Origin of the sequence: Oculatella sp. FACHB-28 (assembly GCF_014696015.1) — a bacterium.
GTDB lineage: Bacteria > Cyanobacteriota > Cyanobacteriia > Elainellales > Elainellaceae > JAAUTN01.
The window spans coordinates 230,687-283,581 of the sequence record NZ_JACJPJ010000045.1 but is presented as its reverse complement, the minus strand read 5'-3'; the positions used below and the strand labels follow the sequence as shown (position 1 = coordinate 283,581).

45 protein-coding genes (1 of these 45 cut by a window edge) are annotated in these 52,895 nt (G+C 48.2%); 19 read left to right on the top strand and 26 right to left on the bottom strand.

Annotated features, from left to right (window positions below; genetic code table 11):
- Positions 1–221 precede the first annotated feature (221 nt).
- Positions 222–1,958, top strand: coding sequence for a CHASE domain-containing protein (locus H6F88_RS08360; RefSeq protein ID WP_190642271.1), 1,737 nt, complete (start codon positions 222–224; stop codon positions 1,956–1,958).
- 68 nt (positions 1,959–2,026) lie between these two features.
- On the opposite strand, the gene H6F88_RS08355 is transcribed toward H6F88_RS08360, so the two are convergent.
- From H6F88_RS08355 to H6F88_RS08335, 5 genes are all read right to left on the bottom strand, one after another.
- Entirely contained in the window at positions 2,027–2,215 is a 189-nt protein-coding gene (locus H6F88_RS08355) for a hypothetical protein (RefSeq protein ID WP_190642270.1), read from the bottom strand.
- 298 nt (positions 2,216–2,513) lie between these two features.
- Positions 2,514–2,861 carry a DUF4278 domain-containing protein gene (locus tag H6F88_RS08350; protein WP_190642269.1) on the bottom strand — a complete coding sequence of 116 codons (348 nt, stop codon included), beginning with the start codon at positions 2,859–2,861 and terminating at the stop codon, positions 2,514–2,516.
- Positions 2,862–3,014: 153 nt separating this feature from the next.
- Positions 3,015–3,818 (bottom strand): ABC transporter permease, encoded by an 804-nt coding sequence (locus tag H6F88_RS08345; RefSeq protein WP_190642268.1) that lies wholly within the window; start codon positions 3,816–3,818, stop codon positions 3,015–3,017.
- Entirely contained in the window at positions 3,815–4,609 is a 795-nt protein-coding gene (locus H6F88_RS08340) for an ABC transporter ATP-binding protein (RefSeq protein ID WP_190642267.1), read from the bottom strand. The genes H6F88_RS08345 and H6F88_RS08340 overlap by 4 nt, the downstream gene beginning before the upstream one ends.
- Before the next feature lie 37 nt (positions 4,610–4,646).
- Entirely contained in the window at positions 4,647–5,036 is a 390-nt protein-coding gene (locus H6F88_RS08335; protein WP_199333501.1) for a hypothetical protein, read from the bottom strand.
- 60 nt (positions 5,037–5,096) lie between these two features.
- On the opposite strand from H6F88_RS08335, the gene H6F88_RS08330 reads away from it, so the two are divergent.
- A complete protein-coding gene (locus H6F88_RS08330) occupies positions 5,097–6,404 on the top strand; it encodes a recombinase family protein (protein WP_190642266.1) in 1,308 nt (435 codons plus the stop codon).
- Between the two features lie 19 nt (positions 6,405–6,423).
- Here the strand turns inward: H6F88_RS08330 and H6F88_RS08325 are convergent, their stop codons facing one another.
- From H6F88_RS08325 to H6F88_RS08305, 5 genes are all read right to left on the bottom strand, one after another.
- Positions 6,424–8,103, bottom strand: a complete 1,680-nt coding sequence (locus H6F88_RS08325) for a hypothetical protein (RefSeq protein WP_190642295.1) — start codon at positions 8,101–8,103, stop codon at positions 6,424–6,426.
- A gap of 300 nt (positions 8,104–8,403) precedes the next feature.
- A complete protein-coding gene (locus H6F88_RS34345; protein WP_190642265.1) occupies positions 8,404–8,586 on the bottom strand; it encodes a hypothetical protein in 183 nt (60 codons plus the stop codon).
- 539 nt (positions 8,587–9,125) lie between these two features.
- Positions 9,126–9,563 carry a GNAT family N-acetyltransferase gene (locus H6F88_RS08315; protein ID WP_190642264.1) on the bottom strand — a complete coding sequence of 146 codons (438 nt, stop codon included), beginning with the start codon at positions 9,561–9,563 and terminating at the stop codon, positions 9,126–9,128.
- A gap of 459 nt (positions 9,564–10,022) precedes the next feature.
- A complete protein-coding gene (locus H6F88_RS08310) occupies positions 10,023–10,817 on the bottom strand; it encodes an RNA polymerase sigma factor SigF (RefSeq protein ID WP_190642263.1) in 795 nt (264 codons plus the stop codon).
- 656 nt (positions 10,818–11,473) lie between these two features.
- Entirely contained in the window at positions 11,474–12,304 is an 831-nt protein-coding gene (locus H6F88_RS08305; protein ID WP_190642262.1) for a photosystem II manganese-stabilizing polypeptide, read from the bottom strand.
- Between the two features lie 611 nt (positions 12,305–12,915).
- Here H6F88_RS08305 and H6F88_RS08300 point away from each other — a divergent pair.
- Positions 12,916–13,308, top strand: coding sequence for a hypothetical protein (locus H6F88_RS08300; RefSeq protein ID WP_242043502.1), 393 nt, complete (start codon positions 12,916–12,918; stop codon positions 13,306–13,308).
- A gap of 137 nt (positions 13,309–13,445) precedes the next feature.
- Positions 13,446–14,054: an ATP-dependent Clp endopeptidase proteolytic subunit ClpP gene (gene clpP / locus H6F88_RS08295; protein WP_190642261.1), complete on the top strand. Its 609-nt coding sequence runs from the start codon at positions 13,446–13,448 to the stop codon at positions 14,052–14,054.
- A gap of 60 nt (positions 14,055–14,114) precedes the next feature.
- On the opposite strand, the gene H6F88_RS08290 is transcribed toward clpP, so the two are convergent.
- Positions 14,115–14,954, bottom strand: coding sequence for a hypothetical protein (locus H6F88_RS08290; RefSeq protein WP_190642260.1), 840 nt, complete (start codon positions 14,952–14,954; stop codon positions 14,115–14,117).
- Between the two features lie 238 nt (positions 14,955–15,192).
- On the opposite strand from H6F88_RS08290, the gene H6F88_RS08285 reads away from it, so the two are divergent.
- On the top strand, positions 15,193–15,984 hold the full coding sequence (locus H6F88_RS08285; RefSeq protein ID WP_190642259.1) for a DUF475 domain-containing protein: 792 nt from the start codon (positions 15,193–15,195) through the stop codon (positions 15,982–15,984).
- Positions 15,985–16,084: 100 nt separating this feature from the next.
- Here the strand turns inward: H6F88_RS08285 and ndk are convergent, their stop codons facing one another.
- Positions 16,085–16,534 carry a nucleoside-diphosphate kinase gene (ndk, locus tag H6F88_RS08280; RefSeq protein WP_190642258.1) on the bottom strand — a complete coding sequence of 150 codons (450 nt, stop codon included), beginning with the start codon at positions 16,532–16,534 and terminating at the stop codon, positions 16,085–16,087.
- Between the two features lie 199 nt (positions 16,535–16,733).
- Between ndk and speA the strand changes: the two genes are divergently transcribed.
- Positions 16,734–18,707: a biosynthetic arginine decarboxylase gene (gene speA, locus H6F88_RS08275; RefSeq protein WP_190642257.1), complete on the top strand. Its 1,974-nt coding sequence runs from the start codon at positions 16,734–16,736 to the stop codon at positions 18,705–18,707.
- A 358-nt stretch (positions 18,708–19,065) separates the two neighbouring features.
- Here the strand turns inward: speA and H6F88_RS33905 are convergent, their stop codons facing one another.
- From H6F88_RS33905 to H6F88_RS08260, 3 genes are all read right to left on the bottom strand, one after another.
- On the bottom strand, positions 19,066–19,194 hold the full coding sequence (locus tag H6F88_RS33905) for a hypothetical protein (protein WP_277882151.1): 129 nt from the start codon (positions 19,192–19,194) through the stop codon (positions 19,066–19,068).
- A gap of 34 nt (positions 19,195–19,228) precedes the next feature.
- The gene (locus H6F88_RS08265) at positions 19,229–19,387 is read right to left on the bottom strand and encodes a YqaE/Pmp3 family membrane protein (protein ID WP_190642256.1); all 159 of its coding nucleotides are present in this window, start codon (positions 19,385–19,387) and stop codon (positions 19,229–19,231) included.
- A 135-nt stretch (positions 19,388–19,522) separates the two neighbouring features.
- The gene (locus H6F88_RS08260) at positions 19,523–20,539 is read right to left on the bottom strand and encodes a tetratricopeptide repeat protein (protein WP_190642255.1); all 1,017 of its coding nucleotides are present in this window, start codon (positions 20,537–20,539) and stop codon (positions 19,523–19,525) included.
- Positions 20,540–21,171: 632 nt separating this feature from the next.
- Between H6F88_RS08260 and H6F88_RS08255 the strand changes: the two genes are divergently transcribed.
- The 3 genes from H6F88_RS08255 (at position 21,172) to H6F88_RS08245 (ending at position 26,195) form a co-directional block, all read left to right on the top strand.
- Entirely contained in the window at positions 21,172–22,839 is a 1,668-nt protein-coding gene (locus H6F88_RS08255) for a radical SAM protein (protein WP_190642254.1), read from the top strand.
- Positions 22,840–22,874: 35 nt separating this feature from the next.
- Positions 22,875–23,693, top strand: coding sequence for a pantothenate kinase (locus H6F88_RS08250; protein ID WP_190642253.1), 819 nt, complete (start codon positions 22,875–22,877; stop codon positions 23,691–23,693).
- A 153-nt stretch (positions 23,694–23,846) separates the two neighbouring features.
- Entirely contained in the window at positions 23,847–26,195 is a 2,349-nt protein-coding gene (locus tag H6F88_RS08245; RefSeq protein ID WP_190642252.1) for a cation:proton antiporter, read from the top strand.
- Here the strand turns inward: H6F88_RS08245 and H6F88_RS08240 are convergent.
- Entirely contained in the window at positions 26,192–26,407 is a 216-nt protein-coding gene (locus H6F88_RS08240; RefSeq protein ID WP_190642292.1) for an RNA-binding protein hfq, read from the bottom strand. The two genes, H6F88_RS08245 and H6F88_RS08240, sit on opposite strands and share 4 nt — an antisense overlap.
- Before the next feature lie 248 nt (positions 26,408–26,655).
- Here H6F88_RS08240 and dapF point away from each other — a divergent pair, with 248 nt between their 5' ends.
- Positions 26,656–27,513, top strand: a complete 858-nt coding sequence (dapF, locus tag H6F88_RS08235; protein WP_190642251.1) for a diaminopimelate epimerase — start codon at positions 26,656–26,658, stop codon at positions 27,511–27,513.
- A 24-nt stretch (positions 27,514–27,537) separates the two neighbouring features.
- Positions 27,538–28,257 carry a PD-(D/E)XK nuclease family protein gene (locus H6F88_RS08230; RefSeq protein WP_190642250.1) on the top strand — a complete coding sequence of 240 codons (720 nt, stop codon included), beginning with the start codon at positions 27,538–27,540 and terminating at the stop codon, positions 28,255–28,257.
- 240 nt (positions 28,258–28,497) lie between these two features.
- Here H6F88_RS08230 and ndhD1 read toward each other — a convergent pair whose 3' ends face one another.
- From ndhD1 to H6F88_RS08215, 3 genes are all read right to left on the bottom strand, one after another.
- Positions 28,498–30,084 (bottom strand): photosynthetic/respiratory NAD(P)H-quinone oxidoreductase subunit D1, encoded by a 1,587-nt coding sequence (ndhD1, locus tag H6F88_RS08225; protein ID WP_190642249.1) that lies wholly within the window; start codon positions 30,082–30,084, stop codon positions 28,498–28,500.
- Positions 30,085–30,132: 48 nt separating this feature from the next.
- Entirely contained in the window at positions 30,133–32,223 is a 2,091-nt protein-coding gene (locus tag H6F88_RS08220) for an NAD(P)H-quinone oxidoreductase subunit 5 (protein ID WP_190642248.1), read from the bottom strand.
- A 174-nt stretch (positions 32,224–32,397) separates the two neighbouring features.
- Entirely contained in the window at positions 32,398–33,120 is a 723-nt protein-coding gene (locus H6F88_RS08215; protein ID WP_190642247.1) for a YdcF family protein, read from the bottom strand.
- Between the two features lie 671 nt (positions 33,121–33,791).
- On the opposite strand from H6F88_RS08215, the gene ctpB reads away from it, so the two are divergent.
- A complete protein-coding gene (gene ctpB / locus H6F88_RS08210; protein WP_190642246.1) occupies positions 33,792–35,135 on the top strand; it encodes a carboxyl-terminal processing protease CtpB in 1,344 nt (447 codons plus the stop codon).
- Between the two features lie 179 nt (positions 35,136–35,314).
- Here the strand turns inward: ctpB and H6F88_RS08205 are convergent, their stop codons facing one another.
- Both H6F88_RS08205 and psb28 read right to left on the bottom strand, forming a co-directional pair.
- On the bottom strand, positions 35,315–35,827 hold the full coding sequence (locus H6F88_RS08205) for a molybdenum cofactor biosynthesis protein B (protein ID WP_190642245.1): 513 nt from the start codon (positions 35,825–35,827) through the stop codon (positions 35,315–35,317).
- Between the two features lie 13 nt (positions 35,828–35,840).
- Positions 35,841–36,176, bottom strand: a complete 336-nt coding sequence (gene psb28 / locus H6F88_RS08200; RefSeq protein WP_190642244.1) for a photosystem II reaction center protein Psb28 — start codon at positions 36,174–36,176, stop codon at positions 35,841–35,843.
- Between the two features lie 258 nt (positions 36,177–36,434).
- Between psb28 and H6F88_RS08195 the strand changes: the two genes are divergently transcribed.
- Positions 36,435–37,559, top strand: a complete 1,125-nt coding sequence (locus H6F88_RS08195) for a site-2 protease family protein (RefSeq protein WP_190642243.1) — start codon at positions 36,435–36,437, stop codon at positions 37,557–37,559.
- A gap of 110 nt (positions 37,560–37,669) precedes the next feature.
- Here the strand turns inward: H6F88_RS08195 and ribBA are convergent, their stop codons facing one another.
- Complete coding sequence (gene ribBA / locus H6F88_RS08190) at positions 37,670–39,385, bottom strand: bifunctional 3,4-dihydroxy-2-butanone-4-phosphate synthase/GTP cyclohydrolase II (protein WP_190642242.1); 1,716 nt, start codon at positions 39,383–39,385, stop codon at positions 37,670–37,672.
- A gap of 230 nt (positions 39,386–39,615) precedes the next feature.
- Here ribBA and argC point away from each other — a divergent pair, with 230 nt between their 5' ends.
- From argC to H6F88_RS08170, 4 genes are all read left to right on the top strand, one after another.
- A complete protein-coding gene (gene argC / locus H6F88_RS08185; protein ID WP_190642241.1) occupies positions 39,616–40,674 on the top strand; it encodes an N-acetyl-gamma-glutamyl-phosphate reductase in 1,059 nt (352 codons plus the stop codon).
- Positions 40,675–40,686: 12 nt separating this feature from the next.
- A complete protein-coding gene (ybaK, locus tag H6F88_RS08180) occupies positions 40,687–41,163 on the top strand; it encodes a Cys-tRNA(Pro) deacylase (RefSeq protein ID WP_190642240.1) in 477 nt (158 codons plus the stop codon).
- A 213-nt stretch (positions 41,164–41,376) separates the two neighbouring features.
- Positions 41,377–41,700 carry a hypothetical protein gene (locus H6F88_RS08175; protein ID WP_190642239.1) on the top strand — a complete coding sequence of 108 codons (324 nt, stop codon included), beginning with the start codon at positions 41,377–41,379 and terminating at the stop codon, positions 41,698–41,700.
- A gap of 1 nt (position 41,701) precedes the next feature.
- Positions 41,702–43,765 carry a dynamin family protein gene (locus H6F88_RS08170; RefSeq protein WP_190642238.1) on the top strand — a complete coding sequence of 688 codons (2,064 nt, stop codon included), beginning with the start codon at positions 41,702–41,704 and terminating at the stop codon, positions 43,763–43,765.
- A gap of 167 nt (positions 43,766–43,932) precedes the next feature.
- Here H6F88_RS08170 and H6F88_RS08165 read toward each other — a convergent pair whose 3' ends face one another.
- The gene (locus H6F88_RS08165; RefSeq protein ID WP_190642237.1) at positions 43,933–44,535 is read right to left on the bottom strand and encodes a GNAT family N-acetyltransferase; all 603 of its coding nucleotides are present in this window, start codon (positions 44,533–44,535) and stop codon (positions 43,933–43,935) included.
- A gap of 721 nt (positions 44,536–45,256) precedes the next feature.
- Between H6F88_RS08165 and H6F88_RS08160 the strand changes: the two genes are divergently transcribed.
- A complete protein-coding gene (locus H6F88_RS08160; RefSeq protein WP_190642236.1) occupies positions 45,257–48,871 on the top strand; it encodes a response regulator in 3,615 nt (1,204 codons plus the stop codon).
- Between the two features lie 3 nt (positions 48,872–48,874).
- On the opposite strand, the gene H6F88_RS08155 is transcribed toward H6F88_RS08160, so the two are convergent.
- From H6F88_RS08155 to H6F88_RS08145, 3 genes are all read right to left on the bottom strand, one after another.
- Positions 48,875–49,075, bottom strand: coding sequence for a hypothetical protein (locus H6F88_RS08155; protein WP_190642235.1), 201 nt, complete (start codon positions 49,073–49,075; stop codon positions 48,875–48,877).
- A 626-nt stretch (positions 49,076–49,701) separates the two neighbouring features.
- Positions 49,702–50,532, bottom strand: a complete 831-nt coding sequence (locus H6F88_RS08150; protein ID WP_190642234.1) for a pentapeptide repeat-containing protein — start codon at positions 50,530–50,532, stop codon at positions 49,702–49,704.
- A complete protein-coding gene (locus H6F88_RS08145; protein WP_190642233.1) occupies positions 50,525–51,874 on the bottom strand; it encodes a hypothetical protein in 1,350 nt (449 codons plus the stop codon). Before H6F88_RS08145 ends, H6F88_RS08150 begins: the two co-directional genes overlap by 8 nt.
- Positions 51,875–52,047: 173 nt before the next feature.
- Between H6F88_RS08145 and H6F88_RS08140 the strand changes: the two genes are divergently transcribed.
- Positions 52,048–52,895, top strand: the 5' portion of a protein-coding gene (locus tag H6F88_RS08140) for a DMT family transporter (RefSeq protein ID WP_190642232.1). Its footprint extends 235 nt past the window's final position; 848 of the gene's 1,083 nt are visible here — the first part of the coding sequence; its start codon is at positions 52,048–52,050; its stop codon lies beyond the right edge, outside the window.

Genomic DNA, 52,895 nt, shown 5'->3' with positions numbered 1-52,895 from the left:
TCATCGACATGACAGAACAGGGATTCTAGACTAAGCATGGGGCGGTTAGATGAGTTAAAAATTAGGTACTTTCAACTCTATCTATTTCGCCCCTCCTTATCCCGAACTCACGTTATCTAGAACGGCACGATTGCTTCACCTTTCTGTAGCCTTTTGAACGATGGAACGCTTCAGGATCGCTTTAGATCTGTTTGAGGCTCAATTAGTGCTCAGATATTTGTATGGCTAAGCTTTCTGTCAGTCACCCCGTTGTTTTAAGACTGGCGCTAGGAGTAGGGGTAGGGTTATCTATCCTCGCGGCTTTATTTGTGGGTCGATGGGAAGTTTCTAACCAGCAAACTCGGTTTCAAAGACAGATCGAGAGTTTAGCAACAGCCTTGCAGCGGAGCCTGAATCGCTATACCGATGTGCTGGCGTTTTTGGGAGATTACTACGTCGTCACTCAAGGGCAAGTTGAGCGGCAAGAGTTTTCTAACTATGTGGCGCGATCGCTCAACACATATCCTGGCATTCAGGCGCTGGAGTGGGCACCCTTGGTGCAGCAGGCAGATCGTTTAGCTTTTGAACGAACGATCCAGGCAGAAGGCTATCCAAACTTTCAAATTACTGAGTTGACGAGTGACAATCGGCTCGTTAGAGCAGGCGATCGCCCCTATTACATTCCCGTTACTTACGTTGTTCCGTTCGCCAATAATGAAGCCGCATTTGGGTTTGATTTGAACTCTAATCCGGCTCGTGCTGTCGCTATAGAGTTTGCCAGAGCTCAGGGAAAGATTACCGCAACGGGACGTATCCGTTTGGTGCAAGAACAACGCGATCAGTTTGGTTTTCTGGTCTTTTTGCCGTTATATCAAACGGCTACGGTTCCTGATGTATCCAGCCGACGTGAGCAGTTTGAAGGATTTTTGCTCGGTGTTTTTCGAGTCTCAAATGTGGTTGAAGAATCACTCCAGGATTTGGGATACGAAATTGACTTTGTTTTATATGACCAGAATGTCAGTGCCGACCAGCGGTTTTTGGGACGATATGATGCCGTTGTTCAGCAGGTGATGACCAATGAGCGCGATCGCCCATCCCACTCTCTATGCTCCACAGCCACTCACTGTAGCCGTACCCTCACGGTCGGACAACGCCAATGGCAAGTCATCTTTTCACCATCTGGTAATTATCCGTTTAATCTGAACTATGGCGCACCTACCACCCTTTTTGTGGGGCTGGTGCTGACTGCCAGCCTAGTGCTTTTTTTGAGTAACTTAAATCGTGAGTTGACTCAGGAAAAGATGTTAAACAACCTGAAACTGCGGTTTTTTTCAATGGCATCGCATGAACTTCGCACGCCGCTCAGCACCATTCTGCTGTCGGCAGAGTCGTTACAACTGAACCGCGACGAATTGTCCGAAGCTCAAAAACAAAACAACATTCAGCGTATTTATCTCACTGCAAAACGAATGAGTCAACAGATTACGGATTTGTTGACGTTAACGCGGGCAGAAGTCGGCAAACTGGAGTTTAACCCAGAGCTATTAGAAGTAGAACCTTTTTGTCAGCAAGTTCTTGAGGAACTAGAAGATAATATCCATCAACGCGTTAGCTTGACTAGCCATTGTCAAAACACGAAGGCGTTCTGGGATAAAAAAATGGTGCGATCGCTACTCACTAACTTGCTTTTTAATGCCGCTAAGTATTCCCCTAACAATCTGTCCGTGCAGATGATTTTGCGTTGTGATTACCAAACCGCAATCATAGAAATTTGCGATCGCGGTATTGGTATTCCAGTTGTAGAGCAAGCCCAAATTCAAGAAGCCTTCTCTCGTGGCAGCAACGTAGGTGATGTTGCTGGTACAGGATTAGGTTTAGCAGTAGTGAAAACCTGTGTTGAATTGCACCGGGGAGAATGGGCGATCGAGAGTGAGGAAGGACAGGGAACAACTGTAACTGTGAAATTGCCATTGGAGTAATACCCAACCCGCACTTTTTTGACGTTTAGTTAAGTCACCTACTTGCTCTACGAGATATTTCAGCAGTATCAGGGCTGATTCACGATCCACTTACAGACCAGTTTTCCGTCTTCAACGATCCACTGGGCGGTTAAATTAGGTTTTCTTGATGAGATATAGTGAGTTGAAATGAGTTTTGAGTGAAGGTCTGAAGTGCCGATGCGATCGGGGATAAAAATGTTTTCCGAAGTAGGTTGGTGACGATATTCTAGCTGCACGATTTGAACTCCTTGATTGAGAGATGGAGGGAAACCCTCAGAGGGCTGACTAACTAAAAGAGCTAGCTGGAGGTTAGTTCAAGGTTTAGAATTGGCGGTGTTGCGGCTCAGCTATCCTTGAAACTGAATTCAGTGTGCCTTTGAAACCCATACCAAACAATCGGGGTTTAGGCTTTTAAGCAAGAACTTAAGCAGATGCAGCAGAAAAATCGTCAACGCCCTGATTTTCCAAAAGGTTTCGAGCAAAGGGATAGAAACTCGGATGAAATTGGACTGCTTAAGTTAAGAAGAATTTTTCTTATTTCAGAGTAAGACTCACCCGATTGCGTGATTTCACGTAAGCTTGGTCTGTGCAAGAAACGAGATAAATTCTGCTTATTGGGAAGGGTTGCACCTTGGACTTGTCACGCAAAACCACCATTGCGTTTGGAACCCAAGATTGGGACTGAGAGATCCAGGTGCTACCACGATAGGTTCCGTTGGCTGCAAATGATATATCTTTTGTCGATGCCGCAGGGCGACGGTAGGAAACACCTCGATAGGTGAGGCGATCCCCCAAAGCTTCTTCGCTGGCTGCCGTTGAATCGATCTGGAAACCTTGAGCAAGAATCGATTGAAACAGGCTGAAATAGTGAGAAAACTGCATGGAACTGTTCTCCTTGAGGGACTTTTTAAGCGGTAGACAAATGATGTAATGCCTGGCGCAGTTGCAATCTCTACCGCAATTTCCATGCGCTATATGTTTAAGTTGAGTTTATTGAGCAGCCAGCCGCAATTGGTCAACTCATCAGGTAATGGACTACTTGCCACTCCAGTGAATGACTCGTTTTTCGACCAGTAAGAACAGCACGTTTAGAAAGTACCCCAACAATCCAGTCACCAAAATGGAAGCGTACATGTCCTGCACGTTCAGAACTTGCTGAGCATCAATAATCCGCTTGCCTAACCCTTGTTCCGTTCCAATAAACATCTCTGCAACAATGACGATCACCAGAGAAATGCTAATGCCACTGCGTAAACCAATAAAGGTCTGAGGCAAACTTTCCATCAGCAGGACATCTGTAAACACTCGCCAGCGGTTTGCACCCATTACCTTGGCGGCTAAAATGCGGGACTGCTTGGCATTAATGACTCCATAGGCGCTGTTAAACACAATCAGCAACAGGGCGCCGAACGCCGCAATCACGACTTTAGAGAAATCACTCACTCCAAAAAACAAAATGAACATGGGAATCAGTGCGCTAGCAGGCATGGAGCGAAAAAAGTCAATCAAAAACTCGACGCTGCGATAGAGTTTTTCAGAACTCCCTAATGCCACTCCTAGCGGGACGCCGACTAGCGCAGCCAGGAGAAAAGCGCTAAAGGTTCTCAGTACGGTTGCGCCAAAGTCGATCGCCATGTTGCCTGTAAACATTGCCTGGAATAAGGTGGCGATCGTTGTCCAGGGTGTTGGTAAAAGTACCGGATTAACCCATCCAGAAACAGAAATCAGCCACCAGATGATAAAGAGTGCCAGCACTCCCACTAAGGGAAGTAGTTGATCGATGTGGCGAAATCGCGAAACGGATTGAACACGACGCTTGGAGGCGTGAGCTGTAATCATTTCCGCATCTCCTGACGAAAAATTTCTAAACAGTAACGACTGACTTCGATAAATTCGGCAGAAGAAAGGGTTTCAAAGGTGCGAGGACGGGGAGCGGTAAACGATACCATCTCTACCAGACGGGTTGGACGCTTACTTAACAGCAGGATGGTGTCTGCCAAAAACACTGCTTCTTCCAGGTTGTGTACCACCATAAACATAGGAATTTTGGTGGTCATGAAAATTTCCTGGAGCTTATCGCGCACAAACAGTGTGGTTTCAAAATCCAGTGCTGAAAAAGGTTCATCTAGAAACAACACTTCTGGATCAGCAACTAATGCTCGCATGATTGAAATAAGCTGTTGCTGTCCACCTGAAAAGCTGTAGGGATAGCGCTTTAGATCGAGTTGGATGTTGAAAGTGCTAATTAATCGCTCGACGCGATCGCGGCACTCTTTGTCTGACACCCCTTTTACCCGTAAGGGATAAGCAATATTCTCGTAAGCACTTAGCCAGGGCAGCATTGCATCTCGATAGTTTTGAAACACATAACCAATCCGTGCCCGCCGAATCGGTTTACCATGAATGCGGATTTCGCCTCCATTAAAGGGAATCAGTCCGCTGATCATGTTAATCAGCGTTGATTTGCCGCAACCGTTGGGTCCAAACACAGATACCAACTGGTTATTCGTTAAGTCCAGGTTGAAATCATCGTACAGGATGGAATCGCCGAACGATTTACACAATCCCTGCACTGAGACAAAGTGTTCATGGGGAGCAATGCGCTGCTCAGTTATGGAATCTAACGTCATAAACGTCTCCTAAGTCTAAATCCCTTCAAATGCTGAATCAAATAGGTTTGTACAACAACGCAGACACATCAACCGCACGCGAAAAGACTGTTTTTTCGGTCATAAAATCAAAGAATTTTTGGAAATATGCCACATCTTCTGGAGTGAATTCGTCATACAGGGTGTAGCCCACAAGTGGTACTTTCTCCACCAGATCTCCTTCAATTGCGGTATATCCCACCAAGTACTGACGGGCTTCGTCAGGGTTATCTCGAATGTCTTGAATTGCCCGACGATATGCCTCAGCATAGGTTTGAGTTGCTTCTGGAAACTGTTCTATGAACTTGCTGCTGAGGGCAGCCGATCCACCAAACCAGGGAGCCATTGAATCACCCAGAATGTATTTGGAGACAACGCCATTCTCCAGAATGCGAGTGATTCCTTTCATTTCACCCACGGTTCCGGTTGGCTAATCACCTATCCTGAATTAAGGATTGGGCTAATCACTATGAAAACAATCGCTTACTCTTATACCGATCCTTTATTAGAATCTGCACCAGATGCGACCATTTGGGGATGGGAAGTCGATCGGATTTATCAAGACCTGGGCGATCGCCAGCAGCTTCAACAGTTACTTCAAGATTGTCAGTCAGAGTCAAACGATTCCTCAGAAACCTATTTATTAGTGCGTCGGTTAGAAGAATTAGGAGACTCTGTGCAGGCAGTAGGCGATTGCCTGACAGAACTTGAAACTTTAGGTGTTCACCTAATTGCAACGGAGGAAAAAGTTGGCGCAGACAATCAGCCGCTTACCCGTTCAGATTTGCTGAAACTGCTGCGCTCAATTCAGGATAGCCAGCGCAGTCGCTACATTCGCAAAGGTCACGCTCGAAATCGGATCAAGGCTCTGCCACCTCCGGGCAAAGTACCTTACGGCTATCGTCGCGGCAAGGATCGCTATATCGTTGATCGCAGCACTGCACCCATTGTCAAAGAGTTTTTTGATAACTTCTTGCTCTATGGTTCGCTTAGAGGAAGTGTTCGACATTTAGAAAAAAAATACGGCAAAAAAATCTCGGTTTCTACAGGAAAACGTTGGCTTACTAGTTCGGTCTATCGTGGTGATTTGCTCTATCAGAACGGAGAGGTCGTCTCAGATACCCATGCGGCGATCGTGTCGCGAGAAGAGGCAGCTCAGGTCAATCGCCTGCTGCGTCGTAATCGTCGTTTGTCTCCCCGTTCTGCTAGTGCGCCGCGATCGCTGGCAGGGCTGGTGTTTTGTGCAGCTTGCAACTCCGCGATGACGGTCACTCGGGTCACAGCGGTACGTAAATCGCAGGAATATCTCTATCTGCGACCGATTGCCTGCCCAAAGCGTCCTAAATGTCGCGCTTTACCCTACCAACAAGTGTTAGAGCAAACGATTCAGCGAATTTGCGAAGATTTACCTCGTGCAGTTAGCGGAGCAGAAATGCCAGACTTGGAGCGAATCAAGCAAGGCGTTTCAGCTCAAATTGCTGCAAAGCAGGCTGTCCTGGAACAGTTACAACCCTTGGTAACAAGCGGTGTTTTAGACGTAGAAACGGCTGATTTGAGAGCCTACAAAATCCGTACAGAAATCTCAGCTCTGCAAGCTCAGCTAGCTCAATTTCCCCCTGTTAACTTGCGGGCGATCGCTCAAGCCGTCTCCATTCCCCAGTTCTGGCTAGACCTATCAGAAGCAGAACGACGGTTCTATTTTCGAGAATTCATTCGCCAAATTCAGATTTCCCGCCAAGAACAAAACTGGCAAATTCAGCTTGTTTTTATCTTTTAGCCTTTACGTCTACATCCACTCAATCCTCAACAGGAGCATCGCTGCTGGTAGGGTTAGCATCATTGCGCCTGCCCGAATTTCGCACTCGCATGACCTTACTCAACAGGTCATACCAAAAAGACGCGCCCATTGACAGTGCAATTCCAGAGACCAACCAGCCAAGAATGCGTCTAAGATATGGCACTCGGAAGAATGGAATGAGCGAATACTGTCCTTCTAAATTCTGAGCGTATAGATTTTCTTGATTCCAACCAATCGGCAAAGATAATCCTTGTAGCGCCCCATCCACTGCATCTCTGATGTTGCGTAAGCGAACAGCTTCAGCCGAATTAGCATTAGCAGCTTGACCTGCTTCTGGTTCAGCCGGTAGAGAAAAATCGGGCGGCAGCGGCTCAAATGTTTCCGGTTCAGAATTCTGAAATTCGCTCGCAGAATCGGATGGCAATGTTTCTTCTATTTCAGGTTCAAATTCTTGAGATTCATCATTGGGTTCAGAAATTGGAGGTTCCGATTCTGATACGAATGGCGAACTGGCTGGAGTTTGAAGCGGCTGAGCAACCAGTTGATCGGCTGCATTGGAGATGGTCGATCGCAAAATTGAATCTTTAGACAACCGATTCACAATGTGAAAAGTGTCAGCATTACTGATAGTAGCAACGAGGAAACCGATGGCGATCGCAATTCCTTTTGAATTGCGCTTATAAACTCCCGACGATCTCTCCATCGAGTAGTCAAACCAAGTCCCAACTTCCCGCTCTAACTGCTGCACTCCTGCCTGCAAGCCGTCAGCTTTAAGCTGAGCCTGTCGAGCTAGCGCAATCAAGTTTCGCTGTAATTGCTCTGGAATTTCCGGATTTTTCTCATGAATTCGGGCAATAATTCTAGCAATTTGAGGCGACAGATTTTGCTGATTGGATTTATCTAAAACAATCGCTAAAACCTCAGAAACGGTAGGCTCCATCCGCTTAAGTGCGATCGCCTGCCGTAGATAGGGCAAACGCCTACGAATAATCTCCTGGCAGTGGTGATTATCTGAAAGACTTAATTCTGTATTATCAACAAATTGCTTAATCTGTTCAGCGATTTGGTCAATTGCAGTAGTAAAAGCAACTCTGCCTCTAGCAAAATTTTCAAAAATATCAGCAAGTTCGCTTTCCAAAGCTTGAAGTTCGCTAACCAATAAAGAATCATCGCCAAGACTACTTCTGAGGTCTTGCAAAACCTGCTTCACCAATTCCAGCTTATCTTTATTGAATTTTTGAACCGTCAACTCACTGACTTTCTGACTCAATAACTCTAGATCAAGCTTTTGCAAAAGCGCTGTAGCAAAGGCTTGGGAAGGAATGTAAGAAGGACCACTTCGCTGACTACCAAACACGTTTTGTACGCCCGTAACTGACCGATAAAAGTCACCAGTTGCATGGCTGAGCTTGCGAAAAGATCTAGCGATTCGCCCTTTAGCTTCCTGGTTAAGCGCTTTAAGCGGAGGACTGCTATACAAGTCATCAACAAATCTTTGCTGGATTGAACCGGTTTCAACCTCTCCAGTTAACAAAATATCAATTGCTTTTTTAAGATGTTCAGCCCGCCACTGCAATAGAGTTGCAATAAGTTCCTGAATTTCGGAAGTTAACAAGCTTAGGATTAAGTAAATAAAAATTAAACCGATAGCAATATCAAAGACGAGAGGTAAGTTCATCCCTCAATAGCTCCCAACTTAGCTAACAAATAGTGATTTACTGAAGCATGGGGTAATATATAGCACAACTCATCTAGAAATATGTCTATTTAAACAAGTCTAAATCTAAAAAAGAGGGTTTATTTATAACAGATTGTCATAAATAAACCCTCTTTGTAAGGATGTTTTTTGAAAAAAGTGAAAGTTGTACAGCCTAAAAAATAGCTTTTAGCGCTGGAGAGGATAGAATCCTTCAACTATCAGCATTTGAATTACCAGCAAATTCCGCAAAATTTGCTAGTGGTTTTGTTACTTAACAAACTACTGACAGACCAAATCGAGTGCATCGACTAAACGTTCTAACTTTTTAACCTGTTGCTGATTTGTAGCGATCGTCGACGAAAAATTAGGCATTTCTTGCCAGCAATGAGAGCAAAACCAATAAATGCTATTGTGGCGAGCGTGACGAAGCAACTGTTCAGAGCAGCAAGGGCAGGTGTTCATAATATTTTAAAGGGAGTTCAAAGTGAGGATAAACTTCTTAATCATTCGGTCTGGGAACACGATTCTTAAAAAAAGCGGAGTTGCTGATAGTAAGATGAGCAGCAAATAGGTTCAAGCTAAATGAAAGACCCTAATCAAATTGTCGTCTTAACTACAAAACAAGGAATCTAACTTGAGAAACATTTATGTGGTTGAGGGGCTTGTTTCTACTAGCCTATTCACTCTTTTCCAGAACGGAACAAGTCAACACAAAAGTTTATAGAGCAGGTTTGAGCTAATAACCATCCCTTGTCCAAAGCGGATATACCTCTGCTCAGTAAGTTAACGAATGTTTAGAGATGTAATTCGGTTCTGAGTTTAGCTAACTCTCTAGGAATAGCTTAAAAACGAGGGAAAATAGGTCAGTTGGGCTTGGGGATCAAGCCTTTCCTCATCCAAACTCGCTTCCCCTCTTGAATAATTAAGGCTTGAGCTGATACTTTAAGTCTTAGGTTTAAGAGGAAAAGTGATGCAAAACACTATTTTTGGATTGCCGGACTTTACAGCGATCGCAACCTCATTTCTATATGAAGGATACCTGCCTCTTCAAACACTTCACCCCGCTGCTCAAAGCCAAGCTTCTGATAGAAGTCTTTGACATAAAGCTGAGCGTTAACTTTAATTTCAGGGATGTTTTTTGTATTTAAAAAGACAATTGCTTCTTCCATCAGTCGCTTCCCAACACCCTGTCCACGACAGTTTGATAGCACTGCAACTCGCTCAATCTTGGCAAGTTGGTCGCTAAGCAAACGGATTCTAGCCGTTCCAACTGGCTCATCATTTAAATGTGCTAGCAGGTGAATGGCGGCTTCATCCTGTCCGTCAAATTCGAGCACTGTATCAACTCCCTGCTCAACCTGAAACACCTGGTAGCGAATAGCCTGAATCAGGAATTTCTCCGCTGCATGGGAAACAACTCTAATTACCAAATTGCTCATTTACACTCTTCCCTTTGGCTCTGAGGCTCTTAGCTCACGCCATGCCCAGGACTTTAGCCTAGATGATTATTAAATCGTTTAATACCGTTTCTCTAAAAGAGGGCTACTCCTGGCAGGACACTTTAGAGGATGTCTGATGCAGAATCCGTTTCGTAAAGAAGCACTATTGGTTGAATAGGCGAAGCATTCGGCAAAAGAACTGTGCTTCAGTTGCAAGGGTTGTAACCGCATGATTCGCCCCCACCGCTACCGCCAATTTGGTATGAGGAGTAGCTCATGCCTTGCGTATGGGCGAGACACTGGGCAAGCACGTATTAAATCTCCCGGACAAGTTGAAGCTTTTCAGACATCCTCCCAAACAAAAATTAGGGTAGACGCATTGCACCTACCCAAACCTTGGCTCTCTATTGATCTGATCAGAACTTGTGCCTAAAGCGTAAAGAACTTGCCGGTTAACGTTTATTCAGCCTCATCTACTTCAGAAGGCAGACCTAGCATTGAGTTCTTTAATAGCTTCAGACCCTTCTTAACTCGGCGGGAAACAGTGACAGCGCTGATACCCAGCCGTTCAGCTGTTTCTTTTTGAGTCAAGTCATGCAGGAACACAAATTCCAGAACTTCGCGAGTGCGCTTTTCTAGCTGAATTAGAGCTTGTTGTAATCGAATTTGGTCTTCTTGAGCAAGCTGGAAGCTTTTATATCGCGGGTCAGGAATGATTTCACCTAGACAGGTGGAACCTTCGTCCTCGTCTCGCATGGGAGCATCCAAGCTAAGCGGAGCTCGATTGCGGCAGGCTAGTCTGATTTCTTGCCATTCTGATAGGGGAATTTGGAGGGCGAGCGCCACTTCACTATCGGTTGGCTGCCGGTGCAGCTTTGCCTGCAACTCCCTGTTTACGCAGGTTGCTTGATGCTGCAGAGCTTGCCAGCGTCTAGGAATCCGAATCGGTGAACCCTTATCCCGCAGGTAGTGCTGGATTTCGCCGCGAATATAAGGAATCGCGAAAGAGCTAAAGGCATGACCTTTGGACATATCGAACCGTTCAATTGCTCGAATCAGCCCCAGACTGCCCACCTGCAGTAAATCTTCGTAGCTTTCCGTACATTGGTTAATCCAATGGTGAGCTTCCTTCCTGACCAATCCAAAATTAAGTTGTACTAACTGATTACGGATGTCCGCAGAAGGAGACTTCTGATATTCCCGCAACAGATGCAAACTCTCACTTTTCAATTCGTTTATGACGATGGTAGACATGACGAGATTCAGGTAGGTAGAGCACGTTACTTCACAGAAGTCTGTATAGGTTCCCCGATGTCAAAACAGCTTAAGGACTGATGTCACATAAGGCAAGTCCTTGACAGGGCTAATACATCAACAATTTAATCAAGGTACTCGAGGCTGGCTCTAAACTGCTACGGTACCCGCAATAGACTTAAAAATCAATAAAACCTAAATGAAAGCGGAGGGTTGAGGCTCCTGAAGTATTTAACGTGAGTTCGGGATAAGAAATCGTCAGAACCCCTGATTTTTCGTACCTCATTTCGTTGCAGTGAATCAAGCTATTGTCAGCAAGGTCCACAGATGCAATTTTTCTCAATAAACAACCTTATTGAGAAGAGCCTACAGCAATACCCTTTGCCTAAAGCCTTTTATACCAAACCTTGCAGCGTTTAGCTTAACCCGAACTCACGTTATTTAGGATTTGGTCGCTTTTAGGGATAGATCAAACCTATTCGGTCGGCAAGGTTTGAAACAACGGCATTATTACTGAACCTGGCTTAACTGAACTTGGCTTAAACCAGGGAGTTCCTGGATGAGAACAAAAAAGGGGGAAACTTCCCCCTTTAAGTATCCGTAATTTCGAACAGATAACAATGCTGAAGCCGATGAACTCGATGACTCTGCTGAGTTTAAGCTTGAGCAGGCTCAATCCGAGCGTAGAACAGTCCTCGAATCTTTACGTCTACAGGAGCTGCTGTTCCCATGTCGGTGTCGGAGGGTTGAACGCTCTCAAAGGTACCTGCAACTTCACCTGACACGTTGTCAACTTTGGCAACTTGTAAAGAAATGCTGCCCTGTCCCATGTCAAAGCTCTTGATGTTTTCACGCAGCAGTTCTTCGCTGTCGCCTCGGCTGGGCAAAGCGACTGCGGTGTCATAGCCAGTAGCAAGACCCCGACCTTTAGGATCTAAGAAGTTAGAGGTGCGGTATGAAGGAACTTTAAATGTGCCTTCAAAGTCTGTAGACGTGTTGATGCTTTGCAGTCCAGACTGGCTTTGCGCTACCAAACCTTTGATGCTAAAGAGGAAAGGAATTTGTTCTCCACCCGGTAGCTGAACGGTAATAGCCTGGAAGTCAAATCCATCATCTTCGACGAACTTCAAGCTGCCATCAGATTGAACTTTTAGCTCACCGCTAACCTGATCGATCGTGGAGGTATAGCGGGTCAGGGGTTTGCCTGCGATGAATGCTGCCGATTGCCGCTTGTTGATAGGCTCTTCCTTCACAAAAAAGCTGGTTGGCTCCAAGCAAAGACCTGTCAAGGAAAAAGTTTGATCAGGGGTGATAGGAATAGATCCTCGGCTGGTTTCTCCGAGTTGAGGGCAGGAGTTAGCAAGACCAGTGCCTCGGATCTGATCGTAAGTGAGCGGGCCGCTTGCAGCGGATGGGCCTTCGCTACAAGCTGTCAAAAATCCCAGGCAAACTGCCAGGAATGCAACGATTAAAGCGCGATACCTCATGGTCAACCTCGATATAAATGTAAAAATCCCGCCAGTATCATCTTAAAGAGAGAGCAGGTTTTGGCGATTCAAGCAGGGAAGGCGTGAGTTGAAGCCATCTCAAAGAGGGAAATCTTTCGCCAGGTTTGCTTATGCGTGTGGAAAAGGTGCTGTCGCCAATAGAGACTCAACGAACTCTTGACCAGATGGAATAAATGCTTAGAAGCAGCCTGGAATCGCTCGGATTAAGTCTCATACTGAATTCTACAAGACCTTGTCACCTTTTCTTAAGCTAGTCTAAGGATCATCTGTAAATTAGCCTGATCGCTGTTTTGAGAGGGATGTATTTCTGCCAAAACCACTAATCAAGCTTCATTTAGTTCATGATTCGTAAGAAGCAATGTTGAGAATTTGCGATCGCCCATTCATTCTGTTTACAGTTCATCATCTGCTAGCTCAATCGATACAAGTTTGCAGAGATCCAATATTCTTGAACAGTTGCAGGATTAACAGTGGAACTCAGCGGTTTCAAGTTAAGTTCTAACCAAATCTGCTTTGAAGTTGCGTTTCTCCGTACTATCTTGTGGGGCATTTGGGGTATGGTGTTGGCTGAGTCTAGGGAAGTAAAGGGTATGACTGAGGAAGAAGAACCTTCTCCAGGTACGGCAGTTCTAAGCAGTATTAAGTCTGTAGGAACGGAGAAGGAACAAACTGCAGAAACAACTGAGCTGGAGGCGATCGCCGCTTTTGTTCTACGAGAAGCAGATCGCTGCCAGGGAGATGGGCGATCGCTTCTAGCACTCTTGCGTCTTTTAGAAGCGCTGCACCGCGAAATTCGCGATGGATTATTTCAAGAATCCTTGCCGGACAATCGTCAAGCGCTGTATGCATTGCTAAAAGACATGGAAGCTGAGGGAGGCTGGCCCTATATCCATCGCATGAAGCTAAAGGAGATTTTAGTTAACCTGCTCAAAGAGTCGGTTGATGCCGATGACTCGGCTCAGAGGCATTCTCAAAGCAGCTAAGAGAGTTATCAGGCTAACAGTACGTTTTAAGAAGGGGCGATTGGTCGTGGAATTCGAGGAATCACTACCGCACCCCAAGCTACTGAACGACGGTGAATCACTACAATGAGAAAAGATTCTGTGGAAAAGAGAGCTACATGATTCCTACCGTTATTGAACAATCTGGTCGGGGCGAACGCGCCTTTGACATCTATTCTCGGCTGTTGCGAGAGCGGATCGTTTTTTTGGGACAGCAGGTTGATTCTGACCTGGCAAACCTGATTGTGGCTCAGATGCTATTTCTCGAAGCGGAAGACCCAGAGAAAGACATTTACCTCTACATCAACTCTCCGGGCGGCTCAGTTATGGCGGGCTTGGGCATTTTTGACACGATGAACCACATTCGTCCAGACGTTTGCACAATCTGTGTAGGGTTAGCCGCTAGCATGGGTGCTTTCTTGCTTAGCGCTGGAGCAAAAGGTAAGCGGATGAGCCTGCCCCATTCCCGCATTATGATTCACCAACCATTGGGTGGTGCTCAGGGACAGGCGGCTGATATTGAAATTCAAGCAAGGGAGATCTTATATCACAAGAGCAGGCTTAACCAGTGGCTGGCTGATCATACCGGACAGCCACTAGAGCGGATTGAGCAGGACACCGAGCGCGACTTCTTTATGTCGGCGGCTGAGGCAATGGACTATGGCTTAATTGACCAGGTCATTGACAAGCGAGCGATCGGTAGCCGTCCTGAGCCCGTGAATGCTTAGGTTTGCTGATTCATGCTTAAAAGCAAAAGCGCGGCATTGCCGCGCTTTTGCTTTTAAGATCTACGACTGCGACTCAAGGTAGTGGAGAAAGTCGAGCAGTTCTGCGTCGGTCAGTTGTTGGCGCGATCGCTTTCCATACGTTTGCTCAAGGTGCTTACGTCCCTGCTCTCTGCCCCAACCCAAGCGTCTCAACTCCACGTCAGTTTGAGCAATCACATCAGAGTTGTCGAATGGCTGATCGAGCAGTGGAGCGAGAGGTTCTACGGGCTTAAGTTCAGCGCTTGTCTTACCATTCTTTTTGGCACGAGAAGATTTGGAGCTTGGAATAGAGGCGGAACTGCTTGTCTGTAGAGATTCTTCCTGCATTCCGGGGTCGGACAAAGGGTAATCGTTTGAATCATCTTCGTCAGGATTAGACAGGTAGAATTCTGTATTATCGATGTTGAATTCAGTACTAAATTCAGTATCCGATTCTAGACTGACAGTCGCATTGGGGAATGCAGCAGTTTTGGAAGCTGGGGGAGATGAAGCGGGGGTGGCAAGTGCTAGAGGTGGGGAAGGGGCGATCGCTCCTGAACCGACTTGCGACAGCCGTGCCGTAGAAGCTGTCAGATCTGTCGAGGCTAAAGATTGAAGGGGCTTGTCTGAAGCAACAGGCAGCGGCGAGTTAAGCAAATTTGTTGGAGTAGGCACTATTCCCAAAGCTTCTAATGCTCTCACCTTAGCCCGATCTTCAGCAGCTTCAATGTTGGATGCTGCTGCCATGCCGCTCGCTAAGGTTGTTCCTCCAAGCTGAATTAGCGCTCGCACCACATAATTCCCGTCATGGACGGTAAGCAGTTCAGCGATGAGGCTACTGGTGGGATAGCGGCTTTGCAGTTGAACGATCAGGTGGTGCATTACAGGAAGGCAATGATAATAGCGGTACAGACTCTCCAGTATTGCAGGCTTGCGCTACAGGGTATCTCTCTATTTTAAGGGATGGCTAAGAACTCTGGTTTCTCAAAACTGCCTTCAAATTATCCGGTTTGAAAATTATATGAATTATGAGGTTAAGCTGAATGAGAGGATCGCTATCCTCAAATGGATGCTTTTAGCATCTATTTTGTTGGTTTTTGAACTAAGAAATCACTGATTAATGCTAGACAAACTGGTAGATTTATCTCCCTACTTTGGGGTTGATACCCTGCTGCTGTTGCCCGTTTTGATTGCGCTGGAAGCAGTGCTTTCGGCTGATAATGCGATTGCTCTAGCTGCGATCGCTCAAGGACTCGAAGGCGAGAAAATGCAGCGGCGTGCCCTCAATTTTGGTCTGGTAATCGCCTTTGGACTGAGAGTTGTTCTGATTCTGACGGCAACTTGGGTGATTCAATTTTGGCAATTTGAGCTGCTGGGAGCTGCATATCTGCTGTGGCTAGTGTTTCAGTATTTCAGCTCAGACGACGATAAAGATGGTAAGGAACATCACGGTCCGCGTTTTGCCTCGCTCTGGCAAGCCATTCCGATGATTGCTATTACCGACCTGGCGTTTTCGTTGGATAGTGTTACGACAGCAATCTCCATTTCCCGAGAAACTTGGCTAGTGCTAACGGGTGGGGCGGTTGGCGTAATCGCGCTGCGGTTTATGGCAGGGCTGTTTATTCGCTGGCTAGACGAGTTTGTTCACCTGGAAGATGCGGGATATACAACCGTTGCCCTGGTTGGGCTGCGGTTATTAGCCAGAGTAATTAACCCCGAGCTTGTGCCTCCCGAATGGTTGATGGTAACTATGATTGCGCTACTGTTTGCTTGGGGCTTCTCCAAGCGAGTTGAGCCTGAAGAAAGCCAGTCTGAAGAACTTTTAGAGGCTGGATTAGGGGTTGAGATGAATGTAGAGGCGGTAGAGGCGATCGCAGCAGAAAAAGAAGCTCAGGAAGTTTCTGCTGAATAGAACTTTTGTACAGTTCTCTAAAGAAGCACAAATGGAAAGGCTCCCTGCGTTGTAGGGAGCCTTTCCAGTCATACCCAAATTCTTGGAACTGGTACTACTTTTATTCGTAAACCCAAGGATTGATTGTGGGTTGCCAGCTAGCCAGTTCTTCTGAAGTAAACCAAAGCGCGATTTCGCTCTGGGCAGTTTCCGGAGCATCAGAGCCGTGAATGATGTTGCGACCGATGCTAACGCCGTAGTCACCCCGGATTGTTCCTGGCTCTGCGTTGAGCGGATTGGTTGCACCAATGATTTTACGGGCTGAGGCAATTACGCCTTCTCCTTCCCACACCATTGCGACAACGGGACCAGAGGTGATGAATTCAACCAGTCCGGGAAAGAAAGGCTTTTCCTTGTGAACACCGTAGTGCTTTTCTGCCAGTTCGCGGCTAACGTTCATCAGCTTTAAGCCTACGAGCGTAAAGCCTTTTGCTTCATAGCGGCGGATGATTTCACCGATGAGTCCACGCTGAACGCCATCCGGTTTGATTGCCAAAAATGTCCGTTCCACAGATCTGCTCCTACATGTTGTGTCTTAGACCTTCTCTATGCTCAGAAAAATGTGATCGTTTGTAAAGTGCAAACTTTGTATTCTTACCCAAGATTTAAACGTAATTTAACTGAAACCCTTGCCTGCTCACGGATGTAGCTCGTTTATAGAAACGATACGCTAAACTGGCTATTTAACAAATATTTGCGGGGGATGCGAAATGGGGATTCAGCCAAAAGCAGTCCAGGTTGAGTTAGAGAAGTCGTTGCTCGATTTACCCAATCAGCTAGAGACGACTCGACCTCAAACCTGGACCATTGAGGACAGTGAGGAACTGTATCGAATTCAGGGCTGGGGTGAACCCTATTTCTCGATCAACGCAGCGGGACATATTACAGTTTCCCCCAGGGGCGATCGCGGCGGTTCCCTCGACCTGTTTGAACTGGTGAATGCGCTGAAGCTGCGAAATCTGGGTTTACCGCTGCTTATTCGCTTTTCTGACATTCTTGAAGACCGGATCGAGCGGCTGAATGCTTGTTTTAGTAAGGCGATCGCCCGATACAACTATCCTGGCGTGTATCGCGGTGTGTTTCCCGTCAAGTGTAACCAGCAACGCCACTTAGTCGAAGACCTGGTGCGCTTTGGCAGACCCCATCAGTTTGGCTTAGAAGCCGGATCAAAGCCTGAATTGATGATCGCTCTAGCAACGCTCAAAACACCGGGCGCACTGCTGATCTGCAACGGCTATAAAGACCGGGAATACATTGAAACGGCGATGCTGGCACAGCGGTTAGGTCATACGCCAATTATTGTGCTGGAGCAGATCGAAGAAGTGCAGCTGGTGATCGAAGCGCAGCATAAGTTAGGCATTCAGCCGATCTTGGGCGTTCGGGCTAAGCTGAGCGCCAAGGGAATTGGGCGCTGGGGCACCTCGGCAGGCGATCGCGCTAAGTTTGGCTTAACCATTCCTGAAATTATCAGCGCCGTAGACCAGCTTCGAGCCGCAGATATGCTAGGGTCGCTACAGCTTCTGCACTTCCACATTGGTTCTCAGATTTCTTCCATTAGCGTCGTCAAGGATGCCCTGCGTGAAGCTAGCCAAGTCTATGTAGAGTTGGCGAAACTGGGCGCAGCAATGCAATATCTTGACGTGGGTGGCGGTTTGGGGGTGGACTATGACGGCTCCAAAACGAACTTTCACGCTTCCAAAAACTACAACATGCAAAACTACGCCAATGATGTGGTTGCAGAGGTGAAAGAAGCCTGTACAGAGCGAAGCCTGCCCGTTCCTACGTTGATTAGTGAAAGTGGACGGGCGATCGCCTCTCACCAATCGGTTCTCGTGTTTGATGTGCTGGGCACCAGCGATGTGCTGTCAGAACTACCTGAACCACTGCAAGAGCGGGAGCATCTAATCATTCGCAACCTGTATGAAACCTACCGTTCTATTACGGTTGAGAACTATCAGGAGATGTATCACGACGCAACCCAGTTTAAGGAAGAGGCAGTTAGTCTGTTTGGGTTTGGCTACCTCAGTTTGACTGAGCGGGCAAGGGCAGAGCGGTTGTATTGGGCTTGTTGTCAGAAGATATTGGCGATCGCCCGTCAGCAAGACTATGTGCCCGACGACTTGGAAGATCTAGAAAAAATCATGGCCTCGATCTACTACATCAACCTCTCGGTGTTTCAGTCTGCACCAGATAGTTGGGCGATCGATCAGCTATTTCCGATCATGCCAATTCACCGTCTTGACGAAGAACCTACCGAACGCGCAACTCTGGCTGACCTAACCTGCGACAGCGACGGCAAAATCGACCAGTTCATCGACCTGCGCGACGTAAAATCTGTTCTGGAACTTCATTCCCTTAAACCCGGAGAGCCATACTACCTGGGCATGTTTCTCGGCGGCGCATATCAGGAAATTATGGGTAATCTGCACAACCTGTTTGGTGACACTAATACCGTTCACATTCACCTCTCACCTAAAGGCTATCAAATCGAACATGTGGTCAAAGGCGACACGATGACCGAAGTGTTGGGTTATGTGCAGTACGACTCCGAAGACTTGATTGAAAGCATTCGCCAACAGGCAGAGCAAGCTTTACAAGAAAAGAAAATCACGATTCAGGAGTCACAACTGCTGCTACAAAATTACGAACGTAGCCTTAGCCGCTATACCTATCTCGCTCCATAGTTTGTTACCATCAAATTCAATTTTTGCGAGGAGAGAAGGGAAAAGAAAACAGGTCTTTTTCCTTCTCTTAATCCATCCTGAACGAAAACAGCTATGTTGTTGAGGACAAGTAAGGTTGAGATGATAGAGACTTCAGCGATCGCAAATTACTTATTCTCAACTGCGGTAGCATTTGCTGACGGGTAGATTTGCGGTGCTAATATCTACTTCGTCCCACTGTTGCTCTGCGAAATAATCCTAGAATGCCAGCAAAAATAGCTGAACCGATAATAGACCAGATAATAGAAAATGGCTGTCCGCCAACGTTTAACTCAAACAGCACAGGAAGTCCCAGTTCGCGGGCAAGCCACAGACCTAACTAAGCGCCAATGATTCCAACAACAATGGAAGCCAAGCAGCCACCGGCGGTGTAGCCAACTAGAGATTGACCAATTCCTCCACAAATTGCTGCAACTAAGAGCAATATACCAATCTCTACAAGTGACATTTTTAATTACAGAGGGTTACAGGATAAGTTAGTCCTATCTTCTAGCAATGATCCAAACTGCGTGAACAACTCCTGGAATGTAACCCAGTAAAGTTAAGAGAATGTTGAGCCAGAATTGCCCTGTTAAACCAACCTGTAAAAACACACCCAGAGGAGGTAAGAAAATTGCAAAAATTAGTCGGATGATATCCATAATTTTGTTCTAGATTGCTCTAGAGTGCTTTAGTTACTACACTACTCTCTCAGTTCTTCTAAAGATCTGTCTTCCATCAGAGGACAGAATGTAGAGAAGAAGGTGAACAAAGCAATGAAAACAAAGCTTAATAGCTTAATACAAGCTTGCTCTAACATAGTCACCGAGCGCACAGTAAGCAGTTTTAAGGGTAGCGATCGCTTGCTTCTCTAGCTTTTGATCGCAGGTCGTTTTGGCAAGTATGAGCCGTTGCTCGTAGTACTCAATTGCCCGACCCGGATCGCCCATCGCTTCATAGATCACGCCCAGGCTTTCTAGCGCCTGTTCTTCATTTTGGTGGTCCTGCAGGGCACGGGCAATCGCTAACCGCTGCTGATGATAAGTAATGGCTTTGCGATGGTCGCCTAATGTAAAGCAAACACTCGCTAGATTCTTTAGAATCTGTGATTCGACCTGTAGATCTCCAGAACGGCGAATAATCGTCAGCAGCCGTTCGTAGTATTCAACTGTCTTAGCGTAGTTTGCCAGGGAGTGATAAGCGTTTCCCAGGTTTCGCAACACCTGTGCTTCAACTTGACGATCCTGCAATACTTGCGCCAGGGTCAAGCTTTGCTCATAGTAAGCGATCGCCGTTTGACGGTCGCCAATTGCCTTGTAAGCCATGCCCAAATTGTTCAGCGCAGCCATTTCGCCCCGCTGATCTCGAATTTCTCGGGAGACATTCAGACTTTGCTGCTTGCAGTCAATTGCCTTTACATGGTCGTTGAGATGCCGGTAAGCATTCCCCAGGTTGCCTAATGCTTGACGCTCCGTGCGGCGGTCTGCAATTTGGCGGGCGATCGCTAGGCTAAGCTCTGAGTGGGCGATCGCCTCAGCGTAGTTGCCTAGCGCATAGTAAACCAGCCCCAAGTTATTCAGCGATTTCCCTTCTCCTTGAAGATCTTGAGCCTGCCGGTAGTCTATCAACGCCTGCTGAAAAGTTTGCAGCGCCACCTTAAATTCGCGTGCCTGGTGTTGCTCAACGCCCTTTTCAAATAATTGATCTGTCCCAGCTTTCACCCGATTTGCCTCAGCGTCAGCGTCCTCAGGCTGTACAACAGTTTCCTGAGAAGGAACGAAGGTTTTTTGCTGATGGCCAGACAGTTTAGCCATAAAGTTGAATGCTTGCCCTTTAAACTCCAGCGATCCGTGCAGCCGGTTGTCTGCTGTGACAGTGATTTTAGCCCATGAGAGCTATTGTCCAGGAAAACTGCCAGCAGAAACTAGCTTAATCTTCAAGCCTTTGCCTCAGCGATCGCACTTACTCTCTTTTACTTTAAAGTTTGTGGCAAAACCGCTCAATTCTCCTTGAATCAAAGAATTGAGAGATTTACCATGCATTGGCGGTAACCAACTAGCCTTGCAGCAAAAGTAGGCGGTGCTTAAATAAAGCACGATGCTGACGAATCTTATCGTAAAGACCGTAAATTCACTTAACTCCTGAGGATGAGCTCGAAGCGATGTCAACCCTGAAACTCTGAATTTTCACTCAGTCCAATTCATTCTTAATATAAAACCTTGCTGGAAGTACACAGTGTATGTCCGGAATTGCAGTGGTATTGTTCCCCATTGGCTCAGATAAGAATTTCCTAGAAATTACGGAGACAAGGATACGCTTGAGGTAGCAGCAGAGTCAGTGGAGTAGTTCCAATTGTTTACTGATTTAGTCTTGGCTTGCTCAAAAGCACTCATGCAGCATGTTTATTGTTTAGAGTGAAGAAGCCCCTCAAACTGCCTTTCAGCCTGTGAATTCCAGCTTTGCTGCCGAACGCCTCTTGTTTACGCCTGCGACTCCTAGCGCAGACGCAATTCCTACCATTTTTGCTTTTCCGAATGAGTACAGCGTAGGCATTACTAGTCTGGGCTATCAGGTCGTTTGGGCAACGCTTGCGTCTCGAACTGATTTGCAGGTCAGCAGGCTATTTACTGATCTGCACGAGCCTCTGCCTGCTCAGCCAGAACTCTTGGGATTTTCGCTCTCCTGGGAACTCGACTACAGTAATGTCCTGAGTTTACTAGAAGCTTTGGATATTCCCATTCGGGCAACAGAACGTTCATCTCAACATCCTTTAGTGTTTGGTGGTGGTCCCGTTTTGACGGCAAATCCAGAACCTTTTGCCGACTTTTTTGACCTAATTTTGCTGGGCGATGGCGAAAATCTGTTGGGTGATTTTATCGCGGCTTATCAGCAAGTAAGAGGAAGTGATCGCCCCTCTCAACTCCGGCACTTGGCCAAGGTTCCAGGCATTTATGTGCCCAGTTTGTATGAGGTGAGCTATCTCAGCGAAGAGGGGGCGATCGCTTCAATTCAGCCGATGGAGTCAGACATTCCGGCTCAGGTCGAGAAGCAAACTTATCGCGGCAACACCCTTTCTGCTTCGACGGTTGTAACGGAAAAAGCCGCCTGGGAAAATATCTACATGGTGGAGGTCGTGCGTAGCTGCCCAGAAATGTGCCGTTTTTGTCTGGCTAGCTACCTGACGTTGCCCTTCCGCACTGCCAGTTTGGAGGGTTCTCTGATTCCGGCGATTGAGCGAGGCTTGAAAGTTACCGATCGCCTGGGGCTACTCGGTGCCTCGGTGACGCAGCATCCCGAGTTTGAAGCGCTGTTAGACCATCTCAATCAGCCTCAGTATGATTCAGTGCGGCTTAGCCTAGCTTCAGTCCGCACCAACACCGTCACGCCCAAGCTAGCCGAAACGCTGGTTAAACATGACACTCGCTCCATTACCATCGCGGTTGAAAGTGGCTCTGATCGTCTGCGTCAGTTGATTAACAAGAAGCTCACCAATGACGAAATTACTCAAGCAGCAATCCATGCGAAGGCAGGTGGCTTGAGTGCGCTGAAGCTCTATGGCATGGCTGGCATTCCCGGTGAGGAACCGGACGATCTTGACCAGACGGTAGAAATGTTGCGGGCGGTAAAACGGGCGGCTCCGGGACTGCGGTTGACCTTTGGGTGTAGTACGTTTGTGCCCAAGTCTCACACCCCGTTTCAGTGGTTTGGGGTGGATTCACAAGCAGAAAAGCGGCTAAAACTGCTGCAAAAGCAGTTGCGTCCACAGGGGATTGATTTTCGCCCTGAAAGCTATAGCTGGTCGGTGATTCAAGCGCTTATTTCAAGGGGCGATCGCCGTCTTTCAAAACTTTTAGAACTAGCCCGACACTACGGCGACTCGCTGGGCAGCTACCGCCGTGCTTTCAAGCAGCTAAAAGGGCAACTCCCCGATTTAGACTTTTATGTTCACGAAAACTGGTCAACCGAGCAGGTATTGCCCTGGAGTCATCTGCACGGTGCACTGCCTCAATCTACTTTGCTCAAGCATTTAGACTCTGCAATGGAGCATTTTCCGGTCGCTTCAGCAAAGGATGTTCAAATTGCAGATGCTGAATTAGTCGTAGCGCAGCCCTAGAATAATCTCTGTCCCTCAGAGCGGACACGTCAAGAATGGGTGTGACTGGTTTGTCTGAAAGTACCTGGTTAGCTTTGGCGATCGGAAATTCTCGGCTGCATTGGGCCTGGTTTGAAGACGACGCGCTAAAGCAAACTTGGGATACGCCACATTTGTCGATTGAGGCGATCGCCACCCTAACCGCTCCCTCGCTGCATTTTTCCCCTTCCAATGACTTGCCCGAAAATCTGCAAAATGCTGTTCCGCCACAACTCGCTTCACTTCTAGGTCAACAGCCGCTTCTACTAATTGCTTCCGTTGTCCCTAATCAAACAACTTTGTGGCAGTCTTACCCTAAAGCTTCGAAAATTTGCCTTGACCACATCCCTCTACGAGGAACCTATCCCACCTTAGGAATCGATCGCGCTCTGGCAGTCTGGGCAGCCATAACAATTTGGAATTTGCCCGCGCTCGTCATCGATGCCGGAACCGCTCTAACCTTTACTGGTGCAAACGAAGGGCAACTGGTAGGCGGCGCAATTTTGCCTGGATTGCAATTACAGTTGCGATCGCTTACCCAAACCGCAGCCCTACCCCTCCTTGATAGCCAAATTGCTGCTCCTACCCGTTGGGCAACTCATACAGCAGACGCAATTTATAGCGGAATTTTGTACACCCTTCTAGCAGGGATACGTGATTTTGCTGAAAGCTGGCTAGAGAAATTCCCTGAAAGTGCGATCGCCCTCACGGGCGGGGACAGTGCCCTACTTTTTGCTCACCTTCAACAACGGTTCCCCGATCTTGCTGCCCAGATTGACGTTGCTCCAGCCCTAATCTTTCAGGGAATGCAAGCGGTTAAACGGCAACACCTTTAATCTTGTTGTCATTTGTCCTTCATCGTAGGCGCTGGTAGAGAATGATCCCCTATCTTGTCAAGTCTCCCAGCAAATAGAAAAACTCTGTATTCTGTAGATTAAGAGACTTAAACTTCCTCCTAGTTTTTTTAATTTTCTCTTCGCGGAAATTCTGTGCAAGAAGACTTCAGGCTGATTGTTGATTTGGTCATTGTTTTAGCGGCAGCAGCAGGGGGTGGCTTACTAGCCTCCCTGTTGAAGCAACCCGTGCTGCTTGGGTATTTGGTTGGTGGCGTTGTCGTTGGTCCAGCAGGTCTGGGTCTAGTCAAGGAACTGATTCAAGTCGAAACGTTAGCCCAGTTTGGCGCTGCATTCCTACTGTTTGCCCTAGGTGTGGAGTTTTCTCTGACAGAGCTTAAAAAAGTTCAGGGAATTAGTTTGGGCGGTGGTGGACTGCAAATTCTATCGACCATTCTAATCACTGCACTGCTATCGGTGGCGATCGGTTGGGTGACATCACCTGTACAGGGTGTTTTCCTGGGAGCAATTTTGTCGCTCTCATCAACTGCAGTCGTGCTGAAGTGCCTCATGGAGCGCAACGAAACCGAAACTCCTCACGGGCGCGTGATGTTGGGTATTCTGATTGTGCAAGACTTGGCACTGGGCTTAATGCTGGCGGTGCTGCCTGCGTTAGATCGGCCCTACGACGAGATCGGACTAGCGGTAGGTTTGGCTCTACTGAAAATTGCGCTATTGGCGGGGGCGGCTGTTGTTGCCGGAATTTGGCTAATTCCACCATTACTGCGATTTCTAGCACGAACTGAAAGCCGCGAATTGTTTTTGCTAGGCGTTGTGGCGCTTTGTCTGGGCATTGCTCTGCTCACCGAATCACTAGGGCTATCGATTGAGATGGGCGCGTTCATCGCCGGACTGATGATCTCGGAGGTTGAGTACGCTGATCAGACTTTGACTTATGTAGAACCCATCCGCGATATTTTTGCGACTCTATTTTTTGCGGCGATCGGTATGTTGATCGACCCAGTTTTTCTCTGGAATAATCTAGAGCTAATCTTGGGGCTGGTGGCACTGGTGCTGCTGGGCAAATTTCTGATTATCACGCCACTGGTTAAAGCCTTTCGCTACCCGTTGAAAACTGCACTCATTGTAGGTTTGGGACTAGCTCAAATTGGTGAGTTTTCCTTTGTGTTAGCTAGCAAAGGACAAATGTTGGGGTTAGTTTCACGACGGGTTTACCTGCTAATTTTAGGCACGACAGCCGTAACTTTGGTTGTTACGCCGTTTGTACTGCGGTTTGTGCCGCAGCTATTTGTTTGGGCGGAAATGGTGCCCTGGCTCAAGCGCTACATGGAAAGTTCAGATCGGGCATTTGAAGTGGCAGAAGAATTGCCGCTGCAAAACCATGTGGTGGTCTGTGGCTATGGGCGGGTTGGACGCAATATTGTAAGACTGCTGCAAGACCATGATTATCCGGTAACGGTGGTTGATCAGTCAGAGCAGGCAATTCAGCAACTCCGCGAAGCGGGAATTCCCTATGTCTATGGCAATGCGGCAAGTCTGCATGTGCTGGAAACGGCTGGGGTAAATCAGGCATCGGGAATGGCGATCGCTCTCCCTGACCCAATGAGTACTCGCTTGTGTCTGAAGCGATCGCTAGAATTAGCACCGGATCTGGATGTAGTCGTCCGCGCCTATCAAGACAAAGACATCGAGCTACTGTACCAACTGGGAGCTAGAGAGGTCGTACAGCCGGAGTTTGAAGCCAGTTTAGAACTTTCGACTCACCTGTTGGTGACGATGGGCTTACCGCTGCCGTTTATTCAGCGAGAGGTCGAGCAAATTCGTGACAGTCACTACCTCGATTTTCGTCCAGAACGGTCATCCAAAGAGGTGGCACGAGATCTGCGGGTTGCGGCTCAGGATATGAGCAACAAGTGGTACACCCTGCCTCAAGATTCTCCTTTGACGGGAATGACCCTAGAAGAAGCCGATTTGCGTCGTCTGACTGGTGTGAGTCTGATGGCAATTCGTCGGGCTGAAGGGGAAGAGTTAGACTATCCTGACTCTCAAACAGCACTGAAACCGGGCGATCGCCTTTTAGTTGTAGGCGAATCAGATGAGTTAGGGGCATTTGACGAACTGGCAAAAGGAGAAATGCCCGTTCCAACCAAGGCGTTGTCCTGCCAATGGGTCATGCTGTCCGCAAATAGCCCAATCGCTGGCAAGACCCTCTCTGACCTTAACCTCAGTCGCGAATACGAGGTGCAGGTACAGGCGATTCGGCGGGAAGGCAAATTTCTGCGCTTTCCTGATGGCTCTGCGGATCTGCAAGCGGGCGATCGTCTCCTCCTCTGCGGCACCGTCACTAGTCTGATGAGGGTGCAGCAGGTGATTAGTTCACAAATGCCTTTGCCCAATCTCCAGATTCCCACCGTTAAGGTGCAAGTCGGAGAAACTCTTCAGGAATATTTGCCGCTCGATAGCCTACGCGAACCCAACAATTAAAACTTTGGCTTCATATAAACGATTGCTTGCCGCCAAACAATCGTCGGCTGGTCGTACTGATCCATCAGGCAAATACAGTGCTGGTCTTGCCAGCGCAACTTTCCCACAATCAGATCATCTGTAACCAGCTTCAGTTCAATTTCTCGCTCTTCTCGAATTAAGGTTTGAATTTGCCGAATGCTAGGAAGCCCAGTCTCTAACTCGTTTGCCATCATTTCTACCATAAGAATTTAGGTCGGTGGAGGTTAGCTATCGGTCATGGTCGTTGGTGACTACGACGAACCAAAAAGACTACACCCCTCACCAAAACTGCTATAGAACTCACAGATTCAGCTTACAGCGAACGGCGGATGGGTGCCATAGCAATCCTGCACTGCAATTCCTGGATGGGTAAAAAGTCGCTCATCGTCATCGTAGTTTTCTAATATCGCTAATAATTGATCAGGGCATGGAGAGAAGTATGACCATCGAATTTACTAAGTATCACGGACTGGGTAACGACTTTATTCTGATTGATAATCGTCATCAGGTAGACCCTGTATTGACACCAGAGCAGGCGGTGAAATGGTGCGATCGCCACTTTGGCATCGGCGCAGACGGCGTAATTTTTGCGCTGCCTGGACAAGACGGCACCGACTACACTATGCGAATCTTTAACTGCGATGGCTCTGAGCCAGAAATGTGCGGCAATGGCATTCGCTGTCTAGCGAGGTTTCTATCCGACCTGGAAATTGCTGATAGCGGTTCTTCCAAGCCTGCCTTTAAAATTCACACGCTAGGCGGAGTTATAACTCCCAAACTAGAAGCCAACGGGCAGATTACCGTTGATATGGGGTTGCCTCAGCTGCTTGCTGGAGAAATTCCCACCACGCTGGCTGCTGCTGACCAGAAGGTCATTGACCAGCCGTTAGAAGTCGCTGGTCAAACCTGGCAAGTCACCTGTGTCAGCATGGGCAATCCCCATTGCATCACCTTTGTTGAAGACGTAGCGGCTGTACCTCTAGAGCAGCTCGGACCCCAGTTTGAGCATCATCCCGTCTTTCCTAAGCGAATTAATACCGAATTCATCGAGGTTGTTCGCCCCGACTACTTGAAAATGCGCGTCTGGGAACGTGGAGCTGGAATTACTCTAGCTTGCGGTACGGGAGCCTGTGCCTCACTGGTTGCGGCAGTGTTGAATGAAAAGTGCGATCGCCGCGCCACCGTTGAGCTACCTGGTGGTTGCCTCGAAATCGAATGGTCAGCCTCCGACGAGCGCCTCTACATGACCGGCCCAGCCACCCGCGTCTTCATCAGCGAAGTTTTCCCCAACCTCTAACCCCCACCCAACCTCTAATCCCTAATGCCCACCCTCCGCCTGCTCCCGACTTACCGTGCTAAGTCCGTCCGTGAAGGCGGGCAAAGTTACTTTGTCGATAGCCACGGAGTACGCTTGCCCAGCGTTACTACTATTCTCAACGTCACCAAACCTCAAGCTGACCGGGAAGCACTGGCACAGTGGCGATCGCGTTTGGGCACTACCGAAGCCAACCGTGTCGCTAGCACTGCCAGCCGCCGGGGAACGCTCACCCACAAGCAAATTAAGAACTATCTCCTGGGAGAGGAAAGCGATTGCCCAGAAACCGCCCAGCCCTACTGGGAAAGTTTACAACCCGTTCTGGTAGATATTGAGGACGTGCGGCTGGTTGAGAGCTCTGTGTTTCACTATGACTTGGGCTACGCCGGGAAGGTAGACTGCATCGCTAGCTATCAAGGCGAGCCTTGTGTTTGTGATTGGAAAACTGCCGACAAGCCCAAAGGTTCAGTCGAGCGGCTACACGACGGCCCATTACAGCTAGCCGCTTACTGCGGGGCAGCAAACCATTGCTACCCAGAACAGGACTTAAAGCTGAGAAGTGCGCTATTAGTCGTCGCGATTTCAGGACAACCCGCGGAAGTATTCCGGTTCAGTGCAGAGGCACTGCTGGACTACTGGCAGCAGTGGCAGGCGCGAGTAGAGCTGTTCTACCGAATCAGGCGATCCCCAATTCCTGGAACATTACCAGCGGGAGGAAAAAGTTGACAATAAAAATGCCCCAAACACAAACGCCTTCACCAAAATGTTGCTGCAGATATTAGCGGGCGCTGAGGCAAAATTTCTAGTTAGCGAATGGACATAGCTGAAGAGTCTTGACCAATTCCAAGACACGGCTAAAGGAATCTTGGGCGATCGCTGTTTCAAGTGGTTGCTGCGCTACAAATTGAGGACAAAAAAAGAGGAAAGGACTTGCCTTTCCTCTTTACTCAACGAATTGACGTTGTATTATTTAGCGATCGCCGGAGCCCGAAATATTTGAGCCGCCAACGGTTCTCTTACCTGAGCTTGCTCAGCCAGAGTCGGGACTGAATCCCGCAAACGAGCAGTAAGCTGAATCGTTTTAGAATCATAAACCTGAGTCAGCAGCTTTGGATAAAAACCAATGCCAATAATTGGGATCAGCAAACAAGCAATGATAAACACCTCACGCGGCTCTGCATCAACCAAAACTTCGTGAGAAGTCAACTCCTTGTTTTCTGGACCGAAGAAGATCTCCCGCAGCATGGACAGCAGATAAATTGGCGTGAGAATGACACCCACTGCTGCTAGGAAGACTACCAGAACCTTAAAAGTCACGCTGTAAGCATCACTCGTCGCAAAACCTACAAATACCATCAGTTCCGCAACAAACCCGCTCATTCCCGGTAGCGCCAGAGAAGCGAGAGAGCAAGTGGTAAACATGGCGAAAATCTTCGGCATCTGCTTTCCTACACCACCCATCTCATCCAGGATCAGGGTGTGCGTCCGGTCATAAGTTGCTCCAACTAGGAAGAACAGACTCGCTCCAATCAAGCCATGCGACACCATCTGCAACACTGCACCGCTCAACCCCAAATCGGTGAACGATGCAATCCCAATCAGCACGAAGCCCATATGGGAAATAGAAGAATAGGCAATCTTACGCTTCAGGTTGCGTTGGGCAAACGATGTGAGAGCTGCATAAATGATGTTCACCACGCCTAGGATCACCAAAATTGGCGCAAAGTAAGCGTGAGCACCGGGCAGCATTTCTGCGTTCATTCGCACTAGGGCATAGCCGCCCATTTTCAACAGAATTCCTGCTAGCAGCATGTGAACAGGTGCCGTTGCCTCGCCATGTGCGTCGGGTAGCCAGGTATGCAGCGGGAAGATCGGTAGCTTGACGGCGTAGGCAATCAGAAATCCGGCATAGACAAGAAGCTGGAAATTGAGGGGGAAGTCTTTTGCCATAAGCGATCGCATGTCAAAAGTGACAGTATCGCCGTAAAACGCCATCGCTAGCGCCGCAATTAGGATAAACAGCGAACCACCAGCCGTGTAAAGGATGAACTTGGTTGCCGCATATAAGCGTTTTTTGCCGCCCCAGATCGAGAGCAAAAAATAAACCGGAACGAGTTCTAGCTCCCAAACTAGGAAGAAAAGCAGCATATCCTGCACCGCAAAGACAGCGATCTGACCGCCATACATTGCCAGCATCAGGAAGTAAAACAGCTTCGGCTTTAGCGTTACAGGCCAAGATGCCAAAATTGCCAGCGTAGAAATGAACCCAGTCAGCAAAATTAGCGGCATTGACAAGCCATCTGCCCCAACCGACCAGTTCAGGTCGAGGGAAGGAACCCAGGCATAGCTTTCAACCAGCTGCATCCCCGGATCGGAGAGGTCGTATTGCGTGTAAAAAGCGTAAGAAATGATTGCAAAGTCGATTAGTCCAACAATTAGGGCATACCAGCGAACTGTTTTGCCATCCTTATCTGGGATCAAGGGCACCAGCAAGGAGGCAACTACAGGAAGCAAAATGATCGTGGTAAGCCAGGGAAAATTGGCAGTATCCATTAGCTCAGTTTTTTATCAGCGATAGGATTTGGGTTGGGAGATGAGGGTTTAGGTAATACCGGAGATCAGAACTAAGCCCAGAACTGCTCCAAATACTATCAGGGCATAGAACTGTGCCCGTCCATTTTCCAGATATTTTAGGCCTTCGCCTGTAATCAGGGTGACGAGGCCGGCCAGGTTGACAATACCATCGACAATTCGCACGTCTACTTCTAGAACCTGTCTTGCCAAACGGCGGCTGCCTTTGACGAACACAGCATTGTAGATGTCGTCGATATACCACTTATTCAGTGATAGGTTGTAGAGCGGCTGAATCGTTTTGGCAATCGCTCCTGGATCAATCTTGAAGGACAGATACATCAGCGAAGCCAGCGTGATCCCGATTAGCGCGATCCCCACTGAGCTACCGCCCATGACCAGGAATTCGGTCCATTCAAACTCGGCTGGAATTTCGAGAGGAGGAAATCCGGCGATCGCTTCTTCTCCCGGTGGGTGGATAAACGCTTCAAAGTAGTTAGCGAAAGGCGTTCCCACTAGACCAATTAAGATCGAGGGAATCGCCAACAAGATTAGCGGCAGCGTCATTGTAGCGGGTGACTCATGAGGAGTATCGCTGTGATGTCCTTCATGCGCTTCATGGTCGTGTAGCTCAGGCACATCCGTCGTCAACTCTTTAGAGTTCATTGCGCCAGGGCCAAAGGCTAGTCCTAAACGCTGAAGCTGCTCATTCTTAAGCTGATTTTTGATGCTATCGTTCTTGCCGCGAAACTCACCTTCAAAGGTCATGAAGTACATGCGGAACATGTAGAACGCCGTGATTCCAGCCGTTAGCCAACCAATCGCCCAGAGGATTGGGTTCACCTCAAAGGTAGAACCTAAAATTTCATCCTTTGACCAAAAACCAGCAAATGGCGGAATTCCAGAGATTGCTAGCGTGCCAATCAAGAAGGTAATTGCTGTCGCAGGCATGTACTTCCGCAAGCCGCCCATCAAACGCATGTCCTGAGCAAACACGGGATCATGCCCCACGACAGACTCCATGCCGTGAATCACCGAGCCAGAGCCAAGAAATAGCATTGCCTTGAAGTAAGCGTGAGTCATCAGGTGAAACAACCCAGCGCCATAAGCACCAGCGCCCATCGCCATCACCATGTAGCCCAACTGAGACATTGTGGAGTAGGCAAGTCCCTTCTTGATGTCATTCTGGGTAATCGCGATGCTGGCTCCCAAAAATGCGGTGAAAGCTCCCGTCCAGGCAATGATATTCATTGCGTCGGGCAAGCCCTCGAATAGCGGAAACATCCGCGCAATCAAAAATACTCCAGCGGCGACCATCGTTGCAGCGTGGATTAGCGCCGAAATTGGAGTAGGGCCTTCCATCGCGTCAGGTAGCCAGACATGCAGTGGAAACTGAGCTGACTTTGCAACAGGACCAAGGAAAACCAGGATAGCAAAAAGGCTAGCTAGACCCACACTGAGGGATCCAGATTGAACGAGTTCCTGGAGGCGATCGCCAATCTCGTTAAACTCAAAGCTACCTGTAGCCCAGTACAGCGCCAAAATACCTAGCAACAAGCCAAAGTCACCGACACGGTTAGTTACAAACGCCTTCTGACAAGCATCCGCAGCCGCCTTGCGGTCATACCAGAAACCGATCAGCAGGTAAGAACACATACCCACCAGTTCCCAGAAGATATAGACCTGTACCAGGTTGGGGCTAATGACCAGCCCTAACATTGAGGAGCTAAACAAACTCAAATAAGCATAGAAGCGAACATAGCCAGGATCATGTGCCATGTAGCCATCGGTGTAGATCATCACCAGAAAAGCTACCGTTGTCACAATTACCAGCATCAGAGAAGTCAAATGATCGATGGTATAGCCCATCGTCAAGTGAAAATCTCCAGCGGCTGCCCACTCGATAATCCGGTTATAAGGGGGATGTCCCTGAATTTGGCTCCACAGCAGGGCAAAGGAGAAAACCATCGCTGCCCCAATCAGGGAGACGATGAATACAGAACTACCCTGCCGAAACTTATTAACTGTCTTGCCATACGAGACTAAGCCCATTCCGATTAACATTGCCCCTGCTAAAGGCAACACTGGGATCAGCCACGCATACTGATATATGAATTCCATGACTCACGCCTACTTCAACTTTCTTCACTGAGTTGGCAAAACCGCTTTCATTGTGACACAGACTGGTATCGGAAGTTTCTCACCAAAGGCACAGCCGTTCAATTGTTGCATTCTCAAAACATATCCTTGACATTTAAGAAACTCTTTGGATTAAGAACCTGGATTGAGGATCTTCTAACTTCCTTCTAAATTGCCCTGATGTTCACAGCGAAAGCCTTCTTGTCGCCAGCTATTGATGTCTACAGAGGAAAGCGATCGCACTCCTGAACATTTAGGTTGGTAGAACTGTCCGGCGATCGCCCAGACTAAACTTCTTCCTACGTCTAACCCCGTTTTCGTCCAGGATTCTTGATTTCCTGGAACACCCTGCTCTGTAACAATTTCTGGCTCGACCCAAATTCCGTGTGCTCCTAGCAAGATTTGAGCCAACCACTTTGCTCTAGGCAGATGACTTCCAGACGTAATCAACCCAACTTTATGGACGTTCCACTGCTGCAAAATGGGTGTGCCGAAATAAAAGTTACCAAACGTGGACTGAGCACAATCTTCTATCCAAACCTGATCCATAGGAGCATTAGCGCGTTGAAAAATTAGCCAGATGCATGGATCTTTAGAGCCAGTAGAGATCAAAATCGGTATTTCAGGATGCTGTTTTGTAAGTTCTGCCGCATAGATTTCTCGTTGAATGCTGCCTCCAAGAACGAGGTAGGCATCAATGGGGGCAGTTGCAGCCGAACGTAAAGTAATCAAATTCACTAACAGCCAACTGCAAAACAACAGTCCCAGTCCTACTAGTGCAGTACGAATTGGGTGATGGGCAATTTTTCTATGCCAGGAACGTTTTTTTGAATGAGGAAAAGAAGACTGACCCACTTTCGAGCGTTTGGCTTTTGGCATTGAAAGTCCAACATCAAAACAGCATTTAGTAAATTTTGTTCACGATTTTTCAGATTAGTCGAGGAGAAGGGGTTAAATTAGCGAGAAATAATCAGCGAAGCATCATTGCTTTAACTCAGCTTCACAAGTTCTTAGTATTAAAAGCTTTTTATTCAAGATGCTTTATCTTAAAAACGCCAACCTGCCTAAGGACATTGAATATTTAAGGACACCAAACAAAACTGTCACACGATTGACACAGCCTGACTAAACTGCTTGAGTATGCTGAAAAGCACGCCTTTAGGGAGATGTCTGAAGTTTTGCCCCAACTGCTCAGAAGACCTAGCGATCGCCCCCAACAGATTACCTAAGCATTAACCAGGTAAAACTTGTTGCTCTAACTTTAGGAGCTCCATGTCAGTCTGCAATCTCTACAGTCCAGTGACTTTGTAAACAGTTGAATAGGCTAAATCGAATTAAAAGGTTAAATAATTGCTAGTCCAGCAATAGCCTCACAGTTTGATGGTTCCAGTGATCCTTCAGTTTTTGGTGCTACTGCTTCTTCGCTCTGACTACCTATCTGCTCCTTTTGTCTCTCTAATTTTTGTTCCCTACCTGCTTTTGCCGGTGCATTTCGTGAACCCTGCTGTCTGACTTAAACCCTGTATCCAACCCTAGTCCTATACCCTTCAATGCATCAATCTTCCTGGCTCTCCAACTTGCTGCATACAGCCCTATTCAGTGGGGCGATCGCGACAACAACAACCCTTTCACTTCTCAGTCCAACGTTTAGCCCTTCTGTCCAAGCTTCTCTACAAGACAGTCCCAAAGCAGTATTGGATGAAGCGTGGCAAATCGTTTATCAGGAATATGTCGATCCCAGCTTCAATCAGGTTGATTGGCAGGCGGTGCGTCAAGATCTGCTAAGTGCTGACTACGCCTCTGAGCAGGAAGCCTATGAGGCATTACGGGATGCGTTAGAGCGATTGGAAGATCCATACACTCGCTTTATGGACCCTGAACAGTATCGGGCATTGACTCGCCAAACATCAGGAGAATTGTCTGGAGTCGGCATTCGGCTTGAGCTTAATTCAGAAACGAATGCGTTAACGGTCGTTGAACCCCTACAAAATTCTCCTGCTTCCGCAGCGGGGATCAGAACTGGCGATCGCATTTTGGCGATCGATGGCAGATCTACCAGTGGCATGTCAGTAGAAGATGCCTCTCGCTTGATTCGGGGTGAAGCAGGTACCGAAATTACTCTGCGAGTTAGCCGCAGCGGTTCTGAAGCCTTTGACATTCCGCTGACCCGTGCCCGAATTGAGTTGCCCACGGTTCGCTACAGTTTGCGTCAGGAAGGAAACACTAAGATTGGCTATATTCGCCTAGGCGAGTTTAGCAGCCACGCGGCCGACCAGATGCGTCGCGCCATTCGGGATTTATCAAACCAGGGTGCAGAAGGATTCGTTTTAGATTTACGAGGTAATCCGGGTGGTTTGCTGCAATCCAGCATCGACATTTCTCGGATGTGGATTGAGGCTGGAGACATTGTGCGAACGGTCGATCGCAATGGAGCTAGCCGAGAAACGAGCGCTAATCACACCGCTCTCACTGAACTGCCCTTGGCTGTGCTGGTAGATAACAACTCTGCTAGTTCCAGCGAGATTCTCACGGGCGCATTGATGGACAATCGTAGAGCAACCGTTGTCGGTAGCCAAACCTTTGGAAAGGCGTTAGTGCAATCGGTTCACGCCCTGGAAAACGGTGCTGGTTTGGCTGTTACCATTGCTCACTATTACACCCCTGCTGGCACCGATATTAGCCATCGCGGAATTACGCCTGATGTTGAGATCAACTTGACCGATTCACAGCGGCAAAGGCTAGCTTCTACACCCACGCTGTTGGCGACAACGGACGCTGATCCCCAGTATGCAGGAGCGATCGCTGCTCTACAGCCTGACATCGTAGCTAATCGAAATCAGCAGCCCGTTCAACCAATTAGCATTGGGCAAGAGCGGATGAATTCGCCCCAATAAAACGCAGGTATCAGTGCTGAATCAAAAAATGGGGAAGGTTAAATCCTTCCCCATTTTTCATTTACTTTTTTCCCAGTTGAAGATTAAGTGCTAAAAGATTTAGGGATGCATCTCTGAATCTTTTAGTAGAAAAGGAGTAACTGTTAGGACAATTGCCATAAATCCAGCAATCTCTAGTGCTACTTTCCGATTTCAGGATTAAGCTGTTGGACCAGATGGACAATTTCTGGCAAAATCAGCCGCTCAACTGCCAGCTTAACTGCACCGCTAGAACCCGGTAAGGAAAAAATTAGCTTAGAACGATAAACTCCAGCAACTGCTCGTGAGGCGATCGCCCTAGAGCCAATTTCTTGATAGCTCAGCCAGCGAAAGAGTTCGCCAAAACCAGGCAAAACCTTTTCAAGCAAACGCTCGATCGCATCGTAAGTTGTATCCCGTGGTGCGATCCCGGTACCACCGTTTAAGATTACAGCCTCCAAATCGTCCCGTAAACAAAGTGCCTTAAGCTGTTGCTGAATCTGCTCCGGTTCGTCTTTAACAATGACGTACTGAATAAGAGGATGTCCGGCAGCCTGAAGTAACTCTTGAATTAGCTGACCGCTGCGATCAGTCTCAGGGGAACGAGTGTCGCTGACCGTGATTACAGCACAGCCAATTGCAATCGGACGGGGATCAGGATGGGGAACAGCCATAGTGCTTGCAAAATCAGGATTTGTTAAACCCTAGCCCATTCTCTTCGGCATATCGATTCATAAAGCGCATGAAGCGCTCCCAATCCTCTGCGCTTCTCATGATATAAATCGCCTCAAGGGCTTCAGGTTGTCCGTTGACAAACTTTGCTTTTACTTCTTTTGTTGATAACTCGCCCTCTTCGTCAATCAGATACATCCCGGTAATTTCAGTAGTACTGTCATTTGCCAGAGCTTTAGGATTTTGAAAATAAAACGTGGCCGTACCGTTTGTGCCATCTTTTGCACGAGTCAAACGAACATCAGGAATGACCTCTTCGATCACTCCTCTAGAGAATTCAATTTGAGCCATAATCTTCCTATTCCGGCTGCTTAGTGTGGGCTTAAATTATCATCTTCCCATTATCCGTAACACCAGGGAACACATCCAGGAGGACAGATTCAGTTCAAGCTGCTTCTAGACGTTTTGGCTATTTCTATCTCTTGACCGAACTGATTAGGACGGACATTACATCAGTTGATGGATTTAAGGATTATTTATATTTCGTTACGATCATCTATGGAAAGATTGAGAAAAGCGCGCTTATTCGCCTAGTTCAAAGGTAATGGTATGAACGGCAATTTAAGAGTCGGCAATTTATTTGGAATTCCTTTTTACGTCAACCCGTCGTGGTTCCTCGTTTTAGGTTTAGTTACCTGGAGCTACGGCAGTGGTCTAGTGGCTCAGTTTCCTGAGTTAGGTGTTACTGCCTGGGGATTGGGGCTTGTGACGGCTCTGTTGCTGTTTGCCTCTGTTCTGGCGCACGAACTGGGACATAGTTTTGTGGCAATGGCTCAGGGAATCGAGGTGAAATCGATTACTCTGTTTATCTTTGGTGGACTTGCCAGCTTGGGAGAAGAGTCAAAGACTCCCGAGGGTTCCTTTAAGGTAGCGATTGCCGGACCCCTAGTCAGCTTTGTCCTCTTTGGGTTGTTCACAGCAGTCAACTTGCTACTAGACCTACCGAATGCTTTAACTGCAATCGTGGCGCTTCTCTCCTATATCAACCTTGCTTTAGGTGTATTCAACTTGATCCCCGGCTTGCCGTTGGATGGGGGTAACGTCCTTAAAGCAATAGTCTGGAAGATTACAGGCAAGCCTTATAAGGGAGTAGCATTCGCGAGCCGCGTCGGTCAATTTTTTGGTTGGGTTGGAGTTGCGCTAGGAATTCTCTCAGTTTTGGGACTGAGCAGCGTGGGCAGCATTTGGACGCTGCTGATCGGCTGGTTCTTGTTGCAGAATGCAGGGCGATCGGCTCAGTCTGCAACTGTTCAGGAAAAGCTGAGTGGGCTGACTGCTGGAGACGCAGTTGATCCCGACAGCCCTATTGTGTCAGCTAGCAGTTCTCTTAGAGAGTTTGCGAATGGCTACATCATTGGCAACGAAAAGAACTGGCAAAAGTTTCTAGTAACCGACGAAAACGGTCAGTTGGTGGGTGAAATTTCTGTTGATAGCATGAAAACCATTCCAACTAACGACTGGTGGGACGTGCAGGTGAAGGAACTGATGCAGCCCATTGACCAAGTTAACACTGTGCCCTCAGACAAGCCGCTGCTAGAAGTGATTGGATTGCTGGAGGAGAAGAAGCTTCCTGCCCTAGTTGTAATTCGCGACAATGGCGTGCTGGTTGGGTTGTTAGAAAAGGCTTCAATCGTTCAACTTCTCCAGAAGAAAGCAGAAGCTGAAGCTGCTTGATCCGTTAGCTGGCTGAGTGAATAGCGGGACGCTGGGTTTCTTCAAGGCTGACTGCCATAGAGTGAAAAAGCACAGGGGGCAATGCCCCCTGTGCTTTTTCACTCTATCTTTCAATTGTTGGGTGCGTGGCTAGAAAAGACGTAGACCCGCTGAGTTTCCAGGCGATCGCAGATTGACGAAGGCTTAACTGAATCAGCCGTTGGTTCTTGGTCTAACCGGAAAATTTGCCGGTCTAGCTGTATCTGCAACGTAGTCATCGGGTCGCCACCTGGAGAAATCAAGAACTCTAGCTGCTGGACAGATTGCCAAGTCGCTAGGTTGTCAAGAATTTCAGCGATCGCCCGCACATAAGGATGTCCTGCGTCTTGATACCAGTCAGGCGCAGCAACACTAGGCTGATCAAATCCCAAATGGAAGGTGAGAGAAGATTTGCCGAAGAGGGCGATCGCCACTGGACGTGCCTCTTCCTGCAAAATTAAGTCGTGGCTTCTTGCCATGTAGCGCAGCTTTTCTAGTCGCTCATAGCGCTCAGTGGGCGATCGCAAATCATCTTGCCACTGAATTGCCACTGTCACCAAGAAGGTTTGCAGCAGCAAATGTCCTAACTTCTCAGCTTTGGTCGCTAGGTAAACTGAGTTGTGGGAAGTTGTCTCAATTAGCAGCGGCACTCGGTCCACCATTTCCAGCCCGTAACCCTTTAAACCCGCTATTTTGCGCGGATTGTTGGTGATCAGGCGAAACTGCTGAACTCCCACATCGTTAAGAATCTGGGCACCGATACCGTAGTTGCGCTGGTCAGCAGGAAAACCTAGCCGCTGGTTTGCTTCCACCGTATCTAAACCCAAATCTTGTAACGAGTAAGCCTTGAGCTTGTTTACCAGCCCAATTCCCCGTCCCTCCTGCCGCAGGTAAACCACTACGCCTGCCCCAGCAGATTCAATCATTTTGAGAGCAGCCTGAAGCTGCATTCGGCAGTCGCACCGCAGCGAACCCAGCGCGTCTCCCGTCAGACACTCGGAGTGAACCCGCACCATCACAGAATGATCCTTGAAAGTCTCGGGATCGCCTTTAACGATCGCCACATGTTCTGAGTTGTCCAACAGGTTTCGGTAGCCGTAAATCTTAAACTTGCCAAACTCACTCGGTAAATCAGCAATTGTTTCTCGTTGGACAAACCGCTCATGTTGGAGCCGATAGCTGATCAGATCAGCAATGCTGATGATTTTTAGACGATGAAATTTGGCGTATTCGATTAGCTCTGGTAGTCGCGCCATCGAGCCATCGGGATTTTGGATTTCGCAAATTACCCCAGCCGGATACAGCCCTGCCAACCTGGACAAATCTACGCCGGCTTCGGTGTGCCCTGCCCGTTTTAGCACTCCCCCTTCTTTTGCCCTGAGTGGAAAGATATGTCCCGGTCGGCGCAAGTCACCCGGCTTTGTTTCAGGGTTGAGCGTTACCTGAATCGTTCTAGCTCGATCCTCAGCTGAGATTCCAGTTGTCACACCCAGATGTAGCGCTGCATCGATGCTGACGGTAAAAGCAGTTTGCTCGTTACTATCTTCAAAACTTCTGCCACTGACCATTAGCGGCAAATCGAGCTGATCCAGGCGATCGCCCGTCATTGCCAGGCAGATTAGCCCTCTGGCCTCAACCGCCATGAAGTTGATCATATCTGGCGTGGCAAACTGAGCCGCACAGATTAAATCGCCTTCATTCTCTCGGTTCTCGTCATCCACTACCACAATGGACTTGCCTGCTTTTAGGTCAACCAGGGCAGCCTCGATTGAGTCAAATTCAAAACCTGACGGATGTAGCGATTCCACAGGAAATTCCCAATAGATAACGACGTAAACTTTTCTGAAGTTCGTTAATCCAATTCTAGCCCGTTTGGTTGAAGAGTTGAATCAGCGGTGATCACGAGCAGACAGAGACAATTGTAACCATCCCCCGAAAACCTGATTTTAGTACTACAATGCTGCATTTAGAGACACAGTGATCAAGTTAGAATTACTGCGCTTCTAGAAAAACCTTTTAAGTAAGAGCTTTAGACATCATGGGTGATTCCAGGCGCGTGCCAGTTGGGATTGTAGGAGCGTCAGGCTACGGTGGAGTGCAACTGGTGCGGCTGCTAGTTGAGCACCCAGAAGTTGAGCTAGTTTATCTGGGCGGTGAAAGCAGCGCCGGAAAATCTTTTGCTGACCTTTATCCGCACCTGGGACATCGGGTAAATTTGACGGTCGAGGCACCTGATCTGGAGACGATTGGCGATCGCTGCGAAGTCGTTTTTCTCTCCTTGCCCAATGGATTAGCCTACAAGATGGCTCCGACACTGCTGCAAAAAGGCTGCAAGGTGCTAGATCTCTCAGCAGACTACCGATTTGACGACCTGGAAACCTATCGCGCCTGGTATGGAGGCGACCGCACCGATCAGACAGTGGCGGAAACCGCTGTCTATGGGTTGCCTGAGATTTATCGCGATCGCATCGCCGAAGCTCAACTCGTTGGCTGTCCTGGTTGTCATGTCACTGCTAGTCTGTTAGCCCTCTCACCTTTAATGAAGCAAGGGTTAGTTGTTCCTGAAACGGCTGTAATTGATGCCAAAACAGGTACCTCTGGCGGTGGGCGGCAGGCAAAGACACATTTGCTCCTAGCAGAGGCTGATAACTCCATCAGCGCCTATGGCGTAGCGCGACACCGCCACACCCCTGAAATTGAGCAGGTTTGTAGCGCCCTGGCAGGTCACGAGGTCATGGTGCAGTTTACGCCCCACCTGATCCCAATGGTGCGCGGTCTGCTGGCAACGGTCTACGCAACGCTGCGCGATCCTGGATTGGTAACAGACGATCTAATTACCATCTACCAGGCTTTTTATCGGGCTTCCCCCTGGGTAAAAGTCTTGCCGAGTGGCACCTATCCCCAAACCAAATGGGCCTGCGGCACCAACCTCTGCTATATCGGTATTGAAGTCGATCCGCGTACCGATCGCATCATCGTCATGTCGGCGATCGACAACTTAATGAAAGGTCAGGCAGGTCAGGCAATTCAGTGCCTTAACCTGATGATGGGCTGGAAAGAGACACTGGGTTTACCGCAACTCAGCTTCTATCCCTAAGCTCCACCTTCTATGAAAACTAATGCAGTACGGATTCTGGACAATTTAGGCATTGCCTATGAACTCCGGAGTTACGAAGTTGATCCAGAAGATCTAGCAGCCGAACGAGCCGCTGAGAAAATTGGACTACCGCCTGAGCAAGTTTTCAAAACCCTTGTTGCCAGAGGCGATCGCCAGGGAGTTTGCCTTGCCGTAATTCCTGGTAGCGATCAGCTTGATTTGAAAGCACTAGCGAAGTTAACGGGCGATCGCAAAGTAGACACCGTTGCCCTTAAAGAAGTACAGCCCCTCACAGGCTACATTCGGGGTGGCGTTACCGCTTTAGCCTGCAAAAAAGACTATCCCGTGTATATCGATGAGACGGTTGAGCTATTTGACCAGGTTGCCGTCTCAGCAGGCGTTCGCGGCACGATGATTCTACTAGCTCCAGCAGACTATCTGAGTGCGGTGAAGGGAAAGGTAGGGGCGATCGCCAAAAGCAAGCTCTAGTAGAAATTTGAGCAATCTAACCTGTAGTCCAAATTGCCTAGGGGCGTAGCATTCGGGCAAAAATTCTCGCTTCATTCCGAGGTCTATCTGCCGAACGCCACGCCCTTACACCCCTGTACAGTAAAGACTCATATCCTAGGCAGTACCAAGTTGGGAAGGCTAAAGTCGTAGAACATTCACCCAGAATTTTCGCCGACACCCTAACAGACATCTATGAATTCTGATAAAAGACAGCAACTTCAGCAGTGGGAGCAAGAGTTGCGCGACCGTGAGTTAGCAGTTCGTTTGCGGGAGTTAGAAGCAGAAATTAGTCAACAGCAATCTTCACGTCACGCTCAGCTCAAGAATGCTGCACCCCACGCTCAACCGCTCAATTTCCTCAAGCGCTTCTACAGAAAGCTAGAGAACGTCGCCAAATTTATCGGAATCGTGGTGTTGGTAGTTATTGGCATTCAAATTGCGAGTTGGCTAGCAGGCACATTTATCGTAATCGGAATTGTTTGGTTGGCTTACAAGATCTTTTTTGAGAACGATTAACATGAGCTACAAAGTCGAAACGCATAATTTTTTGCAAGACCTTGACCGAATTTTCAAAGTGCGTCAAGAAATTGCCGATTATTTAGAAACCATTTCTGAAACGCTCACAACCGCAGAGTCTGCAGCTGCAGAAGCCTCTGGCAAGTTGGGTTTAGACCAAGAGATTGCAGATATTGGCATTGCCGGAAAGAATTTACGTCAGGGTGCATTTCGACTGCTCATTCTGGGCGACATGAAACGAGGTAAAAGCACATTTCTCAATGCGCTGATTGGCGAAAACCTGCTGCCTAGTGACGTGAATCCCTGTACTGCGCTGCTAACGATTCTTAAATTTGGTGCTGAGAGACGAGTCACGGTTCACTTTAATGACGGCAAGCCACCAGAGCAAATTGATTTCAAGCTGTTTAAGCAGCGTTACACAATTGATCCCCAAGAAGCAAAACAGCTAGAACAACAGCAACAGCAGGCATTTCCTGATGTTAGTCACGCAGTCGTGGAATATCCGCTGCCGTTACTAGAAAAAGGTGTTGAAATTGTTGATAGTCCGGGATTAAACGATACCGAAGCTCGAAATGAACTGTCGCTTGGCTACATCAACAATTGCCATGCTATTCTATTTGTCCTACGGGCATCACAGCCTTGCACCCTAGCAGAACGCCGTTATCTAGAGAACTACATCAAAGATCGCGGTCTGTCGGTTTTCTTCTTGATTAACGCTTGGGATCAGGTAAAGGAAGGACTGATTGATTCCGACGATTCAGAAGAACTTGAAGAAGCAGAGAGCAAACTGCGAAAAGTCTTTCACACTAATCTGGTGGATTACTGCCAGGTAGACGGGCAGGACACTTATGATGAGCGGGTGTTTGAAGTTTCCGCCATACAAGCGCTGCGACGACGAATTAAGGATGCCTCCGCTTCACTGGAGGGCACAGGCTTTCCAGAATTCATGGGCGCGCTCAATACTTTTCTGACGCAAGAGCGGGCGATCGCTGAATTTCGCCAGTCCAGAACGTTGTCTCGTCAGGCTAACCTCCGAGTTCAACAAGCCGTCGAACGGCGCATTCCCCTCCTCGGTCAAGATGTAGAGGAGTTGAAACAGCGAATTAGCTCTGTAGAGCCAGAATTCACTAAACTGAGCCAAATTCGAGATGAGTTTTGCGATGAGATTCGACGAATGCGCGATCGCAAAGCAAGGGCGATCGCCGACTCCTTCCGTACCTATGTGCTTAGTCTAGAAAATACCTTTGAGCAGGACTTTTTGCGCTACCAGCCCTCAGACCTACAGTTTCTAGATTTCTTTAGCGAAAGCAAACGAGAGCAGTTCAATCGCTCTGCCCAGCAGGGGTTTCAGCAGTACGTCAACGACAAATTTTTTGCCTGGACGCTCACCGCCGAGAAAGATCTGGAGTCAGCCTTCGCTGAACTGTCCCAGAGTGCCGCAAGACATGGCGCATCTTACACCGGAGTAACCGATCAAATTACTGAAAAGCTCACAGGACAGGACATTCAAACTCGACTGAACCTATCGGGGGAGGACGACACTACTCCTGGTTGGGCGAAATGGGCGATGGGCCTTTTCTCGTTGGCGGGAGGCAATCTTGCTGGAGCAGCCCTAGCAGCTACAGGGTTTGATTTCAAAAGCATCTTGCTGAATCTTGTTGCAACTTGGGGAATTACACTGCTATTTGCGCCAATTTTGGGTCCTTTTGGTATTCTGTTAGCTGGATTAGGGGTTGGGGCACTTCAGGCAAATGATGCACGTAAACAGTTTGCCAAAGCAATCAAAAAAGAACTGGTCAAACACTTGCCCCAAATTGCTCAAGAGCAGTGGCAGCCCATCTACAGTGCCGTGCAGGAGTGCTTTGATAGCTATGACCGAGAAGTCGCCAAGCGAATCGATGAAGACATTCAGTCGCGCAAGGCAGAACTGGACAATCTGCTGCAACAAAAAGAAACTCGTGAAATCAATCGAGATGCAGAACTGGCAAGACTGCGATCGCTAGAAGCAACTATTGCTGACCAGTCTCAAAGAGTTGAAGTCGCCTATCAATCCTTACTGTCTTGATCTCGCGTACATTGCCCAGCTTCTTTCAAGGGTCAACAACCATTCGCCTCTGCTTTGTAGGAACGCAACTACAGGGGAGCGTTTAAGTTGAGTTCTCTAGCAGAGAAGCGGTCGCCTTTACAGCGACCATAAAAGCCATCTCTACGATCCCGCATATAGTCCTTAGCTCATTCACCCAGATGCTTATACATGAGGATCTGTCTGGGTTGTCCGAGAAACCAGTGGCTCAGGCTGGATTCAGCATGTTTAATTTGGTAGCCAGCCTTACGATAGAGCCGTCGTGCCTGAAAGTTATTTTCCAACACGTGTAGATATAGTTCCTGAAAACCCCATTCCAAAGCGACCCGTTCGCAGGTCAAAAGCAATTGTTGAGCGACCCCTTGTCTTCGATATTCGCGCTGTACAGCCAGGTTAGACACGTACAGGTAGGCATGGCTGCGAGGTTGCCAAAACGATTGGGTGCGTAATCCCATTTCAACCGTTCCCACTAAGTTTTCCTCTCCTAGCGGGTAGCTTGACGCTTGTGGGGTAGCTTGATTGATTGCAACAAGGCAAACATAGTGGTCAGTTTTTGTCCGCAAGCGGTTTCGCAGGTCTTCATAAATGCCCATGCGAAACAGTGGATAAATCCAGCCGATTACACCTTCTTTTATGTGAAAGCTACTGGAAAGTACGTCTGCAAGGCGGTTTAGATCTTGTTGCCGCGCCGTTCGGACTAAAACTGGAGCGGCATTTGGGCGATCGCTAGACTCCCATTGATTGAATACCAAGGATGATAAAACACCTGTGTTGAGATAAGGACACTAGCGCTTTGCGCTTAAGAGATAGAATGTCCTCTCATTTTAATCCTGAGACTCCCCAGTATGAATTGTATTAAGAGAATGGCAACTCACATTTTGGGGCTAGATCTCAAGTTGGTCAGGGTTGAAAACTGTTTAGATAATTTTTACAACAATAAATTTTGCAAGTTTTTATGTCTTGAAGTAATGTTAATTAACGCTGCTGCAATGAAGGCAATTTCTAGTTAGCCAAAGGTTAATCAGCTCTACCTATGGTTAATCAGCTCAAACCTGTTCCTGGCTTAACTGCCTGAAAAATTAGCAGCTTTTGCCACAGACTTTCTCCTAACACTCAAGGCACAATAAGTGTAGAAGCACAGTTTTGTTTGCTTGAGTAGAATTGGATAGGTTTTAGAAGGGTGCAGTTTAGGGTGCGGCTTTACGGTTAGGCTCGCGCACAGCGGTAATATTTGGGTAGGGGTATCTACAGGTGAGGCTGAAATCCTAAGGGAACGCTAGGATGCTTTTCAGGTTGCGATCGCTATCTCCAGGTTCAAAGCTACATTTAACCGCGAGATAACCGAAAGATGGACAAGATTCTAGATCAGGATTTCGCGTTGCCTTTTGTCGATAAGTTCAGTAACACATCCAAAACCTTGTCCCAACCCCGTCCATTCCTATTAACTTAACTGCCCTTGAAGCAGGACGGTGCATGATATCTATAGATCACAGTAAGCCTAAAATTCTGGTCGTTGATGACGAGCCAGATAATCTAGATCTGCTTTACCGTACTTTTCACCGTGAGTTTAAGGTGCTGAGAGCGGAGAGTGGGCCTGTGGCGCTGGAGATTCTCGCGAAGGAAGGAGACGTTGCTGTCATTATTTCTGACCAACGGATGCCTTCAATGAGTGGAACTGAGTTTCTTAGCCTTACTGCCACTCAGTACCCAGATATTATTCGAATTATCTTAACAGGCTACACCGATGTCGAAGATTTGGTAGAAGCAATCAACTCTGGCAAGGTGTTTAAGTATGTCACTAAGCCTTGGGACGATGAAGAGCTTAAAGTCGTCGTGCGTCAGGCAGTCGATACGCACAATGTTCTAAAAACTCGTACTCAAGAGCTTTGTCGCACGCTGCGGCAAGAGTCGCTGCTCAATGCAGTGACCAACACGATTCGCAGTGCCCTGAGCTATCGGCAGATTCTTCAAACCATTGTGGAAACGGTGGGTCACATGTTTGAGGTGGACTGCTGTATCCTGCGTCCATTTCATGACGATCGCGTCAGTGATGAGCTATTTGTTTACACGGCGCGTCCCCCCGAATTGACTGCAGCTACTTCCGATTCCTGGAATTTAGACAACCTGGCAAATACGCTCTGGGAAACGCGAGAAGTTCATGTGATGAACGATGCTCAGGCAGATATGCAATCACCTCGTGATGAGGCAATTGACGATCGCTGCCAGCAGTCGTATAAAACGGCTCAAATTCGTTCTAGCTTGGTAATTCCGCTAATTTGTCAGCAAGAGCTAATGGCAGTGTTGGCACTCCATCAGTGCAGCTATTCTCGCATTTGGCAAGGTGATGAGGTGCAGTTGGTGGTGATGGTCGCAGACCAGGCTGCATTGGCGCTGTCACAGGCACGAGCCTATGAACAGGTCAGGGCACTGGCTAAGCGAGAAGCACTGGTCAACACGATTACGGCAGCGATTCGCTCTAGCCTTGACCCGCAGGAGATTTTCGCGGCAATTACTCAAAAGCTGGGACAGGCACTTCATGCCGATGGCTGTGCTTTGTCACTCTGGACTGAGGAGGACGAATTTGTCCAGTGTGTTGGGCTGCATGATGCCAGTCAAGATATTGAGATACCCAGTCAAGCGATCGCCCTGTTGCCTGCGATGGAAGAGCGAAACTGGAACGGTTGGTTAACTTCTGACAATCTTCCGACTCAACAAAAATCTTCTAATCATTCCAAAAACGGGTTTGAGCCTTCTGTCAACTCATCCATCAGCCCATCTGCTACCCCCTTCGTTGAGGAAGGCAGTTCGCCCCATCGGCATCATTTGCCCCAGTCACTCGTGCCGATTGAGGGAAATCCGGTGTTGCAGCTTTTGCTAACCACACAAGAGCCAGTCATCATTGATGACTTGAGCCAATATCCAGAAATGAACGTGCTGGATGTGCCGCTGCGATCGCCTGCTCGTGCTCTACTCGTCGTCCCACTGCTCTATAACGGCAAGATCATTGGCAGTATTTCTCTGCGTCAGATACAGGAGCCACGCAAGTGGGAAACCTCTGAAATTGAGCTAGCTCAGGCTGTGGCGGCGCAGGCAGCGATCGCCGTGCAGCAGTCGCGGCTCTATCAAAAAACTCGCCAGCAAGCTGAGCAACTGATGGAGCTAGATCGGCAGAAAACCGAATTTTTCCAGAATGTTTCCCACGAATTTCGCACCCCGCTGACCTTAACGATTGGTCCGTTGGAAACAGCCGTCGCTCAGCAGGAGGGGATATCTTACGACCAGTCTGTCATTGCCCTGCGAAACTCGCGCCGCCTGCTGCGGCTGGTCAACCAACTGCTCGACTTGCAGCGGCTAGACGCAGGTCGAATGCAGCCTAGTTTTCGCCCCTGCAATCTGATGGACTTCATCACACAGGTTGTGGAGACCTTTCGACCGTATTGCGATCGCAAGCAGATTACCCTCTCAACTCACTTGTCTGAGTGCCCGTCCATTTACCTGGACTTAGAGAAGTTCGACAAGGTCCTTTACAACCTTTTGTCTAACGCCATGAAGTTCACCGCTGCGGGTGGCAGCATCGACGTGGTGCTACAGTCCGCAGGTAGTCACTGCTTACTCAAAGTTAAAGATACAGGCGTTGGCATTCGTGCTGATCAGCTTCCCCACCTGTTTGAGCGATTTCATCAGGCAGACGGTTCTACCAATCGCAGTCATGAAGGCAGCGGCTTAGGCTTGGCGCTGGTCAAGGAACTGGTCGAGCTACATGGCGGCAAAGTCTGGGTCGAGTCAGATTATGGCAAAGGCACTACCTTTACCGTCTGGCTGCAAACTGGGATCGCCCATCTGCCGCTAAATCAGGTAATTGAAATTCCGGCTGAGATAGAGCCTGTTCGCGCTGCGGTCGAGTTGGCTGACATTGAGTCAGATTTTTCTGAAGGCGGAGCACTCGTCCATCTGCCCAACGGTTCCCACCCGGTCGAGCTATTACCGTCAGGCAGTTCAGATCTAGCTCCGATAAATGCCGCTCAAGTTTTGGTTGTAGACGACAATGCCGACCTGCGGAACTATGTCGCTGGCATCCTGCAACAAGCAGGCTATCTCGTGCAAACGGCGCGGAATGGGGCAGAAGGCTTCCAGCTGGCGCAGACGCAGCGTCCCTACCTGATCGTCACAGACTTGATGATGCCACTGGTATCAGGGCTGGAAATGATTCAAATGATCCGTCAGGACGAAGCCCTGAAAGGTACTCCAATTGTGTTGCTGACTGCCAAAGCAGACGAAGACACGCGCATCGAGGGGGCTGAACAGGGCGCAGATGCGTATTTGTCAAAACCCTTCAACCGTCGAGAATTGTTGGCGGAAGTTCGTAATCTACTAGCGCTGAAAGCTAATGAGCGACGGGTAGCAGAACTCAACTCCTACTTAACAGAATCAGTGCTGCGTCGGTTTTTGCCTACCTCGCTGGTAGAAAAAGCTTCTCGCGGTGAACTAGCACTTGATCTGCGTCCAGAGCCAAGGCTGATCACAGTTTTGTTTAGCGACATTATTGGCTTTACCCAGTTGTCGAACACGCTGCGATCGCGCCGAGTTGCCGAACTCTTAAACGAATATCTGACTGAGATGACTCATGCCATCTTTGACCACGGTGGTACTGTTGACAAGTTCATGGGGGATGCAATTCTGGCCATCTTTGGCGCACCGGAGGAAATTACGCCAAACGAGCAGGTCAGACGGGCGATCGCTGCTGCTCAGCAGATGTACCGCTCCCTCTCTAAACTCAACGAACGTTGGCAAACTCAAGGCATTAGCCGCGTCCAGTTCCGCTGTGGCATCCATCAGGGAACAGCTGTTGTTGGCATGTTTGGTGGAGTGGAACGGGCAGACTACACGGCGATCGGTCCAAGCGTCAACATTGCCGCTCGGATTCAAGAAGCCGCAGGTCCAGATAGCATTTTGGTATCAGCTGCTGTAGCAGATTATTTAGAAGAGCACGTAATCACAAAAGGTAGCCCCTTGGAGCTCAAAGGGGTAGACGAAACGGTACTCACCTTCGCTATTCGTACTGACATGGAAGAGGGCGAGTACCGCTAAACCTTAGACCTCAACTGGCTTACTCAAAAGGCTATAGAGCCTGACCTGCTTTTCTGTGGCGGGAGTCAGCGAAAATAGCTCAACTCCCCAATTGGAAGCGTATTCTTGAGCAAAGTCACTTGCAGCGACTTTAGAGGGGGCTTGAATCAGGAGTTGACTAGCCAACTCTGTGGTACCCGCAAAGGCAAATTCAGCGAAATACATAACTACAATGCTCCGTCAATCTGAGAACCTTGCAGGTTGAAAGCTTTGCTAAATTTCACCAGCTTTGCTGAACCTCATAGCAACCGGGCTTGGCTGCACCCTACAACAGGCGGATTAACGGTTTCCTTCGTTTATATCACTCAGGTCCGTTTAATCATCAGGTAGATTCTTAGATGGAAAGGGGTGTAACTGAAAGGTTAATGTTTTGAGGACTGGAAAACTTTGAAACTTAGTAAAGAGCCAGGTCGAATTGAACGGATCGAGTCGATCGCGCTCAAACTGATTGCGTATCAAACAGTGGAGTGGTTAGATGCCTAGCTGAAGACCATCCAGTTCAGACCACTAAGCCTAGCCTAGTAGCCAGAAGCGTCCTGCAAAAGCGAAATATCACCGAGGTTTGCTTGTCTGATTGAAACCTTGAGTTACTTAATTTCACATGATAACTCGCTGTTTCAAATGCGCTTTGATACTTCAAAAAGTTCAACCCTGTTTAACAGATTTAGCGATCGCCTCAACTTCAATTCACCACATTGAGATGTATTAATAGTTTCAAGCAAGCATCCAACACTGTTAACAACTAAAAACTATAACGTTCAGGATGAATTGGTCTAGAAGGCTAAGACCCCCTAAAGTTGAGTAATTTGGGTAGAAGGTGCGGCAGGGGTTAGCTCTAGCTGAAGCGCAAAGTCATCATCATAAAGTGCTTGTTCCCAGTTACGGGCAGCTTTAACTTGCGTCAGGGTAAGGTGCTCAGCAATTCGTAGGTCTGCATTGAGCAGATTTGCTCCCAACAAGCTTGCATCCTTAAAGTTTACTGCCCGCAATTTTGCGCCCTGAAGCTCAGCCCCCTTGAGGTTTGCTTCCTGGAAATCAGCTCCGAGTAGATTTGCCTCTAACAGATTTGCTGCTCGCAAGTCAGCTTTTTTCAAGTTCGCCCGCTGCAAATTGGATCGTTGCAAATTAGCAGCTCTCAAATCAGCTTTGTAAAGGTTCGCTTCAAGCAAGTCAGCTTTTTGAAAGTTAGCCCCTAGCAAGTTTGCCTTTCTCAAATTAATTTCACGCAACTCCGCTCTGGGCATGTCTAGCCCTTTGAGACTGATGCCATCTTCGTTCAGGTCTTGTAGTGCTTGAATGCGGGCATAGCTGTTTTTTCTGCCATAGGCTGCATCAATGACTTTCCAGGCTTCGTAATGCGATCGCTTTTGCCGTTCTGGAGTTTCTTTGATGTAGATAAATACTGCTACCAGTACACTGATTCCCTCGATGATTTCGAGGAAACTCCTGATACTCAACCATTCCAAAAATGCTCTGCCGATTGGGGTCAAGTCAAATAGACGAATCATCCCAATCAGGAAAAGCACTTCAAGCGACGTTGGAATGCGAATTAGCCAATCGACAATCCAAGCTTGAGTTTGCCGTAGCCACTGGTAACGTTGCTCTTGTGAGTCTTCACTCATAAATTGCCTCTGTCCCGTCTGCATCTGCCGTCCCTACCCCAACCGATAGCAGGAATGCCCAGGGAATCGTCGGATCAGCAGCAAGCTGATCCGCAACGGCACTCGCACCATAGCGGTTGAGATGACTGGGATCAGCGAAATACTCGTTTTGCATTAGCTCTTGCTGCTGACTGAGATCGTGAAAAATAAATCCTGCTCTCGCCGCTAACTGCTGCATGTGCTGCCGAAACTGGTCTTCATAGGTTTGGCGGGCAGGGTCGAGATAGTCGCGCGTCAGGGGCAGGTTGACAAAGATGAGCGGAATTTGTTGAGCCTGGGCGAAGTTAGCGATCGCTATTGTCGCTTCTTGCTGTTCCCCACCTAGCTCAAAGGGAATGTAGTTGCTGTCATATTGTCCCGCAACTCTAGGAAATTCTCGATAGTAAGTAGTTGGATTAAACCGATCCGCAACAGGCTGAAAACCTGTCGAGTCCAAGTCACTAGTAGGGCGATCGCTCACTACTTCCGGCAGAATCGGGTAGATCGGCGGCAGGTCAAGCAGATTAGCAGAAGTGGAGGGGCGATCGCAACTTGCGTAATTGGTGAGCGGTGTACTGAGGCACTCTGCTGTGAGAGAGCTCTGTGGCTGCGGTGACCGAATGGGGCGAACCCCAGTCTCTAAAACCCGGTAGCCTTCGGATGTCAAAATTCCGCTGTAGGTAATATCTGCTCGACCGCTGTTAAACGCGCGTGAGCCATCCGCCCAAACAATCAGTTGGGGCAATTGATCGGGTGTCAAAATTTGCCGCAGCAGCACACTAATTACCTGAGCCGTTGCCCCATTAATACTGAAGTTAAATACATTGGGCTCCGGGTAGCCCTGTGCCGTTAGAGCTTGTTGCAGCGCCACTGGGTCAACGCCTTGCAAAGCACGAGAACTGCCAACAATGAGAATATCTGGTACGCCAAATGTGTTTAGATGATCGGCATACAATCTCAATTGCTGGTCGAGGCGCTGACTATTAAAAGAGGGATAGTTTTCCAGTGTGATCTGTAGGGGCGCACTGTTTGGATTACCCGACTCTGTTGTAACCAGGTTAGGTTGGGACAGTTCGGTGGCGATCGCCTCAGCAGTTCCATGACAAAGCACAAATGTGGCTGCGATCGCTCCGGTCCAGAAGCTCAGGCTGTGCTTTAAAGCTTTTACTGGTTTCGCTGCCGAATCCTTGTGGTCCTCAAAACTCCCTAAAATAGAGAATTTGGACCTTTCTAAAGCATTCCAAAAATGAGCTTTTTGGAATGCTTTAGAGGGCTTTAGACTACGTTCTAGACTGACATCTTTATAAGTTTGTGTCCGTCCCACAATTCACTCACCTATGTGGAATGACCTACATTTATAGCTTAGTGTGTCTTATTTATGGGTGGTCTTGCTAGTATGTAGGACTTTGCCTGTTTATGGTCTGCACTCGTCAGCATTGGGTTGCTGGGAGTTGCCCCATTGCAGCGCAAAGTTTGTTGCTTTTGCAGGTGCTACTCATGCAGTCCAAGAATAAGCTTCAAACTTTAGTTCAAATTGTTCAAGGTTGGAATAGATGGGGGCGATCGCCTCACCTACAGGGCGCTGCCATCGTCTTGCTATCCTCACTAATACTGTCATTTCAAAACATTGTTGTCAGAATCGTGTTGAGTCAACAAACCGTGCTGGGAATCAGCTTTGGTGGATTTGTTGAATCGAGTGTGGGCAACTTGCTGCTCATTTTGCTGATGCGGATGGTGGTGGTGGTGCCACTAATGGCATTTGGAATTGGCACCTGGATTTATCCGCCACTGTGGAAGGATATCCAGAATCGACTGAATGAGCGCAACCCGGCCCTGATCGGGGGCGTTTTAGCTAGCGGTTTTTTGCTATTTTTGTCCCTGCCACTGATGTTTACGGCGTTGAGTGTAATTCCTGCTGGAATTGCTACAACGCTCTTTTTTATCTACCCGACCGTTACCGTTTTATTTGCCTGGTGGTGTTTTGGCGATCGCCCCACTTTCCTACTAACTTTAGCAGTCGGCACCATCTATGCCGGGTGTTTGCTCACCATTCCCGGTTCTGAACAATCAACAGATAAGGTCTGGCTGGGCGCAACGATGGCAGCTCTTGCGGGAGTTGTCTTTGCGGCGTACACAATTCTGACTCAGATCTGCACTCGGCGCTTTCGGCTACACCCGGTGCCTTTTACTCTCGGCGTATTTGTAATAATGCTGCTCCTGGCTAGCTTGACGGTTGGGGCGATCGCGTTCATTCCCTGGCTAACAGCTAGGCTGCCCAGCTTAAGAATTGTTGTCAATGCCACGATGTGGTCACGGTTGTGGGCAAGCACCGTTGTTTTGGCACT

Excerpts from the sequence above, each read along its gene's own strand:
- H6F88_RS08310 (WP_190642263.1), bottom strand. The coding sequence starts at position 10,817 with ATGTCTACCATCGTCATAAACGAATTGAAAAGTGAGAGTTTGCATCTG.
- H6F88_RS08330 (WP_190642266.1), top strand. The coding sequence starts at position 5,097 with ATGAAAACAATCGCTTACTCTTATACCGATCCTTTATTAGAATCTGCA.
- ctpB (WP_190642246.1), top strand. The coding sequence starts at position 33,792 with ATGCATCAATCTTCCTGGCTCTCCAACTTGCTGCATACAGCCCTATTC.
- H6F88_RS08155 (WP_190642235.1), bottom strand. The coding sequence starts at position 49,075 with ATGTATTTCGCTGAATTTGCCTTTGCGGGTACCACAGAGTTGGCTAGT.
- H6F88_RS08250 (WP_190642253.1), top strand. The coding sequence starts at position 22,875 with ATGGGTGTGACTGGTTTGTCTGAAAGTACCTGGTTAGCTTTGGCGATC.
- H6F88_RS08345 (WP_190642268.1), bottom strand. The coding sequence starts at position 3,818 with ATGATTACAGCTCACGCCTCCAAGCGTCGTGTTCAATCCGTTTCGCGA.
- H6F88_RS08265 (WP_190642256.1), bottom strand. The coding sequence starts at position 19,387 with ATGGATATCATCCGACTAATTTTTGCAATTTTCTTACCTCCTCTGGGT.
- H6F88_RS08285 (WP_190642259.1), top strand. The coding sequence starts at position 15,193 with ATGCTAGACAAACTGGTAGATTTATCTCCCTACTTTGGGGTTGATACC.
- psb28 (WP_190642244.1), bottom strand. The coding sequence starts at position 36,176 with ATGGCTCAAATTGAATTCTCTAGAGGAGTGATCGAAGAGGTCATTCCT.
- clpP (WP_190642261.1), top strand. The coding sequence starts at position 13,446 with ATGATTCCTACCGTTATTGAACAATCTGGTCGGGGCGAACGCGCCTTT.
- H6F88_RS08305 (WP_190642262.1), bottom strand. The coding sequence starts at position 12,304 with ATGAGGTATCGCGCTTTAATCGTTGCATTCCTGGCAGTTTGCCTGGGA.
- H6F88_RS08360 (WP_190642271.1), top strand. The coding sequence starts at position 222 with ATGGCTAAGCTTTCTGTCAGTCACCCCGTTGTTTTAAGACTGGCGCTA.
- H6F88_RS33905 (WP_277882151.1), bottom strand. The coding sequence starts at position 19,194 with ATGTCACTTGTAGAGATTGGTATATTGCTCTTAGTTGCAGCAATTTGT.
- H6F88_RS34345 (WP_190642265.1), bottom strand. The coding sequence starts at position 8,586 with ATGAACACCTGCCCTTGCTGCTCTGAACAGTTGCTTCGTCACGCTCGC.
- H6F88_RS08230 (WP_190642250.1), top strand. The coding sequence starts at position 27,538 with ATGCCCACCCTCCGCCTGCTCCCGACTTACCGTGCTAAGTCCGTCCGT.
- dapF (WP_190642251.1), top strand. The coding sequence starts at position 26,656 with ATGACCATCGAATTTACTAAGTATCACGGACTGGGTAACGACTTTATT.
- H6F88_RS08350 (WP_190642269.1), bottom strand. The coding sequence starts at position 2,861 with ATGCAGTTTTCTCACTATTTCAGCCTGTTTCAATCGATTCTTGCTCAA.
- H6F88_RS08160 (WP_190642236.1), top strand. The coding sequence starts at position 45,257 with ATGATATCTATAGATCACAGTAAGCCTAAAATTCTGGTCGTTGATGAC.
- H6F88_RS08325 (WP_190642295.1), bottom strand. The coding sequence starts at position 8,103 with ATGAACTTACCTCTCGTCTTTGATATTGCTATCGGTTTAATTTTTATT.
- H6F88_RS08335 (WP_199333501.1), bottom strand. The coding sequence starts at position 5,036 with ATGAAAGGAATCACTCGCATTCTGGAGAATGGCGTTGTCTCCAAATAC.
- H6F88_RS08175 (WP_190642239.1), top strand. The coding sequence starts at position 41,377 with ATGAATTCTGATAAAAGACAGCAACTTCAGCAGTGGGAGCAAGAGTTG.
- H6F88_RS08195 (WP_190642243.1), top strand. The coding sequence starts at position 36,435 with ATGAACGGCAATTTAAGAGTCGGCAATTTATTTGGAATTCCTTTTTAC.
- ybaK (WP_190642240.1), top strand. The coding sequence starts at position 40,687 with ATGAAAACTAATGCAGTACGGATTCTGGACAATTTAGGCATTGCCTAT.
- speA (WP_190642257.1), top strand. The coding sequence starts at position 16,734 with ATGGGGATTCAGCCAAAAGCAGTCCAGGTTGAGTTAGAGAAGTCGTTG.
- argC (WP_190642241.1), top strand. The coding sequence starts at position 39,616 with ATGGGTGATTCCAGGCGCGTGCCAGTTGGGATTGTAGGAGCGTCAGGC.
- H6F88_RS08290 (WP_190642260.1), bottom strand. The coding sequence starts at position 14,954 with ATGCACCACCTGATCGTTCAACTGCAAAGCCGCTATCCCACCAGTAGC.
- H6F88_RS08205 (WP_190642245.1), bottom strand. The coding sequence starts at position 35,827 with ATGGCTGTTCCCCATCCTGATCCCCGTCCGATTGCAATTGGCTGTGCT.
- H6F88_RS08215 (WP_190642247.1), bottom strand. The coding sequence starts at position 33,120 with ATGCCAAAAGCCAAACGCTCGAAAGTGGGTCAGTCTTCTTTTCCTCAT.
- H6F88_RS08260 (WP_190642255.1), bottom strand. The coding sequence starts at position 20,539 with ATGGCTAAACTGTCTGGCCATCAGCAAAAAACCTTCGTTCCTTCTCAG.
- H6F88_RS08240 (WP_190642292.1), bottom strand. The coding sequence starts at position 26,407 with ATGGCAAACGAGTTAGAGACTGGGCTTCCTAGCATTCGGCAAATTCAA.
- H6F88_RS08315 (WP_190642264.1), bottom strand. The coding sequence starts at position 9,563 with ATGAGCAATTTGGTAATTAGAGTTGTTTCCCATGCAGCGGAGAAATTC.
- H6F88_RS08150 (WP_190642234.1), bottom strand. The coding sequence starts at position 50,532 with ATGAGTGAAGACTCACAAGAGCAACGTTACCAGTGGCTACGGCAAACT.
- H6F88_RS08340 (WP_190642267.1), bottom strand. The coding sequence starts at position 4,609 with ATGACGTTAGATTCCATAACTGAGCAGCGCATTGCTCCCCATGAACAC.
- H6F88_RS08300 (WP_242043502.1), top strand. The coding sequence starts at position 12,916 with ATGACTGAGGAAGAAGAACCTTCTCCAGGTACGGCAGTTCTAAGCAGT.
- H6F88_RS08170 (WP_190642238.1), top strand. The coding sequence starts at position 41,702 with ATGAGCTACAAAGTCGAAACGCATAATTTTTTGCAAGACCTTGACCGA.
- ndhD1 (WP_190642249.1), bottom strand. The coding sequence starts at position 30,084 with ATGGATACTGCCAATTTTCCCTGGCTTACCACGATCATTTTGCTTCCT.
- H6F88_RS08220 (WP_190642248.1), bottom strand. The coding sequence starts at position 32,223 with ATGGAATTCATATATCAGTATGCGTGGCTGATCCCAGTGTTGCCTTTA.